The sequence below is a fragment of the Pseudomonas sp. GL_091 genome, assembly GCF_057837725.1.
In genome coordinates this window covers 5,120,841-5,177,223 of record NZ_CM174451.1, presented here as the reverse complement: position 1 = coordinate 5,177,223, position 56,383 = coordinate 5,120,841, and the positions used below count along the sequence as shown (strand labels likewise).

Sequence of the window (56,383 nt, the reverse complement as noted above, 5' to 3'; positions counted from 1 at the left end):
CGAACGGCCCCAGGCCGGCAGCATCCGGGAAAACGAACTGGAGCTGATCCGTCAGTCCCTGGACACGCACCAAGGCAACGTCTCGGCCGCCGCCGACGCCCTGGGCATCAGCCGCGCGACCTTGTATCGCAAGCTCAAACAGTTGCGTTCGTGATGCAGCGCCTGATCGTTCGGCTGATCGACAGCCAGAACCCCGAGGCCCTGCAAGCGTCACTGCGCTGGCTGTACAGCTTCGTGCGACCCCATCGCCTGGCGATTGCCGGGCTGCTGGGGTTGTCGGTCTGCGCCTCGGCGCTGGTACTGGTACAGCCGTGGCTGACCAAACTGCTGATCGACGATGGCCTGTTGGCGCGCAACTTCCCGATGCTGGTATTGATCGCCGGGCTGATGATCGTTGCCGGGTTGCTGGGCACGGCGCTTTCGGGCATCAACCGCTACCTGCACACGCGACTGTCCGGGCGCATGCTGTTTGCCCTGCGCGACGACCTGTACCGGCATTTGCAAACCCTGTCGCCGAGCTTTTACGGCCAGCGGCGCATCGGCGACCTGATGTCGCGCCTCGATGGCGACGTCGCGGAAATCCAGCGGTTTGCCGTGGACTCGCTGTTCTCGGCCGTGTCCAGCGTGATCGGCCTGGTGGTGGCGGTGGCAATGCTGCTGACCTTGTCCTGGAAACTCTCGCTGCTGGCGCTGGTGCTGATTCCCCTCGATGTCCTCTGGCTGCGCTGGATGCGGCGCAAGGTCGAGCGCGATGTGCGGCAGTTGCGCGAGCGTTCGGCGGACATGTCGTCGTTCATGGTCGAGACGCTGCCGGTGATGAAATTCATCCAGTCCGCCGGTCAGCAACAGCGCGAAGCGCGGCGCCTCGAGACGCTGGGGCAGGGCTACATGAGCCAGTTGCTGCGCCTGCAAGTCACCGAGTTTTTCACCCAGGCCGTGCCCGGCACCCTGACCTCGCTGTCACGGGCCTGCGCATTTTTGATCGGCGGTTACTGGGTGGTGCAGGGCACCTGGCAACTCGGTGCGCTGATTGCGTTTTCCACTTACCTGGGCATGGCCGTGGGGCCGGTGCAGAGCTTGCTCGGGCTTTACGTCGCGATCCAGCGGATGACCGTCAGCCTCGGCCGGGTCATGGAGTTGCGCGGCGAACAACCGACCGTGTTGACACCCGCCACGCCACGGGCGATGCCCACTGGCGGCGATCTCTGGTTCGACAACGTGCACTTCGCCCATCCCGGCCGCCAATCGACCCTGCGCGGCATCGAGGCGCGGATCCCCTACGGTATGAAAGTGGCCCTCAGCGGTGGCTCGGGCGTGGGTAAATCCACCCTGATCGACCTGCTGCAACGTCATCACGATCCGCAATCGGGCCGGGTACTGCTGGGCGACGTCGATCTGCGCGAACTGGATCTGTTCCAGTTGCGTCGGCGCATTGCCATCGTCAGCCAGGACATCGTGTTGTTTCGCGGCAGCCTCGCCGACAACCTGGCCTACGCGGTGCCGGACGCCAGCCGCGAGGCGATTGCCGAAGTGGCGCGGCTGGCGCAACTCGACAGCCTGATCGAGCTGTTGCCCGAAGGCCTCGACAGCCCGTTGGGCGAGCGCGGTCAGCAATTGTCCGGAGGGCAGAAGCAACGCATCGCGATTGCCCGGGCGCTGTTGCAGGACCCTTTGATCCTGGTGCTCGATGAAGCCACGTCCGCGGTGGATGAAGCCACCGAGCGCGAAGTCATCGACGCCATCGACCGCTTGTTTGCCGGGCGTACGCGCATCCTGATCAGCCATCGCCCTTCAACCCTGGCCGATGCCGATCTGCGTTTCGAGTTGCTCGACGGCGTGCTGACCTCGAAAACGGTGCTGCATGAAATCTGAACTGCGTATTGGTGTGGTGGACAGCGGCCACTCGGCGGCACAACGGGTGCAAGTGATCGCCGGTCGGCGCTTTTCATTGCTTGAAGATGGCCTGGCCGAGGGCGACTTGCGCGAAGACCCGCTGGGGCATGGCAGTGCGGTGATCGAGGCGATCGGCCGGCGTGCACCCTCGGCGCTGTTTTGCGTGGCGCAGGTGTTCGACCAGCGGGGTGTCACCAGCGCCTTGCAGATCACCTTGGCGATTGACTGGCTGCTGACGCAGGACGTGCGACTGATCAATCTGAGCCTTGGCCTGCGCCAGGATCGCAGCCTGTTGCGCGCGGCCTGCGCGGCGGCGGTGGCAAGGGGCGTGCTGCTGTGTGCATCCAGCCCGGCCCAGGGCGAAGGGGTGTTTCCGGCGAACTATCCGCAGGTGTTGCGGGTGACCGGCGATGCGCGGTGCGCCGAGCAGGAATGGTCGTGGCTCAACAGCGCCCAGGCGGATTTCGCCGCCTGTGTGCATGGCACCTACCCGGGGCAATCAGGGGCGAGCCTCGGTTGTGCCGCGTTGAGCGGGCACATCGCAAGGTTCCTCGCCGAACAGCCTGACGCCAGCAATGAGCAAGTCATCGAGTGGTTGCGCGAGCATGCCCGTTACCGTGGCCCTGAACGGCGCTTAGGGCCATGACCGACATCGTCATTCTTGGCGCCGGACCGGCCGGCGCCGCCGTCGCACTGGGGCTACGGCGGCTGGGCCATGGCGTCACGCTGATCAGCGAATGGCGCCGGTTTGCGGCGCTCGAAGGCGTGTCCGTGCGGGTTCTCGAGGCTTTGCGCGGCGCGGGCCTGCACCAGGCGTTGGCGCAGGCGACGCTGCCTTCTCAACGCCAGGTGAACTGGAATGGCCAGCACCACGCGCAGAACATCGAATACTTGCTCGACCGTCCGGTTTTTGATCGAGGCCTGCGTGAGGATTTGCGCCTGGCGGGGGTCGAGCTGATCGAAGGCCGGGTGCTGACGGTTCAGTCATCGGCCAATGGTCATCGAATCGAAATCGACGGACGCGAACCGCTGCTCGCGTCGTTTCTCGTAGAGGCCCGTGGACGTCAGGCCCCCGCTATCGGCCAGGGCTTGCGTGGGCCCGAGACCGTCAGCTTGCTCAATCGCTGGCAGGGATTACCTGGCAGCACCGCCAGCGCCGTGGAAAGCCTCGAGGACGGCTGGGCGTGGATGGCGCGGCGCGCCGACGGCCAGTGTTACTGGCAATGGACGGTGGACGTGGCCAGCGCCGGGTTGCCGGGCAAGGCGATGTTGCTCGATTACTGCCGGCAGCGGCGCCAGGGTTCGAAGTTGGCCGCCGCATTTTTTGCTGGCGAAGCAGAAGGTGATCTACAGCTGCATGCCCGCAGCAGCACGGCGATCCTGAGCCCGCAGGTGTGTGGCGAAAACTGGATTCGGGTCGGCGATGCGGCAATGGCGGTAGACCCGTTGTCGGGCAATGGGATCTTTCAGTCCTTGTCTTCGGCGTTGCAGGCGCCGGCAGTGATCAACACGCTGCTGTGTAAACCTGAGCGGGCGGCTCTGGCCCAGCGTTTCCACCAGCAGCGAGTGGAGCAGTTGTTTTTGCGGTTTGCGCGGATCGGCCGGGATTTTTATGCCGATGAGCAACGCTGGCTGGATCAGCCGTTCTGGCAGGCACGACGGAACTGGCCGGACGCCGAGATGGCCCATGCCGAGGCGGATTTCAATACGCTGAGGGTTGAGCGGGCGCCAGTGTTGCGTGACGGTTTTGTCGATGAGGCCGAGGTGGTGATCACGGTGGATCAGCCGTTGGGGATCTGGCATGTGCAAGGGGTTGAGGTGGCGGCGTTGGTGCAGAGGTTAAAGCAGGGAGAGCCTGCGGATCAGGCGTTGGCCGGTTTGACGGTGGAGCAGGGGCGGATGGTTCGCAGTTGGTTGCTGGGTCAGGGTTTCAAGCCCTGAATGAAGAACGTCCGGATCCGGCGAAAAGCCTGTTCTCCCAGCGCAAAGCATCGTAATTTACGCGCCATAACGACAAGGAATTTTGGGGTGTAAGTGGGAGCCTATCGTCTGCTATTGGCCGTTCTGGTGGCCGTTTCTCATATGGGCAAGACGTTCATGGGGCTAAACCCCGGCGTGGTTGCGGTGATTTCCTTCCTGATCATCAGCGGTTTCGTGATGACCTCGCTGATCGAGCGCAACTACAAGGCGCCGGAGAAAGTCGGCCTGTTCTACGTGGACCGCGCCCTGCGGCTCTACCCTCAATTCCTGTTCTACTTCGCAGTTTCCTGTGCGGTGATCTATTTCCTGCTGCCCGGCACGCCTCAAGCCGCCGAGCTGACGCTGCGCAACATCGCCGCAAGCCTGGCTATTGTGCCACTCGGCTTCTACATGTTCGGAGCGGCGGGATCGTGGATCTTGCCGCCGGCCTGGTCTTTGGGGCTTGAGATGTGCTTCTACCTGGTGATCCCTTTCCTGATCATCTACAGGGCGCGGGGCGTTGCGTTTGCTCTATCCGTCGTCGTCTTCATGGTCGCGTGCCTGGGTTTCATCAACACCGATCTGTACGGCTACCGTCTATTGCCGGGCGTACTGTTCATGTTCCTGTGCGGCAGCTACCTGTACAAAGCGCAGCCGAAGGATCTGGCGATCGCTGCCGGCACCACCGTGGTGGCGGTCCTGATGTTTGCGGCCATCATGGCGGGATGGATAGAGCGCCGACCGTTCAATGCCGAAGTGACCGCCGGCATAGCGCTGGGCGTGCCCGCCGTGTACCTGCTGACAAAGCTCAAGTATCACCGGATTGACGAGTTCCTCGGCAATATCAGCTACGGCGTGTTCCTGAATCACTATGTGGTGATGTATTTCCTGCACGCTATCTGGTCGGTTGTCTACGATGGGGCCATTGTTGCAACGGTGCTGGCCTTGTCGTTGCTGCTCAGCGGCGTTTCGTACTACTGCGTCGAACGGCCGGCCCTGAAGCTTCGTCACGCGCTTCGGGCCGGCGCAAATCACAACTTGATCAACACCGACTTCAACTCAGTGTAATGCTCGATCGCCGCATACCCCATCTCACGCCCGACCCCGGACATTTTGTAGCCGCCGAACGGCAGCGCCGGGTCCAGGGCGCTGTGGCAGTTGACCCACACCGAGCCTGACTTGATGCGTGGAATCATCCGGTGCACCGCCGCCAGGTCATTGGACCAGATACTCGCCCCCAAGCCGTAGGGGCTGTCGTTGGCCATGCGCAGGGCATCGGCTTCGTCGTCGAACGGGATGGCCACCAGCACCGGGCCGAATATCTCTTCCTGCACCAGTGAATGCTTCTGATCGACATCGACGATCACCGTCGGCTTGACGAAGAACCCCGGGCCAAACTGCTCGCCACCGCAGGCAATGGTCGCACCGCTTTCCCTACCCTTTTCGATGTACCCGTAGACGCGCTCCTGCTGGCGCGCCGAGATCAACGGACCCATGTCGACGCTCGGGTCCAGGCCGTTGCCGAGTTTCATGGCGTTGGCGATGTCGCTGATGTCCGCCACCACGTTGTCGAAGTGCTTGCGCTGCACATACAGCCGCGAGCCTGCGCAGCAGACCTGGCCCTGGTTGAAGAAGATCGCGCTGGCGGCCCCGGCCGCTGCGGTTTTCAGGTCGGCGTCGGCCATGACGATGGTCGGTGATTTGCCGCCCAGCTCCAGGGTGACCCGGGTCATGGAGTCCATGGCGATCTTGCCGATCTGCTTGCCCACGGCGGTGGAGCCGGTGAAGGTCAGCTTGTCCACCAGCGGGTTGTGAGTCAGGGCCGAACCTGCGGTGATGCCGGTACCGGTGACCACATTGAACACGCCTTCGGGATACCCGGCTTCCAGTACCAGCTCGGCGAGTTTCAGTGCAGTCAGCGGGGTTTCGTCAGCGGGTTTGAGCACCACGGTACAACCGGTGGCCAGGGCCGGGCCGAGTTTCCAGCAGGCCAGCAGCAGCGGGAAGTTCCAGGCAACGATGGCGCCGACCACGCCCACCGCTTCGCGTCGAATGAAACTGTGGAACTGATCGTTGGGCATCAGCGGTGCCGACACGTCAACCGTGGAGCCTTCGATCTTGGTCGCCCAACCGGCCATGTAGCGCAGGAAGTCGATGGCCAGTTGCACGTCCATCACTTGGGCCACGGCGGCACTTTTTCCGTTGTTCAGGCATTCCAGCTGCGCCAGCAACTCGGCGTCGCGCTGCATCAGGTCGGCGAGTTTCCACAGCAGGTTCTGCCGCTCCCGGGGACGGGTGCGGGTCCAGGCCGAATCGTCGAACGCCTGGCGGGCGGCGAGTACCGCGCGGTCGACATCTTCTGGCGTTGCCCGTGGCACCACGCACAACACCTCACCGGTGGCCGGGTTGTGCAGGGGCATGGTCTGGACGTCGGCGGCCTCGACCCAGTCACCGCCGATAAGCATGCGCGGGGCACGCTGGATGAATGCCGAAGTGGCGGGAAGCAGGTTTGGGAGCGACATTGGCGAGGCCTCTTGTTGTTCGTGAGAACCGGGCTTTCGCAATGGCTGTGCCAGTTATGTTTTTTCGGCCCGAAGGCCCGATCTAATGGGGTGACAGATTTTTTTCCGGGTCACCGTGAGATCGATAAACGTCGCAAATTGCGACGACGTGAGACGTCCCGAACACAACACCCTGTGTAGGAGCGAGCTTGCTCGCGATGGACCCAAGAGCACCACGTTTAGTCGGCAAGCACGCGTAATCGTTAACGACCATCGTCGGATCGCCGCCCGGAGCAAGCTCGCTCCTACAGAAAGCTATGCTTGTCTCAGGCTGAAACAGTTGTCGCGAAATTAAACGTGGAACGCAGACGACACGATTGGCAAAACACCGGCCTTTATCGGCAAGTCATTGATTCATAGAAATATTCATAAGCTGGCACGCTCCGTGTATTGCTCATCGCAGACGTTTCTCTTGCCTCCGTCAGCGGATCAAAGCCGGCGGCAGAAACCATAAAAACGATAAGCCACAACAATAAGAACGCACCGTGCGAGGTTCGACGTTGATGAAGAGAAAACTCCGATCAGGTATGAGCGCCAGCCTGCTGGCCGTAGCCGCTTGCGTAGCGCTGCATTCGCCTCATAGCCTGGCAGCCCGCGACGCCCAGACCATCCTCAAGGAAACCTGTCAGGGCTGTCACACCCCCGAAGCCGATAACGCCCTCAGCCGCATCAGCCACCAGCGCAAAACGCCGGAAGGCTGGTTGATGAGCATCGCCCGCATGCAGACCATGCACGGTTTGCAGATCAGCGATGACGACCGTCGCACGCTGGTCAAGTACCTGGCCGACACCCAGGGTCTGGCGCCGAGCGAAACCGATGGCGTGCGCTATGCGCTGGAGCGGCGGCTCAATACCGTCGAGCAGTTCGACGACCAGACCAGCCAGATGTGCGGCCGCTGCCACTCCGGTGCGCGGGTCGCCCTGCAACGGCGTCCGGCGCAGGAGTGGGAGCGCCTGGTGAACTTCCACCTCGGTCAGTGGCCGTCCCTGGAGTACCAGGCGCTGGCCCGGGACCGCGACTGGTTTGATATGGCCCGCAAAGAGATGGTGCCGCTGTTGGCCAAGCGTTATCCGCTGGACAACCCGGCCTGGAAAAAATGGCAGAGCGCGGCGCCCAAAGCCGATGCGCTGGTGGGCGACTGGAGCTTCAGCGGCCACTTGCCGGGCAAGGGTGAGCTGGCCGGTGTCATGACTGTGAGTGCTGATGGCAGCGACACCTTCAAGGTCAGCGTCAAAGGCCAGTACGCCGACGGCAGTCCGTTCAATGGCGACGGCAGTGCGATTCTCTACACCGGCTACGAATGGCGCGGCAACGTGATCATCGATGGCGTGACCATGCGCCAGGTGTTCGCCGCCCAGGGCAATGCGATGCAAGGCCGGATGTTCGAGGCCGAGCACGATGAGCGCGGCCTGGATTTCGTCGCCGCCAAACAGGGTTCCAGCCGTTTGCTGGCAGTGCAGCCGGGCTATCTGAAAGCCGGCAGCGAAACCGAAGTGACTCTGATCGGCAGTGGCCTGACTGGCAAGCCGGACTTCGGTAAAGGCGTGGAAGTGCTCGCAGTGGTCGAGCAGAGCCCCGAGCGGATCAAGGTCAAGCTCAAGGCGGCGGCCAATGCCCAACCGGGCGTGCGCGCGGTCAGCGTCGGCGCGTTGAAAGGCCCGAGCCTGTCGGTGTACAGCAAGATCGCCTCGGTCAAAGTGGTGCCGGAGTTCTCGGTGGCGCGGATCGGCGAGGGCGGTGGTTCGACGCCGAAAGTCCAGGGCCGTTTCGACGCGGAAGCCTGGGGCAAGGGCGCTGACGGCAAGCCGTACCGCATCGGCGTGTTCCCGGCGCAGTGGAAAGTCGAGGCCTTCGACGACCGCGCCAAGGAGGACGAAGATGTCAAGTTCGCCGGCACCATGCAGGCCGACGCCGGCGTGTTCACCCCGGGCGATGCCGGGCCGAACCCGGCACGCAAGATGTCCACCAACAATGCCGGCAACCTCAAGGTGATCGCCGCCGTCGACGACTCAGGGAAATCCCTGACCGGTGAAGGCCACATGATCGTGACCGTGCAACGCTGGAACAATCCACCCATTCCATGAGTTGGCTGACGGCACAGGCTTCAGACACTTTTCGGAATGATCGCAAGCCCCGCCAAGCGGGGCCTGCACAGGAGGTTGGCAATGGGCGCTATCTTGAATCTGGTCGAACGCAACCTGCACGAAGTGCAGGTCGATGCCGACCGCATGCTGTTTCACATCCCCAGCAGTTCGCTGTTCGCCAGCGATGAACTGACGGGCACCATCATCGATACCTTGCGCGGGCCCGGCTGCTCCTCGGACGATCTGATCCAGCGCCTGGCCGCGCGTTTCAACGGCGAGGAAGTCACCGAGACCCTGCGCGAGCTGATGGCCCTGGAACTGGTCAGCGACGGTTCGCCGCTGACCCCGGACATCGCCACCAAGCGGGTCGAGCGCACGGCAATCAATACCGTGGTACTTAACGTCAACACCGGCTGCAACCTGAGTTGCACCTACTGCTACAAGGAAGACCTCGACAAGCCGTCGGCGGGCAAGAAGATGGACGTCGAAACGGCGATCGCCTCGGTGGAAATGCTGCTGCGCGAATCCCCGGATGAAGAGCGTTTCACCGTGGTGTTCTTCGGCGGCGAACCGCTGAGCAACCGCAAGCTGATCGAGTACATGGTCGATTACTGTGAGAAGCGTTTTCGCGAGGCGGGCAAGTTCGTCGAATTCGTCATGACCACCAACGCCACGCTGCTCACCGAAGAAACCGTGGACTACCTCAACGCCCACCGTTTCGGGCTGTCAGTAAGCATCGACGGGCCGAAGACCGTGCACGACCGCAACCGCATCACCGTGGGCGGGCAGGGCACGTATGACGTGGTGCGGCGCAAGGCCGAGATGCTGCTGTCGCGCTACAACAGCCGTCCGGTCGGCGCGCGGGTTACCCTGACCACCGGCGTGACCGACGTCGAAACCATCTGGGATCACCTGTTCAACGAACTGGGTTTTGCCGAAGTCGGCTTTGCCCCGGTGACCTCCGGCGACATCAGCAGCTTCAACCTCACCAGCGATGAACTGGTGCAGGTGTTCGCCAACATGAAGGCCCTCGGTCGTCGTTACCTGGAAGCGGCGCTGGAGCACCGCAACATCGGTTTTTCCAACCTGCACCAGCTCATCACCGACATCCACGAAGGCCACAAGAAAGCCCTGCCATGCGGCGCGGGCCTGAAGATGCTGGCGGTGGATCACAAGGGCGAGCTGAACCTGTGCCACCGCTTTACCGGTTCGAGCCTGCCTACCTTCGGCAACGTCCACAGCGGTGTGAAACAGGTGGAGTTGAACGACTTCCTGTCCCAGCGCCTGGACCGCACCAACACCGGCTGCGAAGACTGCCAGATCCGCAACCTGTGTTCCGGCGGCTGCTACCACGAGAGCTACGCCCGCTACGGCGACCCGACCCACCCGACCTATCACTACTGCGAACTGATGCGTGACTGGGTCGACTTCGGCATCGAGGTCTACACCCGGATCATGGCCAATAACCCTGCGTTCATCAGCAGTTACATCACTCCGCGCAAGGCTCACTGATATGAAACATCTCAAGGCAATCAATAACAAAGCGTTGAAGCTGGATCAGGCCGCGGATGAAAACCGCATTGAAGAAGTGGTGGCCATGAGTTCCGTTGCGGGCTGTGCCTCGACCACCGACCCGGGCTGGGAAATCGATGCGTTTGGCGGTGTGTCGTCGCTGTGCCAGCCGATGGAGGCCGACCTCTACGGTTGCTCCGACCCCTGCTGGTGGCCGGCCCAGGTGCCCGACATGATGAGCACCTACCCGGACTGGAACAAGGATGCCCAGGCGTCCAACGACAACTGGCGCAACCTCGGCACTGTCTTCCCCAAAGACAAGTGATCACAGAAGAAGGATTCCAGCATGCGTAACATCAAAGCCTGCGGCCTGGCCGCGTTCGCCGTCCTGAGCAGCTGTTCTGTCAGTGTTCTGGCCGATGAAAACACCGCGTTGCAAGACGGTCACGAATACATGTTGACCACCAATTACCCGAACAACCTGCACGTGATCGACCTGGCCACCGACACCCTGTTCAAGACCTGCAAGATGCCCGACGCCTTCGGCCCCGGCACCGTGCAGCTGTCGCCGGACCGCAAGACCGCCTACGTGCTGAACAATCACTATGCGGACGTCTACGGCGTTGAACTGGACAGTTGCAAACAGGTGTTCCACGCCAGCATCACCCAGAAGCCGGGGGAGAAAGCGCGCTCGATGTTCGCCTTCACCCTCAGCCATGACGGCAAGGAGCTGTACACCGTCGCCAACCCGACGTTGATGATGAACGACCGTTACGAAGTGCAGCAGCCACGACTCGACGTGTATGCCACCAACGCTGGCATGGACGCCAAGCCGGTGCGCAGTTTCCCGGCACCGCGGCAGCTGACCATCATGCAGAGCGGTGACGACGGCACCTTGTATGTGGCCGGGGCGGACGTCTACAAGGTCAATGTGCAAACCGGCAAGTTCGACGTGCTGATCCCCAGCCGCCACTGGAAACGCCCGAACTACAGCGCGCCGGACGTGCTCTACGTGTGGAACCAGCAGACCTACCGGCATGACTTCTCGCTGCTCTACACCGCGGCGAAGTTCAAGGACAAGAAACAGGACCCGGCCACCGCCGAATACCTGTACGGTCTGTTCAGTATCGACCTGAAGACCGGCAAGACCGAAACCACCGACTTCGGGCCTCTGACCGAAATCTACTTCAGCGGCATGCGCTCGCCCAAGGACCCGAACCTGATGTTTGGCGTGCTCAATCGCCTGGCCAAGTACGACATCAAACAGAAGAAAATGCTCCAGTCCGCCACGCTCGATCATTCCTACTACTGCATTTCCTTCAACAAGGACGGCAGCAAGATCTACCTGGCGGGGACCTTCAACGATGTGGCGATCTTTGATGCCGACAGCCTGAAGCAGACGGGCAGCATCAAGTTGCCGGGCGGGGATATGGCGATTACTACGGCGCAGATTTTTGTCCGGTAATTGCGGCGCCTGAACTGACGCTATCGCGAGCAGGCTCGCTCCCACAGGTTTTGTGAACACCACAAATCCAATGTGGGAGCGAGCCTGCTCGCGATGGGGCCCTCAAAAACACTGCAAAACAGCAAAAATCAACCCCCCGGCACCGGACAACTCAAATCCCCCTCCTGACACTTCAAGTACTGCTTGAACGTCTGAACCCGTGCCTTGGTCAGCTCCGTGGTGCAGTTGCTGTAGATCAGCGGATACACACTCCCACCTTCCACCCCGGACGCCGAGAATTTGCACTCGGCATCGCGGAACGCAACCCACGCCCGCTGCGCACCCACCAGCTGTTTCTTGCTGTCCGGGTTGCTCCTGAGTCGCGAAGTGATCTGCTGGTACAGCGCATTCAATTCCTTGTCGGCGGCCGCATGCTGCTGCGCCGCACACTGGTTCATCGTGGCCTGGTCGTTGGCGTTGTCGCAGTTCACGGCAGCATGGGCCAGGGAAGTGAACAACAACGGCGTCAGCGCCAGGAGAAAGCGTGTGTGCATGGCAGAACCTCGCTGTGACAGGGGAAGTTTGGGGGGCAGTGTAGCGCTGTGGGACGTTCAGCCATCTACGTCTGCCATTGCGGGTACTTTTTTACCGACTCATATTCAAGCCAAGGCTGCTCATGGGATGTCCAGATATGCGCCTGTGGCGTCATTTTCGGATCATCATCCAGCGTCGCCACACGAACAATCACATGAGGCTGGGCCAATCGCTCCGCCATCAGATGTGAACCACAGGCCGAGCAGAAATACCGAAACTTGCCCGGCGACGATTCATGGCGGCTCAGGTGATCCTGGCCCTTGGTCCAGCGAAAATGCTCGCGCATGACCCCGGCGGTAGATGCAAAAGCTGCCGCGTGAGCCTTGCGACAGGTTTGGCAATGGCAGTGGCTGATGGGCATGTCGAGGCTGTCGAGCTGGTATTCGATGGCCTTGCACAGGCAACTGCCGCGCAGTTTATTCATGGCTGACTCCTTTCAGGGGAAGATTTCGATGGGAAACGTTAGCAGTTTCGATTCTCTGACTATTCTCCTGCTCCAGAACTTATTGTCGTAAATGCAACCGAATATCTCAGGTATGGTTGATTGCACATCCCGATTGGTACAACTTTAGAGTTGGTCTTGTGGTCTTACTGACCTACTGTTCATGTACAGGAGGTGACTTATGAACCCAGCATCTGATCGCATCGAAAGGAAAATCCTGCTCAAGGCCAAGCGTTCACAGGTCTGGCGTGTGCTGGCCAATGCCGAAATGTTCGGACAGTGGTTTGGCGTGGCTCTGGAGGGCAAGCGTTTTGTGGCAGGCGAGTGGACCCAGGGGCAGATTACTTATCCCGGTTATGAGCATTTGCGCTGGAATGTACTGGTAGAGCGGGTCGAGCCGGAGCGGTTGTTTTCGTTCCGCTGGCACCCTTATGCCGTGAACCCGGAAGTCGATTACTCCCAGGAACCCACCACACTGGTGAAATTCGAGCTCGAAGACATGGACAACGGCACGTTGCTCAAGGTCTCCGAGTCCGGTTTCGATCACGTTCCCCAGGCCCGTCGCGAAAGGGCTTTCCGCATGGACAGTCGTGGTTGGGAAGAGCAAATGAACAATATCGAGCAGTTTTTGATCGACAGTGCCAAGTCCCACGAGCAACAGAGTGGCTCAAGTCGGCTCGAAACCTGAGTCGTTCAAGGGTTTTGGAAGGCGGTATATAGCGAATGTCTTACACGCGATGGTAGCGATGTCGCCTGTTACAAATTGGATCCGGTGCGTATTCTGGCCTCACCCACTGAAGCACAGGATGTGCTCAGGATCATGGATGATCGACCATCTGCAAGGAACGCTACGACAAGGAGTCGTCATGGTCTTGGAAAAACCCGCTTCGGCGGGTTTTTTTTTGCGCGCATGAAAAGTCGTGGCGGCAGGAACCGGGTTCCCGCCGTCATTTTTTCACTGTCGGTCGAGTTTCGCCGCCGCGCGTTCGGTGATCTCCGCCCGCAGCTTCAACGAGCCGGCAGCCCGCTGGCGAGCCTCTTCCAGCACACCGGTCGGGGCCGTCTTGGGGCAGCCCGCGGTAAACGGCGGGGCCGGGGCGTATTCCAGTTGCAGTTGCCCCAGCTCGGCGGTGGCCTGGTCGAACAGCTCTGCCGCCAGGGTCAGGGCGAAGTCGATACCGGCGGTGATGCCGCCACCGGTCAGCAGATTGCCGTCGCGAACCACCCGGTCTTGCACCGCGATTGCGCCCAGCGGCTTGAGCAATTCGTGATAGGCCCAGTGCGTTGTGGCGCGTTTGCCCTTGAGCAATCCCGCCGCGCCCAGCACCAGCGAGCCGGTGCACACCGAAGTGATGTACCGGGCGTTGGCGGCCTGGGCCTTGAGAAAGTCCAGGGTCTGGTCATCTTCCATCAAGGGTCCGACGCCACTGCCGCCGGGCACGCAGATCACATCCAGTGCCGGGCAATCGTCGAAGGTGGTGGTCGGTTTCAACAGCAGGCCGGTGCTGGCGGTGACCGGCATCAGGTCTTTCCAGATCAGATGCACTTTCACGTCCGGTAGCGAGGCCAGTACGTCGTAAGGGCCAGTCAGGTCCAGTTGCTGAACCTGTGGAAACAACAGAAAACCGATCTGCAACGTCATGGTGTTTTTTCTCGTGAAGTGGGTGGACGGTTTGACTGTAGGCTCGTAGGCTTTGGCGTATACGCCAATATCCCCACGAATTACGCCAAATGTCGAAAACCATCCATGTGCTCGCTTTCGCCAACGTGCAATTGCTCGACGTCACCGGGCCGTTGCAGGTATTCGCTTCGGCCAACGACATTGCCCGCCAGCAAGGCCTGCCGCCACCCTACGCGCCGACGGTGATTGCCAGTGGCGGCGGGGCGGTGATGTCGTCGGCGGGGTTGGCGCTGTTGGCCGAACCGTTACCGGATGAGGGCACTGATACCCTGATCATCGCCGGTGGCTGGGGTGTTTACGCGGCGGCCGAAGACGCGCCGTTGGTCGCCTGGGTGCGCGAACATGCCGGTGGCTGCCGGCGGGTTTCCTCGGTGTGCACCGGTGCGTTCCTGCTGGCGGCCAGCGGCTGGCTCGACGGCCGGCGCGTGGTCACCCACTGGACCCGTTGCGAGCAACTGGCGCAGCAGCACCCGCAACTGCACGTCGAGCCCAACCCGATCTTCATCAACGATGGCCCGGTCTGGACCTCGGCCGGGGTGACCGCCGGCATCGACCTGGCGCTGGCCATGGTCGAACAAGATCTGGGGCGCACCATGGCCCTGGAAGTCGCCCGGCAACTGGTGGTGTTTCTCAAGCGCCCAGGTGGCCAGTCGCAATTCAGCGTGACCCTGTCCCTGCAACAGGAAGGCAACCGTTTCGACGAACTTCACGCCTGGATCAGCGAAAACCTGACCCACGACCTTGGCATCCCGACCCTGGCCTTGCAGGCCGGCATGAGCGAACGCAGCTTCGTGCGCCACTACCGCGCCGACACCGGCCAGACCCCGGCCCGGGCCATCGAACTGATCCGCGTCGAAACCGCGCGGCGTTTGCTCAGCGATACCGGCGTGCCGATCAAACGGGTGGCGGTGCAATGCGGCTTCGGCAGCGAAGAAACCCTGCGCCGCAGTTTCCTGCGGGCCATGGGCGTGACGCCGCAGGCTTATCGGGAGCGGTTTTCGGTCAGTGTTGCGGCAGATTCCGCAATGACTTGAGCCCGTTTTTGCCTGAACCCGATGCAGTTACCCCGCGGTCACCCGAACAGCACCCTTTGCCAGTGTTCTTCACTGATGATCGCGATAGGAACACCGCTCTCTCTCAGTTCAACGGCTTTTTTAATCTTGGTGCCATAAGTGCTATGAAGCCATTGATCGTTTCCGATGCTGCCGACCACCAGATAGTTGATTTTTTTGCTGACCGAACCACCAATCAGACCGCCGCGTTCGACTATCAGCGACTCGCATTCTTTGCGCGGACCGTAAGCCATAACCCCGGTGAACAGGAAAACCCGATCAATCCAGTTCAGTGTGGGTGCAGGGTTATCGAGTGGAAGACTGCAAGGTGTTGTGAAGATCTGGTCAGAGCCAATCGGCATACCTGCAAACTGGTGCAGCATGTCCAGTAGCTCAGCCGATTCTTCGGAGTCCAGCACGCCATCACTCAGCATGTTGGAGAGGCGTTTATAGAGGATGTTCACGACTGGATCACCCAGATGACACAAATGAACTTCGATCCAGCTCTTGAGAAACTCGGCTTCCTGCTGGTTGATCTTGTCATCGGCAGCGAGTCCAGCCGCAATGCCTACCAGCGCGTCGGCTGAACGTCTATCAATGCGTGCTTCGTGGAAGAATCCACTGTTTTGAAATTCCTGATGCAAATCGACCATTGTCCATGCTCCTAGGATTCAACTTCCGCTATTTGATTGAAATACTTCGCCCGATCCGGCGTAAACGTCACCACCATGCCGGTTCGCGAGCAGGTCAGGGCCCGCTCTTCGCTCAAATCAACATCCAGATCTTCCCCGCGTAGTCCTTGCCACTGGGCGAGGTATTTGAGGGAGCCATATTTTTCGAGTTTCTTCAGGCTGCGACTCACGCCGCCTTTCCAGCCCAGTACCGGCAACTCGCCGGCGAGGCACTGTCGGGCGAGGTCGGGGAAGCGGGCGGCGCGCTGGCGGCCGACTTCCCAGCATTTGATCAGGCCCTTGTCACCGGCCTCCCAGAGTTCTTCGCGGTTCAAACCGGTTCGGAGCGGGGAGTCGATGCTGCGTTGGATGCGTTGGGTCATTCTGGTTCCTTGAATTCGGGTGGTTCTGGACAGCTCCGCTGTACCCTTGATGGTCGATGTTAGGTGGGGATTTAACAGCAGGCAACCGGGTATTTCCTGCGAAATGGCAGGATATTGTTGATAACAGGTCGGACTCAGGCCTACACACCGCCACAGTTGATTGGTGTACGCCGGCCATTGTGGGAGCGGGCTTGCCCGCGAAGCGGCCTTCACATTCAACCAACAATTCCACGCTTCCCCCACAATCAGCCGTTATGGCAACGTGCAGTCCCCTGATGAGACCCGTCCCATGGCAAACCCCTATCGCGAGTTGTTCAAAGCCCCCGGCAGCGGCGCATTCGTGCTGGCCGGAATGATCGCGCGCATGCCGATTTCCATGACCGGCATCGGCCTGATCACCATGCTTTCGCAGTTGCAGGGTGGCTACGCAATGGCCGGCGCGGTGGCGGCGACGTTCGCCCTGGCCACGGCGTTTTGTGCGCCGCAGGTCTCGCGGCTGGTGGATCGATATGGCCAGGGGCGGATTCTGCCGGTGGCGGCGTTGCTGGGCGGTGGGGCTCTGTTGCTGCTGTTGCTGTGCACGCGGTTGCAGGCGCCGCACTGGACGCTGTTTGTCTTCGCCGCGCTGGCCGGTTGCATGCCGAGCATGTCGGCGATGGTGCGGGCGCGCTGGACCGAAGTGTATCGCGGCCGGCCGGAGTTGCAGACTGCCTACGCCCTGGAGTCGGTGCTGGACGAAGTCTGCTTCATCGTCGGGCCGCCACTGTCGGTGGGGTTGTGCGTGGTGGCATTCCCCGAGGCCGGGCCGCTGGCGGCGTTGCTGGCGCTGGCCATCGGCGTCACCGCGTTTGTCCTGCAACGCAGCACGGAGCCGCCGGTGCATCCCCATGAAGCCCATCATCAGGGCTCGATCATCCGTTCTCGCGACATTCAGTTGCTGATGCTGTTGATGGTGGCCATGGGCACCATCGTCGGCGTGGTGGACGTGGTCAGCGTCGCCTTCGCCCAGCAGCAGGGCCAACCGGCGGCGGCGAGTATCGTGCTGTCGGTGTACGCCATCGGCTCGTGCCTGGCCGGGTTGGCGTTCGGCGCACTGCGCTCGAAAGTGCCGCTGGCGCGTCTGTTCCTGTACGGCGGGGTAGCGACGGCGGTGACCACCTTGCCGTTGCTGCTGGCGGTGAACATTTTCAGCTTGTCCCTGGCGGTGTTTGTCGCCGGCCTGTTTTTCGCACCGACGCTGATTGTCGCCATGGCCCTGGTGGAGCAAATCGTGCCGCCGGCCAAACTCACCGAAGGCCTGACCTGGCTGGTCACCGGCCTGAGCATCGGCGTGGCGATCGGCGCCGCCGGCTCCGGCTGGCTGGTGGACGCCTTCGGCGCACGCAGCGGGTTCTGGCTGGCGATTGCGGCGGGGGCGGTGGTGCTCGGTTCGGCGATCCCGAGTTATCGCCATCTGAAATGAAGATCAAGCCATCGGGGATAGTCCCCTGTGGGAGCGAGCCTGCTCGCGATGGCGGTCTGTCAGTCACATTGATGGTGAATGTGCTGCCGCTTTCGCGAGCAGGCTCGCTCCCACAGGTTGTTTTGCGCTGATTCGGATAACTAAGGCGGATCAAGCCGATCCAGCGCCCGATTCACCGCCAGTTCCCCGAGCATGATCACCTGCGCAATCCCCAACAGCGCATAACGACTTGTCCCCTGCAGATGATCCACCAGATCGTTGGCCATGACATTGGCCGAAGCCAGCGATTCGCACGCATGCACCAGCAGGGTTTCGGTACTGAGTTCGGGATTGACGATGAACATGGAGCTGGGTTTGCGCGGGGAGGCCATGATGTTGGCGCCCGGGTTGAGGTAGTGATTGAGCGCGCGTTCGGCGGCTTCGTGGAATTGTTTGGAGTCGGGGTTTTCGTACGGGGAGGCCGGATCGGATTCCGGCGGATTCGGAGTAACTTTGAACATGATTTGGGTCCTGTAAGTATGAGCTACCACCGCTTCTCTACTAATAAGAAGGGTGGTAGCTGTGCGCAGGTTAGTAGACCGGGGACCCAAGGAGCCGGCGCGCCCGAGGGCGCCCTGCACACAGCCACCATAAAGTGCAGGGATGGGATGCCTGACTGTTTGATGGGCTATGCGCCTTGAGTAACCACGGGCTACTAAACCCGATCACTGACAATCAGTGACCCGAATCAAGTTACCGACGGCCCCCAAGGCGCACAAGCCGGCGGATTCTGGCGTACCTGTAGGCAACGGCGCAAGGCGTTGTGGCTTTCATGAAGTAACCTGTAGGCTGCCTAAACAAGCACTGCCGGGAACATCTTCCGCATCCCGTATCGGCTATGTATGATCGGCTTCGGCCCGATGCTGCCCGCCGCTCGCTCCCGCTGGGAAAGGTGAAAGCATTTCCTTCTTCTACAAACCCTGTCACCTCTCTTGACGGTCGAGGTTTGGCAATGCGAGCACCAGAGCATCTCGGCTACAGGAGCAGTCATGTTTTCAATCGAGCAAGCCAAGCAAATGGCCAAGCAGTTGCGCGCCTCGCTGGAGGAGCGCAATCAAGTGGTGACCCATTCCATCGCGCTGGAACTGGTCGCGCAGCAACTGGGCTACAAGGACTGGAACACCGCGTCGGCGATGCTTGCCCAGGCAAGTACCCCACCCACTCCCAGCATTGCATTCGATAAGCCGATTCCCATATTGCGCATGTTCGACGAGACCAAGGCGCGCGAGTTCTATCTGGATTTCCTGGGGTTCAGCGTCGAGTTCGAGCACCGCTTCGAGGCTGATCTGCCGCTGTACCTGGGCATCAGTCGCGACGGCTTGCAACTGCACCTTTCCGAGCATCACGGCGATGCCAGCCCGGGCTCGACGGTATTCGTGCCCATGCAAAATATCGAATTGCTCAGGGATGAATTGCAGGGCAAGCGCTACGGCTACGGACGCCCTGATATTGTTCAGCAGGGCTGGGGCAAGGAGTTGCAAGTCCACGATCCGTTCGGCAATCGGATTCGCTTCTGCCAATACTGATCCGGCGGTGCGGGCCGGGGTGACCCGGTCCGCTTCAAGGCACAACGATTCGACCTCGCTCGCACCGATTCAGGCTGTGCTTTAATCTGAAGCCTTCAATCAGGAGATCCCGGAATGGAACCCGACATCGCACATATTGCTCGCTTCCTCGTATCAGGCCTGACCGTACGAACGATGAATCAGGATGAAACACGGCTGGAGAGTGCGAAGATCCCCGGGTTGTGGGGTCGCTTCTTTTCCGCCAGCGTTGCCGAGCAGATCCCGGAGCGGCTACCCGATGCGCCGATTGTCGGCGTGTACTCGACCTACGAATCTGACGCCAACGGTTTGTACAACGTGACGGCCGGTGTGCCCGTGACCACGACCAGTGCGGACTTCGACAGCATCGAAGTTCAGGAAGGCAAGTACCTGGTCTTTGCAGCCCGTGGCCCAATGCCCGCCGCGGTCATTCAGGCCTGGGTGGACATCTGGAACTACTTTGAGCAGCATCCACAGGTGCTACGTCGTTACGTCACGGACTTCGAATCCTGGGATGGCCCTGAGGAAGTCCGGATTCATATTGGCGTTGTGGCCTGAGCGCCGAACGAAATGTGTGGGTTAAATCTTAAGGACGAACACTGTATGACCTCGCTGGACACTTCGCTTCAAGACATCGCCGCGCCTGAAGGCGTTTGTTATGGCTGCGGCAGCCAGAACCCGCACGGGCTGCACATCAAGAGCTTCTGGCATGAAGACGGGGTGCATGTCATGGCGCAGCATTTGCCCGATGACAAGTACTGCGGCTGGCCGGATCTGGTGTACGGCGGCTTGATCGCGATGCTGGTGGATTGTCATTCCAACTGGGCGGCGATGGCTTATCACTACCGGGCAGAACAGCGCGAAGTGGGCAGCTTGCCCCACATTACCTGCGTCACCGGCAACCTGGGCATCAAGTTCATCAAGCCTACCCCGATGGGTGTTGTCCTGACATTGCGGGCGAAGGTCGAGGGTGAGGTCGGGCGCAAAAGTCGCGTCATCTGTGAGGTCTTCGCCGGGGATGTCCTGACTGCTGTCGGGGACTCCACGTTTGTCCGTGTCGATACCGAGCAGCTCAGGGCCGCCGCGCAAGCAGAAAACGGAACCGGCTCACTACTGTAGGAGCGAGCTCGCTCGCGATGGACTCATAGGCGCAGCGTTCAACCAGTAAACACGCGTTATCGTTAACGACCATCGCGAGCATGCTCGCTCCTACAGGTGGAAGCTGCCGGCCGTCAGTACTGCGCGCGCAGGCTCAGGGTCAGGGTGCGCGGGTCGCCGTAGAAGTTGGTGCCCCAGGAGGCATCGACGCGGTCGTAATACTTGCGGTCGAACAGGTTGTTGGCGGTGAGTGTCGACGACAGGTGTTCGTTGAACTTGTAGCCGACCTGCGCCGTGGCGATGGCAAAGCCGCCTTGTTGGAACTTCACGTCACGCTGGTAGTAGGTGTCGCTGACCACACGCACGCCACCGCCAACGCTGAAGTCCTTGAGCGGACCGTCGGTGAACTCGTATTTGTTCCACAGGTTGAAGTTGTGCTTGGGCGTGATGGTGCTGAAGGTCTTGCCTTTGTTGGCCTGATCGCCGTCCAGGAACTTGGTGGAAGTGTAGGCGTAACCGGTGACGATGCTCCAGTTGTCGGTCAGGTTGCCGCTCAACTCGGTTTCCCAACCCTGGCTGCGGGCCTTGCCTTCGGTCATGTAGGCACCGGAGGTGTTGTCGTATTCGGCGCGGTTTTCATCGTAGATGCGAAAGGCGGCGATGCTGGCGTTCAGGCGACCGTCGTAGAATTCGCGCTTGAGGCCGATCTCGTACTGCTTGCCTTCGCGCGGGCCGACCGGCTTGCCGTCCGTTCCGATTTCGCTCTGCGGTTTGAACACGCCGGTGTAGCTGAAGTAGGTCGACAGTTCAGGGGTGATCTTGCCGATGATGGCACCGTACGGCACGACCTTGCGGTTGATGCTGGTGTGGGCCTCGCCGAAGTTGTTGAAGAAGGCGTTGGCGTTCTTCGCATCGCTTTCGTACCAGGTTACGCGGCTGCCGCCGATGACATCGAGCCAGTCGGTGACGTTGAACTTGGCACGGGTGTAGACGCCGTACTGATCGGACTTGGACCAGTTGCCGTTGACGTGCGCATAGTCGTTGTGGGGAATGTCGATGCTGCCCGGGTCGAACACGTTGATCGGGAAGTACTCGCCGCCGCCGTAGGTGAAGTCCTTGTCCAGGTGCTGGTACTCGGCGCCCAGGGTGAACTCGTGCCAGCGATTGGCGAATTCGAACGGCGTGGTGACGAAGCTGTCGACACCGATGGTCTTGATGTGGGTGTAGTAGTCGTAGGCCACGGCCCAGCTGTCACCGGTGGCCGGGTCGACCGCGCCGTCGGCCCAGGTGAAGTTACGCTCCGGGGTTTCGGCGTCGCGGTAGGTCAGGGTGGTCTTGAACTGACCGCCGTTGTCCAGTTCGTGGTCGAGTTCGGCGAAGGTTTCCCAGACTTTTTCGTCGAGGGTGTTCCACTTGGCGTCGACGAAGGTCGAGCGCGGCACGTCGAGCAATGAGCCGTCGGCGTAGGCCGGCAAGCCGAAGGCCGGGGTGGAGTTGTTCTTCTGGTAAGCGCCGCCGACCGACAGGGTGGTGGCCGGGTCGAGGTCGAACTCCAGGCGACCGTAGACCATCGGACGTTCGTTCTGCGCGTAGTTGACGAAAGACTTGTTGTTTTCGTAAGCGGCGATGAAGCGACCGCGCACGGTGCCCTGATCGTTCAGCGGGCCGGTGACGTCGACCATGGAACGGTAGCGATCGTAAGAGCCCGCGGCCAGTTCGCCACCGAGGGCGAATTGGCTCAGGGCGCGCTTGCGCACCACGTTGATCGTACCGCCGGGTTCACCCGCGCCCTGGTAAAGGCCGGACGGACCACGCAGTGCTTCGATGCGGTCATACATCGCCAGGTCGAAACTGGTGGCCATGTCGCCCTGGCCGGTGGGTTGCGAGACGCCGTCGACCTGCACCTGATCGACGAGGAAACCACGCATGTAGATGTCATTGAGGCTGGAGCCAGAGTTGTAGGTCTTGATGGTCACGCCGGTGACCTGGCGCAGGGCGTCCTGCAGGCTGTTCAGGTTCTGGTCGTCCATGCGCTGGCGCGTGACGACGGACACCGACTGCGGGATGTCCTTGACCTTGATGTTGCCTTTGCCGATGGTCACTTCATCGCTGGTATAGGAGTGCGTGCCTTCAGTGGTCGGCCCCAGCGCCACGCCGGTGATGGACGTCGCCCCCAGTTGCAATGCACTGGAGTCACCGGCCGATGGCACCAGCGACACGGTGTTGCCATTCAACTGAAAATTTATGCCGCTCCCCAGCAGCAAGGTTTTCAGTGCCTGTTCCGCTTCCATGTTGCCGGACACCGCCGTGGACTTGATGCCGTTGACCATGTCCTGGCTGTAGAGAATCTGCAGGTTGGTCTGCTGGCCCAGTTGGCGCAATGCACTGGCCAGTGACTGGGCCGGCACATTGACGTTCACCGGGGCTGCCTCGACCTGGGCAGTACCCAGCAGCAACAGGGTCAGCAGCGCGCCCGGCACGACCGTTCGGAATTTCTTTTGCCGTTCGATGGCTAATGCCAACGGTGCGCGGGACAGAGTAAGGCTTTGCATTGCTCGAATCGCTCCAGAATGGTGTGTGCAGTGTTTTAGTTAATGATAATTATTATTAGACGTACCACTTTGGCTAAACCGGAAAACAAACTTCAAAAAACAAGGATCTGCGCGCGGTAACGACGGTCAGGCGATTGCGCGCTCGGTGACGACCTGGCCCGATTCCATGCGCACCAGTTGATCGGCCATGTCGAAATAGCGGTCGTCGTGGGAGATGACGATGATGGTTTTGCCCAGGCGTTTGAGGTCCGGCAGCAGCTCGGTGTAGAAGATGCGGCGGAAGGTCGGTGGTGGTGAAGCTGCCGTCCCTGACGCTGACCTTGTGCGCAATTTCCAGGCGTTGCAGGTAGGTATTGGCATCTTCGGGGATGTGCTGTTCGCCCTGGACCACGTCATCGAACAGGTAGTAATCGGCAAAAATCGTGGTGAACAACTGGCGGTAGTCGTCGCGATTGTGCGCATCGATGCCCTGACCTTTGAGCCGGATTTCCCCCTGTTGCGGCGCGTAGAGCCCCAGCAGCAACTTGATCAGCGTGGTCTTGCCGCAGCCGTTTTCGCCAACGATGAAAATGATCTCGCCTTGCTCGATGGTCAGGTTCACCGGGCCCAGGCGAAACGCATCACTGCCCGGTGCGGCCGGGAAGGTGTAGCTGACGTTGTCCAGTTGCAGATGGTTGACCACGGTCGGCCGGGTACCGTTGTCGTTGAGCAGCAGTTGCGGCTCGGGGGAGGAAAACTGGCCCGCTCCCACATAGACCAGCACAATTTATCGGGCAAGTTGAAGCAGTACTTTAAATCTATATGAGAATTACTATAAATTACGCGACTCGAACTGCCACTATCGTGCCACTGTGTGATTCAGCGGTCGCCGAACCGGCTCAAGGACAGAAACCGCACCCCCGTGCGGACGGGAGTCATGTTGGAAAACTACTATCGCGAGCTGGTGTGTTTCCTGAACGCCAGGCTGGGCAACCGCCAGGTGGCCGAAGATGTGGTGCATGACGCTTACCTGCGCGTGCTGGAACGCACCAGCGAAGCGCCGATCGAGCAGCCCCGGGCGTTTCTTTATCGCACTGCATTGAATCTGGTCATCGATGACCATCGACGCAACGCCTCACGTCGGGCCGAGCCGCTGGACGTACTCGACAGCGAAGAACGCTACTTCACGCCTTCGCCGCACAAGGTCCTCGATCACGGCCAGCGCCTGGACATGCTCCAGCGGGCCTTGGCGGAGCTGCCACGGTTGTGCCGCGAGAGCTTCCTGTTGCGCAAGATCGAGGGCCTGTCCCATCCGCAAATCGCCGAGCAACTGGGTATTTCCCGTGCGCTGGTCGAAAAGCACATCGTCAATGCCATGAAGCATTGCCGTGTGCGGATGCGCCAGTGGGACGCCCAGTGATCCTGCGCGGCTCGGCACTCAAGCCGGCCGACGACAGCCCCTTCGTCAACGAAGTGTTCTCGCCGGAGTTCACCGACCTGGTGTTCCAGCAGCCCGACAGCGAGCGCGAGCGACTGGTGAACGAGTACCACAACACCAACTACTCGGTGGTGGACGTCGATCTGATCGAGCGCTTTACATGTCTTGCTGGGTCGTAATCCGTCATCAGCCTGACTTCAAGGCACGTTATGACGCTCTTCGGGAGCGAGGCAAGAGCGCGAAAGTCGCGCTCATCGCCTGCATGCGGGTCTTACTGATTAGGCTGAATGCCATGTTGCGGTACGGCACCGAATGGCGGTGACGAGTGGCATGGTGAAGACAGTTGCTCCCACAGTTGATCTGCGAACACAGGTCAAAATGTGGGAGAGGGCTTGCTCGCGAAGGGGCCATCACAAACACCACCAAATTTGAATCCTGAACCCTTCCTGAAGAACCCCGCGATTCCCCCGGCAAGCTTTTGTATCGGGTTTACTCTCCAAACATCGGGGCGTAAGCTTCGCGCGTTTTCATCCATTACGGAGACCCACAGTGGGTACTTGTTCGAGTGACAGTTGTCGGCCGGTCTCGGTAACCGGCATTTTCTCGGCAAGATAACGCGCAGTCTCCTGTGCCGTTGTCTCGCCGAAAAGCGAGCAGCGGCATCCCGCTCATGGCCAATCCTGGTCGTGTCCCGACGCCCCTCTCATCGACGCTGAACAGTGCGTGGTTTCGACTTTTAGTCGTGGCCGCCGCTCTATCGACACGCCTGTCATTCGTGACCGGCGCGCCAGGCCTTGCTTTGCCGGTTGTTCCGGCGGCAGCGGCGTGGACCTGCCTGCTCGACGGTTTCCCGGCTGACCAAAGGGGCACCAGCCATGAAACTTACCCTCAAGGAATTCTTCGCAGGTTTCCTGCGTAACCGCCACATCGCCCGGCACTTTCGCCGCCTGGCGTTGCTGGAAACCTTCACTGACACCACGGTCAGCCGTGAAGTCCCGCCCACCCTGGCGCAAACCCTGGTGGCCGCTGCCGGCAGCGACACCGGTCAATTGCTCAACACCCTGGGCAGTCACACCGACGGCTTGAGCGAACTCGAAGCCAATGCCCTGCGCGAGCAATTCGGCCTCAATGAAGTCGAGCACGAACAGCCGCTGCCGTGGTGGACCCACCTGTGGCACTGCTACAAGAATCCGTTCAACCTGCTGCTGACCTTGCTGGCGGTCATCTCCTGGCTGACCGAAGACATGAAAGCCGCCATCGTGATTTTCTCCATGGTGGTACTCTCGACCTTGCTGCGTTTCTGGCAGGAAACCAAATCCAACCAGGCCGCCGATGCACTCAAGGCGATGGTCAGCAACACCGCCACGGTGATGCGCCGTGACCTTGAGGACCGCGGCGCGCAGCGCATCGAATTGCCGATCAGGCAGCTGGTGCCGGGCGACCTGATCGTGCTGTCGGCCGGTGACATGATTCCGGCCGATTGCCGGGTGCTCAGCGCCAAGGACCTGTTCGTCAGCCAGGCGGCCATGACCGGCGAATCGATGCCGGTGGAAAAATTTCCCCGCCAGCAGGACCGCGATACGCTCAACCCCCTGGACCTGGACAACATCCTGTTCATGGGCACCAACGTGGTGTCCGGCACGGCCATGGCGGTGATCCTCACCACCGGCAACAGCACCTATTTCGGTGCCCTGGCCCAGCGCGTGGGCGCAACCGACCGGGCACCGACTTCGTTCCAGACCGGGGTCAACAAAGTCAGCTGGCTGCTGATCCGCTTCATGTTCGTGATGGCGCCGCTGGTGTTGTTCATCAACGGTTTCACCAAGGGCGACTGGACCGAAGCGTTGCTGTTCGCGCTGTCGATTGCCGTGGGCCTGACCCCGGAAATGCTGCCGATGATCGTCACCTCGACCCTGGCCAAGGGCGCGGTGTTCCTGTCGCGCAAGAAAGTCATCGTCAAACGCCTCGACGCCATCCAGAACTTCGGCGCCATGGACGTGCTGTGCACCGACAAGACCGGCACCCTGACCCAGGACAAGATCTTCCTGGCGCGCAACGTCGACGTCTGGGGCAACGACTCGGATGACGTGTTGGAAATGGCCTACCTCAACAGCTACTACCAGACCGGCCTGAAAAACCTGCTGGATGTGGCGGTGCTCGAACATGTCGAAATCCACCGTGAGCTGAAAGTCGGCACGGCGTTTCGCAAGGTCGACGAGATTCCGTTCGACTTCACCCGCCGGCGCATGTCGGTGGTGGTCGCCGAGCGCGATCAACCGCACCTGCTGATCTGCAAGGGCGCGGTGGAAGAGGTGCTGGCGGTGTGCTCGCGGGTGCGTCACGGCGAAGTCGATGAAGCTTTGACCGAAGACCTGCTGGCGCGAATCCGCCAGGTCACTGCCTCGTTCAACGCCGAGGGCTTGCGGGTGGTTGCGGTAGCGGCACGGCCAATGGCCAAAGGCCGCGACACCTACAGCCTGGCCGATGAACAGGCACTGACGCTGATCGGTTACGTAGCGTTTCTCGATCCGCCGAAAGAAAGCACCGCACCGGCTATCAAGGCTCTGGCCGCCCATGGCGTGGCGGTGAAAGTGCTGACCGGCGACAACGAACTGGTGACGGCGAAAATCTGCCGCGAGGTCGGCCTGGAACAGCAGGGCCTGCTGATGGGCAACGACATCGAACGCATGAGCGATGCCGAGTTGGCGAAGGCGGTGGAGACCACCAACGTCTTCGCCAGGCTGACGCCCTCGCACAAGGAACGCATCGTCCGTCTGCTCAAGGGCAACGGCCATGTGGTTGGTTTCATGGGTGACGGCATCAACGACGCCCCGGCCCTGCGCACCGCCGACATCGGTATTTCGGTGGACAGCGCCGTGGACATCGCCAAGGAGGCGGCCGATATCATCCTGCTGGAAAAGAGCCTGATGGTGCTGGAGGAGGGCGTGCTGGAAGGGCGCCGGACCTTCGCCAACATGCTCAAGTACATCAAGATGACCGCCAGTTCGAACTTCGGCAACGTGTTCTCGGTGCTGGTGGCCAGTGCGTTCATCCCGTTCCTGCCGATGCTGCCGATGCACCTGCTGGTGCAGAACCTGCTCTACGACATTTCGCAGATCGCCATCCCGTTCGATAACGTCGATGACGAAATGCTCAAGCAACCGCAGCGCTGGCAACCGGCGGATGTCGGGCGCTTCATGCTGTTTTTCGGGCCGATCAGTTCGATCTTCGACATCACCACGTTCGCCTTGATGTGGTACGTGTTCGATGCCAACACCCCGGATCACCAGACCCTGTTCCAGTCCGGCTGGTTCGTGGTCGGGCTGCTGACCCAGACCCTGATCGTGCACATGATCCGCACGCCGAAGATCCCGTTCCTGCAAAGCCGCGCGGCCATGCCGTTGCTGGTGATGACCGGATTGATCATGGCCGTGGGGATTTTCCTGCCGATGGGACCGCTGGCCCATTACTTCAAATTGCAGGCGTTGCCGTCGCTGTACTTCGTGTTCCTGCCGGTGATCCTGCTGGCGTACATGGCGCTGACCCAGGCGGTGAAGGGGTACTACATTCGCCGGTTTGGCTGGCAATAACACCGCGAGCATTGTGGCGAGGGGGCTTGCCCCCGTTCGGTTGCGCAGCAACCGCAAGGGCGGCAAGCGCTACTTGCAGGAACACCGCGTTAAGCGGTTTTGGGGCCGCTTCGCAGCCCAGCGGGGGCAAGCCCCCTCGCCACAGGGGCAACGTGTGTTTCTCAAGGAGTTTCATATGCAAGCCATCAACAACCTCAACCTGACCTCCCTGCTCGACACCCTTGTCAGCCTCAGCGCGGCCTTCATCCTCGGTGGCCTGATCGGTTTCGAGCGCCAGTACCGGCAGCGCACCGCCGGGTTGCGCACCAACGTGCTGGTGGCGGTGGGCGCGGCGATTTTCGTCGACATGGCCAACCGTCTCGCCGGTGCCGAAGGCGCCGTGCGGGTCGTAGCCTACGTGGTTTCCGGCATCGGCTTTCTCGGTGCCGGGGTGATCATGCGCGAAGAGGGCAATGTGCGCGGCCTCAATACGGCCGCCACGCTCTGGACCTCGGCGGCGGTCGGTGCCTGCGCCGGTGCCGACCTGCTGGCCGAGGCGCTGCTTGGCACTTTGTTTGTGCTCGCGGCAAACACGCTGCTGCGGCCAATCGTCAACAACATCAACCGTCAGCCGCTGGATGTGATTTCGACGGAAGTCACCAACATCGTCTATGTCATTGCCCGACGTACGCAGCAGAAAACCGTGCTGGCCTTGCTCGAAGCTGAGCTTGCGCGCTGCAACTATCCGGCCAGCGATGTCGATGTGCACGCCTTCGGCACGGATGAAATTGAAATCGAAGCCACCCTGGCGACCACCTCGGTCGATGGCGATGAACTGGATGCGCTGGTGGCACGGATTTCGACGTCGACCCTGGTGGTGCAGGCGTTCTGGAGTCCGAGTACCACGGAGTAAAGGCCAGGGTTTCCCTGGCACGAGTCAGACTAACCGGCATTTATTTAGGAATATTCCTACATAAACCTAGGGCGGTCTTCCGTAGGCTTTGCGACCTCTTGAAACCGACATCCTTTTGGAGGTCACCTTGCCGAACAAATCCTTGCGCATCCTGATCGCCGATGCGCAGCACTTCAACCGCCTGCGGATCGAGCGGCTGTTCAACCAGCTCGGCTACTTCCGGGTGGCACCGGTTCAGAGCCTCGACGAGCTCCTTCCACTGGTGGAGTACGGTTGCGAGCCTCTGGATCTGGTGCTCGTCAATGAGGCGATGGCCCGCGGAGCGCTGGACCTGTTCAATTACTTTGCCAATAACCCGCAGGTCCATCACGCGTTTATCTTCAATGAACAGCAGACGCAGTTGCAGCCAGTCGTGGGCAAAGTCCAGCTCAGCCAGGCCGCTCTGCCTGACCTTGCGTCAATTACGCAGTTGATGAGCGTCGTTGACCGTCGGTTGCCGTTTGTCGGAACTGTCATTTCTGTCAGGTAGTTCCTTCCAGCCCTCCATGCAAAAGTCTATGCGCAGCGTTGTGCCCAACCGCTGCGGTATCTGGAGGGCATTTTTTGCCCGATCGTGTTGTTTTGCACGGGAGTAGTCATGAAGTCAGCACTGATTGTGGAAGATCATCCGGTGGTTCGCTCCATGATCAAACTCGTACTCAAGGGTGAAGGGTTCGAGCAGATTTACGAGGCCTCCCGAGGCGATAAGGTCCTGGCGTTGATCCGGGAACATCAACCGGATGTCCTGTTGCTTGATCTGGGCCTTCCCGGTGTGGCGGGGCTTGAGGTGATGGACCGTATCAAGGCCGAAAACACGCGATGTCGCGTGGTGGTGTTCACCTCGCTGGAGGCCCGGTTCTATCAGGACCGCTGCATGCGTGCCGGGGCTGTTGCCTATGTTTCCAAGAGCAAGGACCTGGATGACTTGAAGGCGGCGGTGAACTCCGTAATGGCCGGCTACACCTATTTCTCCCAGCTCCCCTCGAGTTCCGTGTCGATGGGGGATTTGCAACGCAGTGAAAAGCAGTTGATCGACAGTCTCTCCAATCGTGAGTTGACCATTCTGCAGTATCTGGCCCGGGGCTCGAAAAACCTGGAAATCGCCGAGATCATGCACCTGAGCTACAAGACCGTCAGTACCTACAAGACCCGACTCATCCTCAAGCTCAACGTGAGCTCGTCGGTGCACTTGAGGGATTTCGCCCTGCGCAATCATTTGATCTGAATGAACGCTCTCCGACGACTGGCAGGCGGGTTGCTGATCGGCCTTCTTCTCTGGGCATCGACGGTCTGTGCACAACAGTCGTTGACCCTGTTGGGACGCTCGAGTGCCGAAGGTATGAGCGTCAGGTTGTCGGAAACCGAGTTGCGCTGGCTGCAGCAAAAGGGCCGATTGGTGCTGGCTGTCTCGGCGCCGGACTATCCACCCTTCGAGTTCAACACGGCGGGCAAGGTGTTCGAAGGCCTGACAGCCGATTACGCCGGGTTGCTCGAACAATTGTTGAACGTTGTCATTGAGGTTCAACGTTATCCGTCGCGGGCCGATGCGGTACAGGCCATCAAGGAAGGGCAGGCGGACCTGCTGGGAACGGCCAATCGATTTGAAGCCGAAGATCCACAGCTACAGATGTCCAGCGCGTATGCGGTCGATCAACCGGTGCTGGTCACGCGTACCGATTTCCCTCCGGTGCTCGATCCGACACTGGCCGGCAAGCGGCTGGTGATGCTGTATCACTACTTGCCCGAATACAGCGTGCAACAGTTCTATTCCAAAGCGCAGGTCCAGCTATTTCCCTCGACACTGGCGGCGATTGGTGCCGTGGCTTTCGGCCAGGCCGATGTCTATCTGGGCGATGCGATCAATGCTCACTATCTGATCAGCAAGAACTACCTGAACAACGTGCAACTGACGGACTTCTCGCCCATGGAGTCCGGGCGTTTTGCCTTTGCGTTGGCCCGCGACAACGATTCGCTGTTGCGTATTGTCAACAAGGCGCTGGCGGCCATCACCACCAATAAACAAATGAACATCCTGCGTCGCTGGGGGGCCAACGGGGTGTCTATTCCGGGCACCCAGTCATTGCAGTTGAGCGTGGCCGAACAACACTGGCTCGAACGCCACCCGCGGGTGAAGGTCGCGATCAACGAAAATATCCCGCCGATTTCATTTATCGACAGCGAAGGCCATTTTCGCGGTATTGGCGTCGATGTGCTGGCGAAAATCAGTTTGCGCACCGGGCTGCAGTTTGACATCCGGGGCATGAGGTCGGTGGCCGAAATGATAGCCGGCATCAAGAGCGGGCAGATCGATGTGCTGGCCGGTATCGGCCTTAGTTCCCCGCGTGAAGATGAACTGTTGTTCACCCGCGCGTTTCTGAGCAGCCCTTCGGTGCTGGTGACCCGCGCGGCTGCGGACAGCCCCAGAACGCTGGATGACATGGCGGGAAAAACGTTAGCGCTGACCCAGGGCAACATTGCTGGCGAGTACCTTCGCCAGCATTACCCGCTGATCCAGCCGGTGGATGCGCCATTGTCGACGGACGCCATGGAAATGGTTGCCCAGGGCAAGGCCCATGGCGGCATCAACTCGTTGATCAGCGCCCGTTACCTGATTTCCCGGCAGTATCGCGATCGTCTGCAAGTGACCAGTACCGTGGGCACCGATCCCGCCCGAAGCACCCTGGCAACCAGTCGCGAGGCGACTGAACTGCATTCGATTCTGGACAAGGCGCTGCTGAGCATCCCTCCCGAGGAAATTGACGAGCTGACCCAACCCTGGCGCTATGACTCGATGGTCGAGCAGAGTTACTGGCTGCGCCACCGGCAGGCGATCGTGCAGGCGTTTGCGGTGGCGGGTGTCTTGCTGCTGCTCGCGTTGGCCGGGATCGTCTGGCAGCGCCGTCAGATACGCCAGCGTCAGCAATTGCTTGGGCAATTGCAGGAAGCCAAGGATGCGGCGGACGACGCCAACCGGGCCAAGACTACGTTCCTGGCCACCATGAGCCATGAAATCCGCACGCCGATGAACGCATTGATCGGCATGCTCGAACTGGCGCTGAAACGGGCCGACGAAGGGGAGACCGACCGCGCCGCCATCGAGGTGGCTTCCAACGCCGGGCAGCAGTTGCTGGATTTGATCGGCGACATTCTGGATGTCGCCCGGATCGAATCCGGGCATTTGTCGTTGGCACCGGAGCGGGTCAATCTGCACGCGCTGGTGACGTCGGTCTGCCGGGTTTTCGAAGGGTTGGCGATACAGAAGAATCTGCAGTGGCGGGTCGAGCTCGACGATCACAGTGACCGCGACGTGATGCTCGATCCCACGCGCTTCAAACAGGTGCTGTCCAATCTGCTGAGCAATGCGATCAAGTTCACCCGGGAAGGCCAGGTGAGCCTGACACTGCGAGTGCGGCCTCAAGCCCCGGCGCAGCTCGCCGTCAGCGTACGGATCGAAGACAGCGGCATCGGCATCAGCGCTTTCGACCAGCAACGCCTGTTCAGCCCGTTCGTGCAGGCGGGCAACAGCCAGCAGAGCGCCCGGCAAGGTTCCGGCCTGGGCCTGATGATCAGTCGTACCCTGTGCGAAATGATGGGCGGCCGCTTGCAGCTCGACAGTGAGCCTGGGCGCGGGACGCGGGTCGACATCAGCCTGGTGCTGCCTCCCCTGCAAGCGTTACCAGCGGGGGGCAAGCCCCTGGATCCGGCGCAGCTCACGACCCGGGCGTTGTCGATTCTGGTGGTCGACGATTATCCGGCCAATCGTCTGTTGCTTTCGCGGCAGCTGAGCTACCTGGGCCATCGTGTGGTGCTGGCTGAAGACGGGGCGCAGGGGCTTGCGCAGTGGCGAGGGCTCGGGTTCGATCTGGTCATTACCGACTGCAATATGCCGGTGCTCAGTGGTTACGAATTGGCGGGCGCGATACGTGAGCAAGAGCGGGGGCAGGGGCTGTCGCCGACGCTGATTCTGGGCTTTACCGCCAATGCGCAGGCCGAGGAGAAAGCCCGGTGTCAGGCCGCGGGCATGGACGATTGCCTGTTCAAGCCCATTCGCCTGGTGGATTTGCAGGCGTGGCTGGCCCAGCGGTTTCCCAGTGCCCCCCCAGCGGCAATCGACGACCCTGGCTTCGCCGAGTTCGATTTGAGCGGGCTGGAGCGCTATGCGGATGCGGACCGTGAGCTGATCGATCAACTGTTGCACGACCTGGCGCTGACCAACCGCGAGGATCGCGTGCATTTGCTGGCCTTGCACGCCGGCGGCAATCGCCCGGGTTTGCAGGAGCTGGCACACCGGATCAAGGGCGGGGCGCTGATGGTGCGAGCGCTGGGCCTGGTCGAGTGTTGCGAACAACTGGAGCGGGCGTGCAATGACGGCCGCGCGGCACTGATCGACGACGCCGTCGACCAGTTGCAGCAAGCCATGGCCCGCCTGGACCAGCGTCTGGAGCAGGATTGAGGCTCAATCCCAATTAGGTGCGATGCCTTTCGGGCTGGTCAAGCGATGGCCGCGATCCAGCGTAGCGATCAAGGCCATGTCGGCCTCGCTCAAGGTCAGCTCGCGAGCCTTCAAGTTGCTTTCAAGGTTGGCCCGGCGCGTGGAAGACGGGATCACCGCGTAACCCGATTGCATGGCCCAGGCCAGGGTGACCTGCGCCGGTGTCGCGTGCAGGCGCTCGGCGATCTGCTGGATGAGCGGGTCCTTGAGGACTTCACCGTACGCCAGGGTCATGTACGAGGTGATGCCGATGCCCTGGCTGCGTGCGAACTCGACGGCCTCGCGGTTTTGCAGGTAGGGGTGCAGTTCGATCTGGTGGGTGGCGATGTGTTCGGCACCAATGGCCGCGATCGCCTGTTTCATCAGGTCGATGGTGAAGTTGGACACGCCGATCTGCCGGGTCAGGCCCAGGCGCCTGGCTTCGAGCAGGGCGCCCATGAACTCTTCGACCGGCACTTGATCGTCCGGCGACGGCCAATGGATCAGGGTCAGGTCCAGGTAGTCGGTCTGCAGTTTGCGCAGGCTTTCTTTCAGGCTGTCGATCAGGCGATCACCGGCCAGGTTGGCGACCCAGATCTTGCTGGTGATGAACAACTCTTCCCGGGCGATGCCGCTGGCAGCGATAGCCTCGCCGACTTCGGCTTCGTTCTCGTAGATTTGTGCGGTATCGATCACCCGGTAGCCGAGCGCCAGGGCGGTGCTCACCGAATCGATGACCACCTGGCCTTGCAAGCGAAAGGTACCCAGGCCGAAGGCGGGAATAGACATCAATGACTCCAGAGGTTGCAGTGGGAATGGGCGGCAGTATCCGCGCCTGCATCCGTGAGAAAAACCGCTGGATCGGCAAAGCAATGTTTACCGAAAGTCATGAATCCGTGGCAGTCCGGTTTGGTGTCGGTATCTGATCCGACGCCTTCGCTGGCAAGCCAGCTCCTACAAGGTTTGCGCAAGCCCTGTAGGAGCTGGCTTGCCAGCGAAGGCCGTGACTCGGTCCGAAGCCTTGCCCCCCATCAACTTGCCGCTTGCAGCTAAAAGCTTGTAGCTGCCCTCAAGCAATATCACTGCGACTGAATTCCTCCCCGAGAAAATCGATCAACGTGCGCACCGAAGGCAGCAAGCCCCGGCGCGAGGGGAAGATCGCATGGATGACACCGCTCTTCGGTGCCCAGCCCGGCACCAGTTCCACCAGTTGCCCGGCAGCGATTTCATCGCGCACCACCACGCTGGGCAGGTGCACGATGCCGATCCCGGCGACCGCCGCATGGCGCAAGGCCAATAGGTCATCGGTGACCATCCGTGGTGCATGCCGGATCATCGCGGTGCTGCCGTCGGCACCGAACAGTTCCCACTGATATTCGCGTTGCGCCGCGCCCCAGTGCAGGCTCGGCAAGCCGCTGAGGTCGGCCGGGGAGGCCGGTGTCGACAGGCGCGATAAAAAGGTCGGGCTGCCGACTACGCTCTGGGTGCTGTTGCCCAGCACCTTCATCACCATGTCGGTGTTCTCCAGCGGCGGAAAACGTACCCGCAGGGCAATGTCGAAGCCTTCGTGAATCAGGTCGACCCGACGGTTGGTGCTCTCGATGAACAATTCCACCAGCGGGTACTTGAGCATGTAGCGGGTCAGCATCGGCCCGACCCAGGAATTGAGCAGCGCCGTCGGGCAACTGACACGCACCAGGCCCTGAGGCTCGGAGCGGTTGCGCTCGATCAGTTCGGCGGCGCTTTCCGCCTCCACCCGCATGGCCAGGCAGCGCTGGTAATAGGCCTGGCCGATTTCCGTCAATGAACAATGCCGGCTGGTACGGTGCAGCAGGCGCACACCAAGGCGTTCTTCGAGTTCGGCGATGCGTCGGCTGAGCTTGGACTTGGGCATGTCCAGTGCCCGGCCGGCCGCGGCGAAACCGTGATGCTCCACCACCTGGGTGAAGTAGTAGAGGGTGTTGAGGTCTTCCACCATCGTTCTCCAAATAGAACGCTAAAGCTGATTTTTGCAGTCTAGCGCAGCAAAGGTCACGGTTTTAAGCTTTGTCCATGGCTTCACTCACCTCATCAGGAGACACCATGAAAAACATCATCGGTATCTACACCAGTCCACGGACCCATTGGGTCGGCGACGGTTTTCCGGTTCGCACGCTGTTTTCCTACGACAACCTGGGCAAGCACATCAGCCCGTTCCTGTTGCTGGATCACGCCGGCCCCGCTGAATTCACCCCGACCAGCGAGCGACGTGGCGTTGGTCAGCATCCTCATCGTGGCTTCGAAACCGTGACTATCGTTTACAAGGGCGAACTGGAGCACCGGGACTCCACCGGCAGTGGCGGCAAGATCGGCCCCGGCGATGTGCAATGGATGACCGCGGCCTCGGGGATCCTGCATGAAGAGTTTCACTCCGAAGGTTTCGCCAAAAGCGGTGGCACCCTGGAGATGGTGCAACTGTGGGTCAACCTGCCGGCCAGGGACAAAATGGCCGACCCCGGCTACCAGACGATTCTCGACCGTGACATCCCGAGCATCGCCTTGAAGGACAACGCCGGCAGCCTGCGCCTGATCGCCGGTGAGTTCGACGGTCACAAGGGCGCGGCGCACACCTTCACCCCGGTCGACGTGTGGGACATTCGTTTGAATGCCGGCAAATTGCTCACCCTGGATCTGCATGAAGGGCGCAACACCGCACTGGTGGTGTTGCGCGGTACGGTTCAGGTCAACGGCCTGGAATCGGTGCGCCAGGGGCAACTGGCCCTGTTCGACCGCAAGGGCGATCAGTTGACCCTCGAAGCCAGCGAAGACGCAGTGGTGCTGTTGCTCAGCGGCGAGCCGATCGACGAGCCGATCGTCGGTCACGGGCCGTTCGTGATGAACACCGAGCAAGAAATCCACCAGGCCTTCGCCGACTTCCAGTCCGGCCGCTTCGGCCGGATGCACGGTTAATCCGTAGCGCTTCTCCAACCCGACTCTACACAGGACGAGTAGGCCGGATCTCAGGCCAGGGATGGCTGTTGCCCAAAAGAAAGAGGAAACGCACATGAACACTGTCTACGCGGCCAACTTCAACGGCCAGAAACCGACCATCGACCCCAATGACAGCGCGATGCTGTTGATCGACCATCAGAGCGGACTGTTCCAGATCGTCAAGGACATGGACGTGCCGCAACTGCGCGCCAACGCCATTGCCCTGGCCAAGGCCGCGACCCTGCTGAAGATGCCGGTGATCACCACCGCTTCCGTTCCCCAGGGACCGAACGGGCCGTTGATCCCGGAAATCCACGAGGCCGCACCCCATGCGCAGTACGTGGCGCGCAAAGGTGAAATCAACGCCTGGGACAACCCGGAGTTTCACGCGGCGGTCAAAGCCACCGGCAAGAAAACCCTGGTGATCGCCGGCACCTTGACCAGCGTGTGCCTGGCGTTCCCGTCCATCGCGGCGGTGCATGAAGGCTACAAGGTGTTTGCCGTGGTCGACGCTTCCGGCAACCACTCGAAACTGGCCACTGATCTGACCGTTGCCCGTTTGGCCCAGGCCGGGGTGGTGCCGATCGACATCATGGCTACGCTCTCTGAGCTGCAAGGCTCGTGGAACCGTCCGGATGCCGAGCAGTGGGCCGCTGTCTACGCCCAGGCCATGCCGCATTATCAATTGCTGATCGAGAGTTACCTCAAGGCTCAGCAAGTGGCGAACGAACACGAGGTGCTGGACTCCCAGCGCTGACCAGTGACCCCACGCCGATTTTCACTCGGCATCGATAACACGCGAGGACTACTGCAATGACTACTTCCTACAAGCGTCTGGACAAGGACAACGCCGCGGTTCTGATGGTTGATCATCAGGCGGGCCTGCTGTCACTGGTACGCGACATCGACCCGGATCGATTCAAGAACAACGTGCTGGCCCTGGCTGACCTGGCCAAGTACTTCAAGCTGCCGACCATCCTCACCACCAGTTTCGAAACCGGTCCCAACGGCCCGCTGGTGCCCGAGCTCAAGGCACTTTTTCCGGACGCGCCGTACATCGCTCGCCCGGGCCAGATCAACGCCTGGGACAACGAAGATTTCGTCAAGGCGATCAAGGCTACCGGCAAGAAACAACTGATCATCGCCGGTGTGGTGACGGAGGTGTGCGTGGCGTTCCCGGCGCTTTCGGCCCTGGCCGAAGGTTTTGAGGTGTTCGTGGTCACCGACGCGTCCGGCACCTTCAACGAACTGACACGCGAATCGGCGTGGAACCGTATGACCGCTCAGGGCGCGCAACTGATGACCTGGTTCGGCCTGGCCTGTGAACTGCACCGCGACTGGCGCAACGATATCGAAGGGTTGGCCACGCTGTTCTCCAACCATATTCCGGATTACCGCAACCTGATGACCAGCTACAGCACGCTGGCCAATAGCAAGTAATCCAGCCAACACGCTTTCCCCTGTGGGAGCGAGCCTGTTCGCGATGACGGTAGAACAGACACTGTTTCAGTGACTGTCAGGCCGCCTTCGTCGGAACGCCGCCCGGAGCCGGCTCGCTCCCACATTGGTTTTGTGGTGTTTTTGGGAGGGTGTTCATCCCGCCAAATCAATTGCTCCTACACTATGGCCAATCTGTGCGATCTTCGTGTTATTAGCCCTGGCTGGAGTTGCTTGATGCTGTCTTTCCTCACCGAACACCCATTGATCTGCGCCATGGTGCTGATCCTGATCGACCTCGGGTTGTGGCGTTTAATCGGTGACAACCGCAACCCTTGGAAGCTTCTGTTGCGGGTCACGATTTTCGCGCTATACAGCCTACTGCTGTTCAACGAAGGCCTGAACCCGATGGAGCCGCCGCCCTGGGCCGACAACGTACCGTTGCACCTGGCGGCCACCGGCTTGCAGATCGGCTGGTGGTTGTTCGGCGCGCGGATGCTGACGGTGCTGATCGGCGCGGTGATGATGCAACGGGTGGGGCATACCGGGCGATTGCTTCAGGATTTGCTCGGTGCGGTGATTTTCCTGATCGCGATCATTGCCGCCCTGGCCTATGTACTCGATCTGCCGGTCAAGGGCGTGCTGGCGACGTCCGGTGCGTTGGCGATCATTGTCGGCCTGGCCTTGCAAAGTACCCTCAGCGATGTGTTCTCCGGGATCGTCCTGAACACCACCAAACCCTATCAACTGGATGACTACATCTCTATCGACGGCATGGAAGGCAAGGTGACTGACATCGACTGGCGTGCCACACGCCTGCAAACCTCCCAGGGCTGCATGGCAGTGATTCCCAACTCGTTGGCAGCCAAGGCCAAAATCATCAATTTCAGCAGGCCGAACGACATGTTCGGTATTTCCGTATCCCTGGAAGTGAGCCCCCATGCGAGGCCGAACACGGTAATCGACGCGCTGGAACGGGCCATGCAAGGTTGCAGTGCGCTGCTGGATACCCCGTCGCCCAGCGTTGGCCTGAAAACGGCCAGCAACACCGGGGTGGTCTACGAAATCAGTGGCTTTGTCGCATCGATGGACGAGAAACGTTCAGTGCGCAATCAGCTTTACGATCTGGCCTATCGGCACTTGCAGGCATCCGGGGTCAATTTGTTGTCGAGCGTGGAGCCCAATCCACCGGTTAACTCGACGCGCAAACGGGCGTTGCTGGATAGCTCGCCGATTTTCTCCACCTTGCGTTTGGAAGAGAAAGACACGTTCAGCCAGAACATGACCCTGCAAACCTTCCGTGCCGGGGAGGCGATCCTCGAAGCGGGAGAGGTCAGCGATCACTTGTTCATCATTGAGTCCGGTGTGATCTCGGTAACGTTGATGCGCCACGGAGCACCATACGAGTCCGGCCGCATGGGGCCAGGGGAGGTGATCGGCGAAGCGGGTATTCTGACCGACAGTGCGCTGCCTGCGCGGTTTATCGCCAAGACATTCTGTGGCCTGTACCGCATCGAAAAGTCCTACCTCAAACCGTGCCTGGATGCCCGTCATGACATCAACGATGCAATGAAAGCCTTGCTCGATTACCGGCTGCACAAGGCGAAAACCCTGACTCAGGACCTGCCGGTGGCGGAGGCGAAAAAGGGCTTTTTGCAGTGGTTGCGCAATCGGGTTTGAATGGCCTCCTCGACTTCTGAAAGATTGGCTATTTGTGTAGACCGGCCGGGGGACTAACGTAGTCACACACCCACTTGCCCTGGAGCACGCCATGAAAACCCGTATCGATTTCTACACTGCTTCCCCTGATGCCCTCAAGGCGATGATCGCCCTGGAAACAGCGGTGTCGAAGCTGCCGCTGGAAAAAAACCTGATCGAACTGGTCAAGCTGCGTACCTCGCAAATCAACGGCTGCGCCTTCTGCCTGGACATGCACAGCGCCGATGCACGCAAAGGTGGTGAGTCCGAGCGTCGCCTGGCGACACTGTCGGCCTGGCGCGAAACGCCGTTCTTCACCGAGCGTGAACGCGCCGCACTGGCCTGGACCGAATCCCTGACCCTGATCAGCCAGACCCATGCCTCGGACGAAGACTATGAACTGGCTACCGCCCAGTTCGATGCCAAGGAAATGGTCGACCTGACCGTCGCCATCACCACCATCAATGCCTGGAATCGCCTGGCCATTGGCTTTCGCAAAATGCCTCAGGCCTGACCTGTACAAGCATCAATGAGCATCGGCACTCGGCGCGGCCGGTGGTTGCACCTTGCGCATCAGGGGCACCATCGCCGTGGCGATAATGAAGCAGAACATGATCATCAAGAACGCGTCGCCATAGGTTTGTGTCTGGGCTTCGCGGTAGGTCAGTAACCAAAGCTGATGCAGGCTGGCGGTGACCCCGGTGTCAACGCCTTGGCCGAGGGCGGCGAAGTTGTTGCCGACCTGGGACAGCCATTGGTTGAGGGCCTCGTTGGTGCTGTTGAGGTTCTCCGCCAGCCGGGTGAAATGCAGGTTGGTGCGGTCGTTGAGGATGGTCGCGCAGGCGGCAATGCCGATAGCCCCGCCCAGGTTGCGCATCAGGTTGAACAACCCCGACGCATGCTTGAGCCGTGCCGGCGCCAGGCCGCCGAGGGTCAAGGTCACAGTCGGTGGCACCGCCAGTTGCTGGGCAATCCCGCGCAAGGCTTGCGGTAGCATCAACTCCTTGGCCCCCCAGTCATGGGTGATCGGGCTGAAATCCCACATCGACAAGGCGAACAGCCCAAGGCCGGTCATCATGATCCAGCGCAGGTCGACGCGATTGGCCAGAAAGGCATACAGCGGAATCGCCATGATCTGGAACACCCCGGTGGAAAAAACCGCCAGACCAATGTCCAGCGCTCCGTAGCCACGCACCCTGCCGAGGAACAGCGGCGTCAGGTAAATGGTGGCGAACAGGCCGATCCCAGTGACGAACGAAAAGAAACAACCAAGGGCGAAATTGCGGTCCTTCAAGGCGTGCAGATCGACAATCGGATTGGCCACATGCAAGGTCCGGCCGATGAAAGCCAGCCCGGCCAGGCCGCTGATCCACGCGGTGGTCAGGATCGTGCGGTCGCTGAACCAGTTCCAGCGCGGGCCTTCTTCGAGGGTGTATTCCAGGCAGCCGAGGAACAGCGCCAGAAACACCATGCTCAAGTAGTCCGCACCTTTGAGCAGCGACAGTTCCGGCTGGTCGATTTTTACCAGCATCGGCACGGCCACGGCGACAAAGATGCCGGGGACCAGGTTGATGTAGAACAGCCAGTGCCAGGACGATATGTCGGTGATCCAGCCACCGATCACCGGTCCGAGGGTCGGTGCCAATGAGGCCACCGCGCCGATAGTCGCGGCGGCGATCACCCGTTGTTTGCCGGTGAAGAACACGAAGGCCGTGGTGAACACCAGCGGAATCATCGAGCCGCCCAGAAACCCTTGCAGGGCGCGGAAGGCAATCATGCTCTGGATGTTCCAGGCCACGCCGCACAGCAGGCTGGTCAGGGTGAAACCCACCGCCGACGCGCAAAACAGCCAGCGCGTGGAAAATACCCGGGACAGCCAGCCCGACAGGGGGATCACGATGATTTCGGCGATCAGGTAACTGGTTTGCACCCACGCGGTTTCGTCGGTGCCGGCGGAGAGCCCGCCGCCGATGTCACGCAACGAAGCCGAGACAATCTGGATATCCAGCAGCGCAATGAACATGCCGATGCACATGCTGGCAAAGGCAAAGACCTTGGTCGCCGTCGCCATGTTCGCGGCATTGAACGGTTGCGCCGGGGCAGCGAGGGCGCGGCTCATGGCGCGCTGGCCACGGCTGGCGCTTCAGGCTCCTTGCGCGTGTCCACTTCAGCGGTGACCGACAACCCCGGACGCAGGTGGCCGAGCACACTGTCGGCCGGGTCGAGGTGAATCCGCACCGGCACCCGCTGCACGATCTTGGTGAAGTTGCCGGTGGCGTTTTCCGGCGGCAACACACTGAATTGCGAACCGCTGGCGGGGGCGAGGCTGTCCAGGTGACCGTGGAATTCCTGCCCCGACAGCACGTCGGCACGGATCACCACCCGTTGCCCCGGCACCATGTGTGCCAGCTGGTCTTCCTTGAAGTTGGCATCGACCCACAGACCGCTGGTCGGCACCACCGAGAGCAATTGCGAGCCGGCCTGGGCGTAGGCGCCGGCCCGTGCCCGGCGATTGCCGATCACACCGTCGACCGGCGCCTTCAGTTCGGTGTAGCCGACATTCAATTGCGCCAGGTCGCGCTCGGCCTTGGCCTGGATCAAGGCGGCCCGGGCTTGTTGTTTCTGGGTGTCGATCACATTCAACTGGCGCTGCGCGGCCAGCAATTCAGCCTGGGCGCGGTTGCTTTGGGCCTGGGCCGTCTTGAACGTGGCGTTGGCCCGCTGGGCGCTTTCCACCGAGACGGCGTTGGTGGTCACCAGTTTTTTGTAGCGGCTATCGTCGTCTCGGGAGCGGGCGGTTTCAGCACCGGCGGCGTCGATGCCGGCACGGGCCTGGCCGATGACGGCCTGTTGCAGTTGCTCGGTGGCGTCGAGGTTGGCGAGCAGGGCTTCTTGGGCGGCCACTGCGCCTTCGGCCTTGGCCAGGTTGGCGCGGTAGTCGCGCGAATCGAGACGGATCAGCACGTCGCCAGCCTTGACCTGCTGGTTGTCGGCCACCAGCACTTCGTCGATATAGCCTGCCACTTTCGGCCCGATCACCGTTACGTCGCCGCCGATGTAGGCGTCGTCGGTTTCTTCGATGAAGCGCCCGGCGGTCCACCAATGCGCGCCATACATACCAGCCAGCACCAGTGCTGCGATGCCCACTGTTGGCAACAGCAGGCGTTTGAGCAGGGGAGGTTTTGCCGGTTTCACCGGGGAGTCCAGATCGGGTTCTACGGTGGACATGCTGGTCATGGAGGGATACCTGTCAGGGCGGCGGTTAATTATGATGGCTGTAATATGACGTATGTAATATTTTGTGGCAAATGGTTTTTGCTGCCGGTCGTCAGGTGGTTGATTTGATATGGGGCAGTTAAATATGGGGTGTTCGATCTGACGCCTTCGCGGGCAAGCCCGCTCCTACAGGGATTTATGTCGTTCGCAGAAAAATCTGTTCGACACATATCCTGTGGGAGCGGGCTTGCCCGCGAAGGCGGCGTTACTGACGAAAGAGATGTGACAAGTAAATGATTACTGACTCGCCAACCGCGAGCTAACCATCGCCAACCCATCCTTGCCATCCCGGCTGTTCACCCCGACCAGCCACGCCTGCAAAACCTCGGGATTGGCCTTCAACCAAGCCTTGGCCGCCGCCCGTGGTTTCTGGTTCTGGTTCAGCACCGCATCCATCAACTGGTTCTCCATGGTCAAGCTGAACTCCATGTTCTGCAGCAGTTGGCCGACGTTGCTGCATTCCTGGAGGTAGCCCTTGCGTACGTTGGTGTAGACCGTGGCCTGGCCGTAGTTCGACCCGAAGTAATCATCGCCGCCGCTGAGGTACTTCATCTTGTTGCGGGTGTTCATCGGGTGCGGTTCCCAGCCGAGGAACACCATCCACTCGTTCTTGCGCGTGGCGCGCTTGAGTTGCGAGAGCATGCCGGCTTCGCTGGACTCCACCATCTTGAAATCCTTCAGGCCGAAGGCGTCCTTGTCGATCATGCTCTGGATCAGGCGATTGCCGTCGTTGCCAGGTTCAATGCCGTAGAGGTGGCCGTTGAGTTTGTCCTTGAACCTGGCGATGTCGGCAAAGTCGTGCAGCCCGGCGTCGTAGACATAGTCGGGCACGGCCAGGGTGTATTTGGCGCCGTGCAGGTTGGCGCGCACGGTCTCTACGGTGCCGGCGTCGCGGAAGGGCTTGATGTCGTTTTCGGTGGTGGGCATCCAGTTGCCCAGGAACACGTCCAGCTCTTTGCCTGAAGACAAGGCGCGGTAGGTCACGGGGATCGACAGCAAGGTGGTCTTGGTCTTGTAGCCGAGGGATTCCAGCACTTCGCTGGCGACGGCGGTGGTGACGCTGATGTCGGTCCAGCCGACATCGGAGAAATGCACCGTGGCGCAGGATTCCGGTTCCGCTGCCTGGGCCGGCAACGGCAGATACAGACATGCAAACAAGGGCGACGCAAGCAAGAACAAGGCTTTCATGGATCAACTCCTCGAGGGTAAACGTCGGCAGCGGTTTGTGAAGCGGTCTTTTTCTTGTTTAAGGTGGGGCAAAACCTGCTTTAACGCGTTGATGGCACTCACTATGGTCGTGAGCATCGCGCGGCCCTTGATCAATCGCGGCAAAACCATGCCGCTTTCCCGCAATCTCAACGCTGGTGGATAACGGCAATCCCTGTCGTTTCCCGTCAAGTGCGCACCCGTTGCGCCCCTACACTGGCAGGCAATCGATCAACCGCTGTGGAGCACGGGATGAATCAACCTGTCGAGCAACTGCGTATCCGCCTGGCCTGTGCGTTCCGCTGGGCGGCGCGGCTGAACCTGCACGAGTCCATCGCCAATCACTTCAGCGTCGCGGTGTCAGGGGACGGCCGGGAGTTTCTGATCAACCCTTACGGCAAGCACTTCTCGCGGATCAAGGCCAGCGACCTGCTGCTGGTCAACGCCGATGACCCCGCCAGCCTTGACCGCCCGGACGCGCCGGACATCACCGCCTGGGCACTGCACAGCGCCTTGCATCGCAACCAGCCCCACGCCCGTTGCATCCTGCATACCCACTCGAAATACGCGACGGCCCTGGCCTGTTTGAAGGATTCGCGCCTGCCGCCGATCGAGCAGAACTGCATGCGCTTTTTCGAGCGGGTGGTGATCGACGAAGGTTTCGACGGCATGGGCCTGGGAGACGAGGCGGAGCGGGTCAGCCGCCTGCTGGGGGATAAGCCGATTCTGCTGATGGGCAACCATGGCGTGCTGGTGGCGGCGCCGAGCATCGCCCAGGCGTTCGATGATCTGTACTACTTCGAACGCGCCTGCGAGACCTACCTCACCGCGCTTGCCACCGGCCGTGAGCTGCGCATCGCCAGTGATGAAATCGCCCGCAAGACCTGTAGGCAATGGCTCGACTATCCGGGCTTTGCCGACAGGCATTTCAATGCGCTGATGGGGATGCTCGACGAAGAAGAACCGGGCTATCGGCTGTGAGTCAGTCTGCCTCGACCGGCCGATGCTCCTTGCGCAGCGGCTGGCGCATCACCGGGGCGGTCCAGACCTGGCTGCGGTCTTCGCTGGGCGGGCAGCCGAAGCGAGCGCGATAGGTGCGGGAAAAGTGCTCCAGCGAACCGAAGCCCGAGCAGGCTGCCACCTGGGCGACGCTCAGGCGCGTCTGTTGCAGCAAACTGTGGGCCTTGGCCAGGCGCAGGGTGATGTAGTACTTGAGCGGAGACAGGCCGGTCTGATGCTTGAATTGCCGCTCCAGTTGCCGCCGTGACAGGCCGACCTGAGCGGCAATCGCTTCGCAATCCAGCGGTTCTTCCAGCGCCTGTTCCATCAAGCCGATGGCGCGGCGGATCTTGCTGCCGTACAGCCCGGTGTTGGTCAGGCCGCCGTCCAGTTGATTGTCGGCCGGTGCGCGCACCTGGCCCATCAACAGGTGCATGCCGATTTCCCGGGCCAGTTCGCTGTCGAGGCTCTGGCCGATCCAGCCCAGCAGCATGTCCAGGGTCGTGGTGGCGCCGGCGCAGGTCATGCGCTGGCGCTCCAGGGTGTAGAGCTGCGGCTTGGCGTGGACCCGTGGATAACTTTCCTGAAACCCTTGCAGGTTGTCCCAATGCACGGCGGCTTCGTAGCCGTCGAGCACCCCGGCGGCGGCGAGCAGTTCGGTGCCGGTTTCCACGCCCATCAACACCGCGCCGAACAGCGCCTGCTTGCGCAACCAGCTTTTGAGCGCGAGGTTGCGGCTGTGTTTGTGCACATCGAAACTGGCGAGCACCACGCACACATCGAAACCCTGATCGGCCTTCAAACCGTCATTGGCGACCGTGGTCAGGCCATTGCTGGCCTGTACCGGCTGGCCGTCCAGGGACAACAGCGACCACTCGAACAGGGGGCGCTGAGTCAGCCAGTTGGCGATGGCCAGCGGTTCCAGCACGGCCGCCAGACCGAAGTTGGAAAACGACGGCAGCATCAGCACCGCGACCCGCAGTGGCGCGACCTCGCCGCGCCGCCAGGTGAAACGTGCATCGGTGCTGCTGGACGACTGATTACTCATGAGTGATCTCTATCGTTGCTGCGTTTGCCATTGTGGATGAATCCACACCGGGGCATCGACGGCCGGCAGTGCAGGCAAGCCGCGAATCAGGTCGCTGGCCTTTTCCGCGATCATCACCGTCGGCGCATTGGTGTTGCCGCTGACGATCATGGGCATGATCGAGGCGTCCACCACCCGTAATCCGTCGAGGCCATGCACCCGCAGTTGCGGATCGACCACGGACTCGGCATCGTCCGCCAGTCCCATCTTGCAGGTGCCGCTGGCATGGTAGCCGGTTTCCGTGACTTGCCTGGCCCAGGCGTCCAGCGCTTCATCACTTTGCGCCTGCGGGCCGGGCACCAACTCTTCACCCCGGTAAGCGGCCATGGCCGGTTGCGCAATGATCTCGCGCACCAGCCGCGCACCGGCGCGCATGTCGGCTCGATCCTGCTCGGTTTTCAGGTAATTGAACAGGATGCGCGGCGGCTGCCTGGGGTCGGCGCTGTCGAGCGTGACGCTGCCCAGGCTGGTGGGGCGCATCAGGTCGATGTGAATCTGGAACGCATGGCCGGGCACCAGGTCGACGCTGCCGGGTTTGACCGCCAAGGGCATGAAGGTCAGTTGCAGGTCAGGAAACTCGACCCCGGCCCGGGAACGGATGAACGCCCCGGCTTCAAAATGGTTGCTCGCCGCCAGCCCGTCGTGGGTGGCAAACCAGCGTGCGCCGATCCACCACTTGCCCGGCGCGGTGGTCCACGGGTAGAGCGACACCGGCTGCTTGCACAGGTATTGCACCACCGTGTCCGGGTGATCGTTGAGCCGCCGGCCGACGCCGGGCAGGTCGTGTCTGACCTCGATCCCCAGGTCCCGCAGTTCCGCTGCCGGACCAATCCCGGACAGCAGCAGTAATTGTGGCGAGTTGATCGCCCCGGCGGTCAGCAGCACTTCACGTCGGGCCAGGGCCTGATGGACCTCGCCATTGTGCTCGTACTCGATGCCGACGGCGCGTTTGCCGTCGAACAGAATGCGCAGCGCCAGCGCGTCGGTGCGCACCTGCACATTGCCGCGTTCCAGCGCTTCACGCAGATAGCCACGGGAGGTGCTCCAGCGCCGACCGGCGCGGGTGGTGCGATCCACTGGGCCGAAGGCTTCCTGGCGATAACCGTTCAAATCATCGCTCAGGCCATACCCGGCCTGGGCGCCGGCTGCCAGAAACGCCGCGCACAACGGCGTCGTAGTATCGCCGGGGGTGACGTGCAGATGCCCGGTCGCCCCGCGGTAATCGTCCGCGCCATCGGCATGGGTCTGGGCGCGTTTGAAGTACGGCAACACGTCCTGATAACTCCAGCCGGCGCAGCCCTGTGCGGCCCAGCCGTCGTAGTCCCGGGCATGGCCGCGGATATAGACCATGCCATTGATCGACGACGAACCGCCCAGCGTGCGGCCGCGCGGCGTGCCGATCCGGCGCCCGTCCAGAAAGGGTTCAGGCTCGGAACTGTAGCTCCAGTTGTAGCGCGTGCCGCCGACCACCAGGCCCACGGCGGAGGGCATGTCGATGGTCCAGCTCCGGTCCGCCGGCCCGGCCTCCAGCAGCAGAATCCGCACCGCCGGGTCTGCGCCCAGACGGTTGGCCAGCACACAGCCGGCGGATCCTGCGCCCACGATCAGGTAATCAAACTCATGGTCGGTCATGGCTTGGGAAGCTCCATCAATAAAAATCACGACACAAAACCTGTAGGAGCGAGCCTGCTCGCGAAGCGGTGGGTCAGGCGGCATTGATGTTGACTGTCGGTCCGCCATCGCGAGCAGGCTCGCTCCTACATGGGCTGCGTAGCAGTCAGATCGACGTCGATCCATGAATCCCGTTAAACACCAACCGATGAAAGTGATGCACCAGGTGCTCGCTTTCATTGCTGCGCTGGGCATCGATCATGTAGCGCCCCTGGTCGTAACCGAGGGAACGCAGGCCTTTCTGCACCGAGATGTTCAGGGCGATGTCTTCCGGCCCCAGGTCTTCGTTCATCCACTTCATGCAGGACTTGCTCACCTCGGCCGTCTCGGCATTGCTGGAGTAGTAGCCGAAGCGCAGCAGCGAGCGCTCGGCGTCAAGCGGGATCATGATGAACGAGCCCAGGAACTCCGAGAACGGGAAGGTATAGAAGGTATTGTTCGGCCACATGCCAATGTTGAAGAAGCACTCGTCGGGGTTGAGGTCCTTGCGCAGGGGCACGCCGTAGGCTTCGGTCACCGTAAGGTTGGCCGGGGCGATGTAGGTCCACCAGTTGTCGCGTTTGGTCAATTGGTAGCCTTTGAAATCGATCAACTTCGCCAGGTCGATGTGGCACGGCCCCGACAGCTTGAAGTGATAACCCTCGATGGAGTTGTCCATGATCACCTTCCAGTTGGCCGGCACGATCACGTCCTGTTCTTCGATCAGGCGCATGTCGGCCAGGTCCGGAAATACCCGGCGCATTTCCTCGTCGGCACCAGGCAACAAGTCCCGCAGGGACGGCGCGTTCGGGTCGAGGTTGAAGTAAATGAAGCCGCCCATTTCTTCGGTGCGCACCTGCGGGATGTTGAACTGCTGCAACTCGAAGTTCTTCATCTTCTCGCAGCGGGGTGCGCTGCGCAGGCTGCCGTCCATTTCGTAGCACCACGAGTGATAGGCGCAACGCACCACGCCGCCAGTGGTACCGCGCCGCTCTTCGAGCAGGCGATTGCCGCGATGCTGGCAAACGTTGTGGAAAGCATGGATTTGGCCCTGACGGTTTTTCGCCACCACCACGCTCTGGTCGAACAGATCCGTGACTACGAATTGCCCCGGCTCGGCGAACTCACTGACGTGCCCGGCGACGTGCCAGGCGTGCATGAAAATGTTGTCGCGCTCGGCCTTGAACAGGGTGTCGTCGTAGAAGTAACGCGAGGGCAGGGTGAAGGCCTCTTCCGGGTCCTGATGGTCCCAGCCATCGATCGGGCTCTGCTGTTTGCGGTTCTGGAAACTGTGCATGGGGCGATCTCCTCAGTGACTGGCCGCGCGGAACGGCTTCGTGTTCTGAGGGGTAATCTAGGGTGCGGGGCGGGGACGGTATTGATCGATTGCGACCAGTTGCAGGGGCAAACCATCAAACGGTTATAGCGAGATCTGAAAAAAACAAAGGCCGGTGATCTGCGTGATCACCGGCCTTTTTTCGGCTATTGCTTAGACGCGTTCGAAAATCGCCGCAATCCCCTGGCCACCACCGATGCACATGGTCACCAGCGCGTAGCGGCCGCCGGTGCGGTGCAGTTCGTGGATGGCCTTGGTGGCGATGATCGCGCCGGTTGCGCCCACCGGGTGGCCCAGGGCGATGCCCGAACCGTTCGGGTTGACCTTGGCCGGGTCGAGGTCCAGTTCCTGGCTGACGGCGCAGGCTTGGGCGGCGAAGGCGATGTTGGCTTCGATCACGTCCAGGTCGGCGACGGTCAGGCCGGCGCGCTTGAGCGCCAGGCGGGTGGCCGGGATCGGGCCCAGGCCCATGAACTCAGGTTCGACGCCGGCGTGGGCGTAGCTGACCAGGCGGGCGAGGGGTTTCAGGCTGTTGGCCTGGACCGCGTTGCCGCTGGCCATGACCAGTGCGGCGGCGCCGTCGTTGAGGCCCGAGGCGTTGCCGGCGGTGACCGAGCCGTCCTTCTTGAACGCAGGCTTCATCGCAGCCAGCTGTTCCAGGGACGTGGCGCGCGGATGTTCGTCGACGCTGAACAGTTTGACGCCTTTGCGATCCTGGATTTCCACGGTCGCGATCTGCTCGCTGAAGTAGCCGCTGGCAATCGCGTGGGCGGCGCGTTTCTGGTCTTCGAAAGCCAGGGCGTCCTGCATTTCGCGGGTGATGCCGTTGCGCGCAGCGACGTTCTCGGCGGTGATGCCCATATGGATGCCATGGAACGGGTCATGCAGGATGCCGAGCATGTAGTCGATGACCTGGGCGTTGCCCATGCGCGAACCCCAACGGGCGGCCGGCATCAGGTACGGGCCACGGCTCATGGATTCGGCACCGGCACCGACGACGATGTCGGCATCGCCGAGCATCAGGGTCTGGGCGGCGTTGATGATCGCTTGCAGGCCCGAACCGCACAGGCGGTTGACGTTGTAGGCCGGGGTTTCCTTCGGAATGCCGGCGTTCATCGCCGCGACGCGGGAGATGTAGGCGTCGCGGGTTTCGGTCGGGATCACGTTGCCCATCACCAGATGGCCAACGAGCGCCGGGTCCACGGCGGCTCGCTCCAGGGCGGCTTTCACGGCCGTGGTCGCGAGGTCGGCCAGCGGCACGTCCTTGAGCGAACCACCGAACGTACCGATGGCGGTACGGGCGGCACTGACGACGTAGATTTCTGGAGTGTTCATGGCTGGTTTCCTTTCGGTGGATTCTTATCTGTACTGCGATTGAGCAGGGCGTTCAAGGCGGTTTTCGCCTCGTCGGTATTCAGGCGCTGGATGAACAGCGTGTTTTCTTCGCGCAGGGTGGCTTCCAGTTCGGCCAGGGAAGCCTGTTTCATCAGCTGCCGGGACTGGCGCAAGGCTTGCTGGGGCATGGCCAGGAAGCGCTGGGCGATTGTTGTCGCCGCCGCCAGGCATTGTGCGCCGTCATCGAAGGCTTCGTTGGCCAGGCCCCAGGCCACCGCTTCGTTACCGTCCAGGCCGTTGCCCAACAGCAGCAGGCTCGCGGCGCGGGCATGGCCGAGCCGGCGTGGCAGCAACAGGCTGGCGCCGAATTCGGGGCACAGGCCGATGTTGACGAACGGCATGCGCAGCTTGGCGTTGCGGGTCACCAGCACCTGGTCGCAGTGCAACAGCAACGTGGTGCCGATGCCGATGGCCGCACCGCAGACTGCCGCGACCAGCGGTTTTTGCAGGCGCGTGACGACCTTCATCAGGTGGAATGCCGGGGCGTCCAGATGCGTCGGCGGGTGCTGGAGGAAATCCACCAGGTCATTGCCGCTGGTAAAGCAGGTCGGGCCACCGGTGATGATGATCACGCCGGTTTGCTCGTCTTCGTCGGCGGCCTGCAGCAGGTCGGCCAACTGCGTGTACATGGCGTTGTTCAGTGCGTTGAGCTTGTCCGGGCGGTCGATCGTCAGCGTCAACACGCCATCGCGTTGCTCGTGTTTGATCAGGTCTGTCATCGCAGGCTCCGCAGGGGTCGGTTCAGGCTGCCACTTTAAGCGCCGGACAAACCCCGATCTATGGCAAAACGGGTCAACTGCACTGCCGCTTTTTGCCATGCCAGTGTGCCAAAAGCGACACACACCCTTTCGGGGTATGGCCGCGCCCGGCGAATCGACCAATAGTGGGGGCATCCGCTCATCCAGAGCCGAACTCGCTATAAGGTGCATTTGCTATGGGCAAGACGCTGCTTAAGGTGATTTCCAGTCTGTTTGTTGTACCGCTGACCTTTCATGCCTACGCCGCTCAAGTGGACGACAGCCATACGCTGCGGCTGTACAACTGGGCGGACTACATCGGTGAAAAAACCATCGCCGATTTCGAAAAGGCCACCGGTATCAAGGTGGTCTACGACACATTCGATTCTTATGAAACGGTGCAGGCCAAGCTGCTCACCGGCCATTCCGGTTATGACCTGATCGTGTTGAATGCCTCCCTCGCGCCACCGCTGATCAAGGCCAAGGTGTTCCAGCCGCTGGATAAAAAGCAGTTGCCGGGGTGGACCAACCTGGATCCACAGATCCTCGAAGATCTGCAAGGCTATGACCCTGGCACCCAGTACTCTGCGCCCTACACCTGGGGCAGCAACGGCGTGACCTACAACGTCGACAAGATCAAGGAACGCATGCCGGACGCGCCGATCGGCTCGCTGGCGATGATCTTCGACCCCAAGATCGTCTCACGCTTTGCCGATTGCGGCGTGACCCTGCTCGATGCCCCGACTGAAGTCATTCCCATGGCCCTGAAGTACCTGGGGCGTGATCCGCGCAGCGCCGCACCGGAGGATCTGAAAGCCGCCCAGGACTTGCTGCTGTCGGTGCGGCCGTACATCCGCAAGTTCGACTCGGTCAATTACCTGACCAGCCTGCCCAATGGCGACGTGTGCATGGCCATGACCTGGTCCGGCGACTACGCCACCGCCATGGCCCGCGCCGCAGAGGCCAAGAAGAAGATCGACCTGGCCTACTTCATCCCCAAGGAAGGCTCGCTGATCTGGTTCGACAACCTGTACATCCCGGCCGACGCGACGCACGTCGCCAATGCTCACAAATTCCTGGAATACCTGATGCAGCCACAGGTGATGGCCGATGTGAGTGATTTCATCAACTACGCCAACAGTAACGCGGCGGCTACCCCGTTGTTGAACGCCGATGTGCGCAACAACCCGGCCATCTACCCCGATCCGCAGACCCGCGAGCGGCTGTTCCCGCAGAAGACCCAGGACGCCAAGGACATGCGGGCGATTACCCGGGTCTGGAGCACCGTGAAAAGCGGCATCTGATGGGTTCGAACGTTAGTCAATTCGGTTAGAGGTTTATTTATGGCGACGCCAACACGCAGCGTTTTTTCCCCAGCGGACGAGTCCCGGCTGGTCAAGGCCGACAAGGCTCACCACATGCACGGCTATCACGTGTTCGATGAACACGCCGAACAAGGCTCGTTGAACATCGTCGCAGGCGTAGGCGCCTACATCTTCGACACCCAGGGCAACCGCTTTCTCGATGCGGTGGGCGGCATGTGGTGCACCAACATCGGTTTGGGCCGCGAGGAAATGGCCGAGGCCATCGCCGATCAGGTGCGGCAACTGGCCTATTCCAATCCGTTTTCCGACATGTCGAACAACGTCGCAATCCAGTTGTGCGAAAAACTCGCTAGCCTCGCTCCCGGTGACCTCGACCATGTGTTCCTCACCACCGGCGGCTCCACCGCCGTGGACACCGCGTACCGGCTGATCCAGTACTACCAGAACTGCCGTGGCAAACCCGAGAAGAAGCACGTCATTGCGCGGTTCAACGCCTATCACGGCTCCACCACCCTGACCATGTCGATCGGCAACAAGGCCGCCGACCGGGTGCCGGAGTTCGATTACGCCAACCCGCTGATCCACCACGTCTCCAACCCCAACCCGTACCGCGCCCCTGATGGCATGGACGAAGCGCAGTTCCTCGAGTTCCTGGTCAAGGAATTCGAAGACAAGATCCTCTCGATTGGCGCGGACAAGGTTGCCGGGTTCTTCGCCGAGCCGATCATGGGCTCGGGCGGGGTGATCATTCCGCCCCGGGGTTACCTCAAGCGCATGTGGGACGTGTGCCAGCGCTACGACATCCTGTTTGTCGCCGACGAAGTGGTGACCTCGTTCGGGCGCCTGGGCAAGTTCTTTGCCTCCTATGATGTGTTCGACGTGCAGCCCGACATCATCACCACCGCCAAGGGCCTGACCTCGGCCTATCTGCCTCTGGGTGCGTGCATCTTTTCCGAGCGTATCTGGAAAGTCATCGCCGAGCCGGGCAAGGGCCGCTGCTTCACCCACGGCTTCACCTACAGCGGGCATCCGGTGTGCTGCACGGCGGCGCTGAAGAACATCGAGATCATCGAGCGGGAAAACCTGCTGGCCCATGTCGATACGGTGGGGGCTTATCTGGAGGAGCGTCTGGCAACCCTGCGAGACTTGCCGCTGGTGGGGGATGTGCGCTGCCAGAAACTCATGGCCTGCGTGGAGTTCGTCGCCGATAAACGCACCAAGGCGCTGTTCCCCGACGAGATCAACATCGGCGAGAAAATCCACGTGCGGGCCCAGGCCCGGGGCTTGCTGGTGCGGCCGATCATGCACCTCAACGTGATGTCGCCACCGCTGATCCTGACGTTTGTCCAGGTCGATGAAATCGTCGAGACCCTGCGCGAGTGCATTCTGGAAGTGGCCGCCGAGCTTGAAGCGAGCGGACAGTACGCGGGCCAATGATTTCGTCAGTCAGGCTGTTACCAAGGGTGTGTCCAGCCGCTAGACTGCGGGGCATGAGCAAACCAGACGACGATACGCTGATCGCGGTGCCCTTCGGGGCATTGCACAAATGGCATGGGGGAATGCGCGAGGCATTCGCCCATATCGACGAGCCTGACGCCCTGCAACACCTGGCGTCGGCGTTGGCGCAGCTGGTGTCCGTCGAGTCGATGATGATCAGCCTGGAGCGCAAGGACCGCGCGCCCCAGTTGCTGCATCAGCGCGGGATTGCCCAGGAGTATCAGGTCTCGATCCTGGAGCGCTATTTTGCCGGCGGTTATTTGCTCGACCCATTCTGCCTGGCGGTTGAGCAGGGGTTGGCGCAAGGCTTCTATCACCTGGAGGAAATTGCCCCGGACAATTTCTTCGACAGTGACTACTACAAATCCTATTACCTGAAGGCGGGCTGCTCGGAAGACAGCTACTACATCGTCGATACGGGCAATGACACGAAGATTTCCGTCAGCCTCTATCAGGGTTTCGGCGGTGAATGCCTGAGCGCCGAACAGCTGAACCTGCTGCGCGCCGTGGAACCGCTGGTGCGCGAATTCATCAGTGAGTTCAGTCAGCGTGGATTGCTGCGCAGTGGCGAGATCCAGTGCGATAAAGACCAGGGCATGCGCGATGATCTCAAGCACCGGGTGCAGTCGGCGTTCGAGCATTTCGGCAGCGATTTGCTCACCGAACGTGAGCGGCAAGTGGCGCACATGGTGTTGCGCGGGCATTCGGTGAAGTCCACGGCCAGCCAGATGAACATCTCGCCGGAAACCGTGCGCATGCACCGCAAGAACCTGTACCTGAAACTGGAGGTGGGGTCGCAGTCGGAGTTGTTTGCGCTGTTTATCGAGTGGTTGCGCAGGCATTAGCAGACAACGCAGATCAAATGTGGGGGCAGGCCCGCTCCCACGGTAGTTTAAGGTGGACCACGAAAGAACTGTAGGAGCGAGCTTGCTCGCGAAGAACCTGAGAACAACGCGTTTATCCAGAAAGCGCGTGCCATCATTCACGTCCATCGCGAGCAAGCTCGCTCCTACAGGGTGCCATGTCAGTCTTCGCGTTTTACGACCAAGGTGAGAATGTCATAGCTCGCCACCAGCTCACCCAACTGGTTAGTCACTTCCACATCCCAAGCCACCACCCCTTGCGGAATGCCCTGCGGGCTCTTCTTGCCCTGATCGATCTTGCGTTTGCAGGTCAGGCGCGCCTGGATGGTGTCGCCGATGCCCACCGGGTTGATGAAGCGCAGGGTGTCGAGGCCGTAGTTGGCCAGCACCGGGCCGACGCCAGGGGATACGAACAGGCCGGCCGCCGCCGACAGCACGAAGTAACCGTGGGCGATGCGCTTGCCGAACTGCGATTCCTTGGCCGCGATCTCGTCGAAGTGCATGTAGAAGTGGTCGCCCGACAGGCAGCCGAAGTTCACCAGATCGGCTTCGGTGACGGTGCGACGGTGGGTCAGCAGCGACTCGCCGATCTGCAGGTCCTGGAAGTAGCGACGGAACGGATGCACGTCGGTCTCGATGACCTTGGCGCCACGCACGAATTCGCCGGTGACCGCCGCCAGCATGGTCGGCGAACCTTGCACCGCCGCGCGTTGCAGGTAGTGTTTCACCGCACGCAGACCGCCCAGTTCTTCACCGCCACCGGCGCGACCCGGGCCGCCATGCTTGAGTTGCGGCAGCGGCGAGCCGTGGCCGGTGGATTCACCCGCCGAGTGACGGTCCAGCACCAGCAAACGACCGTGCCAGGCCGCTGCAACAGGAATTGCCTTGGCGGCGATTTGTGGATCCTTGGTGACCAGACTGGCGACCAGGCTGCCTTTACCGCGAGCAGCCAGGACCAACGCTTCGTCGATGTCGTCGTAAGCCATCAACGTGCTGACCGGACCGAACGCTTCGATGTCATGGGCGCCGCCTTCGGCATGCGGGTCGCGGGCCTGCAGCAAGGTCGGGGCGAAGAACGCACCTTTATCCACATTTTCACCACGCGGCTCGAAACCGTCGCGGGCGCCGAACAGCAGGTCGCTGCTCTGCAACAGGGCTTCCAGGCGTTCTGCCACGTCTTTCTGCTGATCGTGGGAAGCCAATGCGCCCATGCGCACGCCTTCCACCGACGGGTCGCCGACCACCACTTTGGCCAGGCGATCACGCAGGCGCGTGGCGACTGCATCGATATGCTTGGCCGGAACGATGGCACGGCGGATGGCGGTGCATTTCTGCCCGGCCTTGGTGGTCATTTCCCGGGCGACTTCCTTGATGAACAGCTCGAACTCTTCGTCGTCCGGGGTCACGTCCGGTGCGAGGATCGCGCAGTTCAGCGAGTCGGCTTCAGCATTGAACGGCACCGAGTTGCGGATCAGATTCGGGTTGACCCGCAGCTTGGCCGCGGTGTCGGCGGAACCGGTGAAGGTC

At 61.2% G+C, this 56,383-nt stretch carries 50 protein-coding genes and 3 pseudogenes (2 of these 53 only partly in view); 33 read left to right on the top strand and 20 right to left on the bottom strand.

Annotated features, from left to right (window positions below; genetic code table 11):
* The 5 genes from AC3ITY_RS23510 to AC3ITY_RS23490 all read left to right on the top strand — a co-directional run.
* On the top strand, positions 1-154 hold the final stretch of the coding sequence (locus AC3ITY_RS23510) for a sigma-54-dependent Fis family transcriptional regulator (RefSeq protein ID WP_489305271.1). It extends 1,751 nt beyond the left edge of the window; the window shows 154 of its 1,905 coding nt (coding positions 1,752-1,905); the start codon falls outside the window, past its left edge; the stop codon is at positions 152-154.
* Positions 154-1,872: an ABC transporter ATP-binding protein gene (locus tag AC3ITY_RS23505; RefSeq protein WP_489305269.1), complete on the top strand. Its 1,719-nt coding sequence runs from the start codon at positions 154-156 to the stop codon at positions 1,870-1,872. The genes AC3ITY_RS23510 and AC3ITY_RS23505 overlap by 1 nt, the downstream gene beginning before the upstream one ends.
* The gene (qhpE, locus tag AC3ITY_RS23500) at positions 1,862-2,539 is read left to right on the top strand and encodes a subtilisin-like serine protease QhpE (RefSeq protein ID WP_489305268.1); all 678 of its coding nucleotides are present in this window, start codon (positions 1,862-1,864) and stop codon (positions 2,537-2,539) included. Before AC3ITY_RS23505 ends, qhpE begins: the two co-directional genes overlap by 11 nt.
* Complete coding sequence (qhpG, locus tag AC3ITY_RS23495) at positions 2,536-3,834, top strand: flavin-dependent monooxygenase QhpG (protein ID WP_489305266.1); 1,299 nt, start codon at positions 2,536-2,538, stop codon at positions 3,832-3,834. Before qhpE ends, qhpG begins: the two co-directional genes overlap by 4 nt.
* A 93-nt stretch (positions 3,835-3,927) precedes the next feature.
* Positions 3,928-4,920, top strand: coding sequence for an acyltransferase family protein (locus AC3ITY_RS23490; RefSeq protein ID WP_489305265.1), 993 nt, complete (start codon positions 3,928-3,930; stop codon positions 4,918-4,920).
* Here AC3ITY_RS23490 and AC3ITY_RS23485 read toward each other — a convergent pair.
* Positions 4,884-6,374: an aldehyde dehydrogenase family protein gene (locus tag AC3ITY_RS23485; protein WP_489305264.1), complete on the bottom strand. Its 1,491-nt coding sequence runs from the start codon at positions 6,372-6,374 to the stop codon at positions 4,884-4,886. The two genes, AC3ITY_RS23490 and AC3ITY_RS23485, sit on opposite strands and share 37 nt — an antisense overlap.
* A 542-nt stretch (positions 6,375-6,916) precedes the next feature.
* Here AC3ITY_RS23485 and peaA point away from each other — a divergent pair.
* The 4 genes from peaA to peaD all read left to right on the top strand — a co-directional run bounded on the left by peaA (position 6,917) and on the right by peaD (position 11,474).
* A complete protein-coding gene (gene peaA, locus AC3ITY_RS23480) occupies positions 6,917-8,497 on the top strand; it encodes a quinohemoprotein amine dehydrogenase subunit alpha (protein WP_489305262.1) in 1,581 nt (526 codons plus the stop codon).
* 81 nt (positions 8,498-8,578) lie between these two features.
* Positions 8,579-10,009, top strand: coding sequence for a quinohemoprotein amine dehydrogenase maturation protein (peaB, locus tag AC3ITY_RS23475; RefSeq protein WP_458370081.1), 1,431 nt, complete (start codon positions 8,579-8,581; stop codon positions 10,007-10,009).
* Position 10,010: 1 nt separating this feature from the next.
* On the top strand, positions 10,011-10,334 hold the full coding sequence (qhpC, locus tag AC3ITY_RS23470) for a quinohemoprotein amine dehydrogenase subunit gamma (protein ID WP_008016081.1): 324 nt from the start codon (positions 10,011-10,013) through the stop codon (positions 10,332-10,334).
* Positions 10,335-10,355: 21 nt separating this feature from the next.
* Positions 10,356-11,474 (top strand): quinohemoprotein amine dehydrogenase subunit beta, encoded by a 1,119-nt coding sequence (peaD, locus tag AC3ITY_RS23465; RefSeq protein ID WP_489305261.1) that lies wholly within the window; start codon positions 10,356-10,358, stop codon positions 11,472-11,474.
* 128 nt (positions 11,475-11,602) lie between these two features.
* Here peaD and AC3ITY_RS23460 read toward each other — a convergent pair whose 3' ends face one another.
* A complete protein-coding gene (locus AC3ITY_RS23460) occupies positions 11,603-12,007 on the bottom strand; it encodes a lysozyme inhibitor LprI family protein (RefSeq protein WP_489305259.1) in 405 nt (134 codons plus the stop codon).
* Positions 12,008-12,072: 65 nt separating this feature from the next.
* The gene (locus AC3ITY_RS23455) at positions 12,073-12,471 is read right to left on the bottom strand and encodes a GFA family protein (RefSeq protein WP_489305258.1); all 399 of its coding nucleotides are present in this window, start codon (positions 12,469-12,471) and stop codon (positions 12,073-12,075) included.
* 199 nt (positions 12,472-12,670) lie between these two features.
* Between AC3ITY_RS23455 and AC3ITY_RS23450 the strand changes: the two genes are divergently transcribed.
* Positions 12,671-13,177: an SRPBCC family protein gene (locus AC3ITY_RS23450; protein ID WP_223456482.1), complete on the top strand. Its 507-nt coding sequence runs from the start codon at positions 12,671-12,673 to the stop codon at positions 13,175-13,177.
* Between the two features lie 267 nt (positions 13,178-13,444).
* On the opposite strand, the gene inhA is transcribed toward AC3ITY_RS23450, so the two are convergent.
* Positions 13,445-14,131, bottom strand: a complete 687-nt coding sequence (inhA, locus tag AC3ITY_RS23445) for an isonitrile hydratase (RefSeq protein WP_489305257.1) — start codon at positions 14,129-14,131, stop codon at positions 13,445-13,447.
* Positions 14,132-14,220: 89 nt separating this feature from the next.
* Between inhA and AC3ITY_RS23440 the strand changes: the two genes are divergently transcribed.
* Positions 14,221-15,204 carry a GlxA family transcriptional regulator gene (locus AC3ITY_RS23440; protein WP_489305255.1) on the top strand — a complete coding sequence of 328 codons (984 nt, stop codon included), beginning with the start codon at positions 14,221-14,223 and terminating at the stop codon, positions 15,202-15,204.
* Positions 15,205-15,242: 38 nt separating this feature from the next.
* Here AC3ITY_RS23440 and AC3ITY_RS23435 read toward each other — a convergent pair whose 3' ends face one another.
* Both AC3ITY_RS23435 and AC3ITY_RS23430 read right to left on the bottom strand, forming a co-directional pair.
* Entirely contained in the window at positions 15,243-15,875 is a 633-nt protein-coding gene (locus AC3ITY_RS23435; RefSeq protein ID WP_489305254.1) for a BRCT domain-containing protein, read from the bottom strand.
* Between the two features lie 11 nt (positions 15,876-15,886).
* Complete coding sequence (locus tag AC3ITY_RS23430; RefSeq protein ID WP_056722662.1) at positions 15,887-16,276, bottom strand: hypothetical protein; 390 nt, start codon at positions 16,274-16,276, stop codon at positions 15,887-15,889.
* Between the two features lie 289 nt (positions 16,277-16,565).
* Between AC3ITY_RS23430 and AC3ITY_RS23425 the strand changes: the two genes are divergently transcribed.
* Positions 16,566-17,738, top strand: coding sequence for an MFS transporter (locus AC3ITY_RS23425; protein WP_489305253.1), 1,173 nt, complete (start codon positions 16,566-16,568; stop codon positions 17,736-17,738).
* 140 nt (positions 17,739-17,878) lie between these two features.
* On the opposite strand, the gene AC3ITY_RS23420 is transcribed toward AC3ITY_RS23425, so the two are convergent.
* Positions 17,879-18,238 (bottom strand): DUF6124 family protein, encoded by a 360-nt coding sequence (locus AC3ITY_RS23420; protein ID WP_489305251.1) that lies wholly within the window; start codon positions 18,236-18,238, stop codon positions 17,879-17,881.
* A gap of 528 nt (positions 18,239-18,766) precedes the next feature.
* Between AC3ITY_RS23420 and AC3ITY_RS23415 the strand changes: the two genes are divergently transcribed.
* The 3 genes from AC3ITY_RS23415 (at position 18,767) to AC3ITY_RS23405 (ending at position 20,440) form a co-directional block, all read left to right on the top strand.
* Positions 18,767-19,303, top strand: coding sequence for a glyoxalase superfamily protein (locus tag AC3ITY_RS23415; protein ID WP_489305250.1), 537 nt, complete (start codon positions 18,767-18,769; stop codon positions 19,301-19,303).
* Between the two features lie 114 nt (positions 19,304-19,417).
* Positions 19,418-19,879, top strand: a complete 462-nt coding sequence (locus AC3ITY_RS23410; RefSeq protein WP_489305249.1) for a GyrI-like domain-containing protein — start codon at positions 19,418-19,420, stop codon at positions 19,877-19,879.
* A 45-nt stretch (positions 19,880-19,924) separates the two neighbouring features.
* Entirely contained in the window at positions 19,925-20,440 is a 516-nt protein-coding gene (locus tag AC3ITY_RS23405) for a PaaI family thioesterase (protein ID WP_489305248.1), read from the top strand.
* Between the two features lie 113 nt (positions 20,441-20,553).
* On the opposite strand, the gene AC3ITY_RS23400 is transcribed toward AC3ITY_RS23405, so the two are convergent.
* Both AC3ITY_RS23400 and AC3ITY_RS23395 read right to left on the bottom strand, forming a co-directional pair.
* Positions 20,554-22,971 (bottom strand): TonB-dependent siderophore receptor, encoded by a 2,418-nt coding sequence (locus AC3ITY_RS23400; protein WP_489305247.1) that lies wholly within the window; start codon positions 22,969-22,971, stop codon positions 20,554-20,556.
* A 126-nt stretch (positions 22,972-23,097) separates the two neighbouring features.
* Positions 23,098-23,710 (bottom strand): annotated as a pseudogene (locus AC3ITY_RS23395) (ATP-binding cassette domain-containing protein); the annotation flags it as partial.
* Between the two features lie 177 nt (positions 23,711-23,887).
* On the opposite strand from AC3ITY_RS23395, the gene AC3ITY_RS23390 reads away from it, so the two are divergent.
* From AC3ITY_RS23390 to AC3ITY_RS23355, 8 genes and pseudogenes are all read left to right on the top strand, one after another.
* Positions 23,888-24,370 (top strand): sigma-70 family RNA polymerase sigma factor, encoded by a 483-nt coding sequence (locus tag AC3ITY_RS23390; protein ID WP_223456496.1) that lies wholly within the window; start codon positions 23,888-23,890, stop codon positions 24,368-24,370.
* A pseudogene (locus AC3ITY_RS23385) lies at positions 24,367-24,543 on the top strand (SidA/IucD/PvdA family monooxygenase); the annotation flags it as partial. The gene AC3ITY_RS23390 and the pseudogene AC3ITY_RS23385, both read left to right, overlap by 4 nt.
* Positions 24,537-24,710: pseudogene (locus tag AC3ITY_RS23380) on the top strand (IS110 family transposase); the annotation flags it as partial. The pseudogenes AC3ITY_RS23385 and AC3ITY_RS23380, both read left to right, overlap by 7 nt.
* 553 nt (positions 24,711-25,263) lie before the next feature.
* Complete coding sequence (gene mgtA, locus AC3ITY_RS23375) at positions 25,264-27,978, top strand: magnesium-translocating P-type ATPase (RefSeq protein WP_489305246.1); 2,715 nt, start codon at positions 25,264-25,266, stop codon at positions 27,976-27,978.
* A 175-nt stretch (positions 27,979-28,153) separates the two neighbouring features.
* Positions 28,154-28,870: an MgtC/SapB family protein gene (locus AC3ITY_RS23370; protein WP_489305245.1), complete on the top strand. Its 717-nt coding sequence runs from the start codon at positions 28,154-28,156 to the stop codon at positions 28,868-28,870.
* Between the two features lie 127 nt (positions 28,871-28,997).
* Complete coding sequence (locus AC3ITY_RS23365; RefSeq protein ID WP_223537532.1) at positions 28,998-29,399, top strand: chemotaxis protein CheY; 402 nt, start codon at positions 28,998-29,000, stop codon at positions 29,397-29,399.
* Between the two features lie 108 nt (positions 29,400-29,507).
* A complete protein-coding gene (locus tag AC3ITY_RS23360) occupies positions 29,508-30,134 on the top strand; it encodes a response regulator (RefSeq protein ID WP_489305244.1) in 627 nt (208 codons plus the stop codon).
* Positions 30,135-33,362 carry a transporter substrate-binding domain-containing protein gene (locus AC3ITY_RS23355; RefSeq protein WP_489305243.1) on the top strand — a complete coding sequence of 1,076 codons (3,228 nt, stop codon included), beginning with the start codon at positions 30,135-30,137 and terminating at the stop codon, positions 33,360-33,362. It abuts the gene before it with no gap.
* A gap of 3 nt (positions 33,363-33,365) precedes the next feature.
* Here AC3ITY_RS23355 and dkgB read toward each other — a convergent pair whose 3' ends face one another.
* Complete coding sequence (gene dkgB, locus AC3ITY_RS23350; RefSeq protein ID WP_489305242.1) at positions 33,366-34,169, bottom strand: 2,5-didehydrogluconate reductase DkgB; 804 nt, start codon at positions 34,167-34,169, stop codon at positions 33,366-33,368.
* 2 nt (positions 34,170-34,171) lie between these two features.
* On the opposite strand from dkgB, the gene AC3ITY_RS23345 reads away from it, so the two are divergent.
* Positions 34,172-34,306, top strand: a complete 135-nt coding sequence (locus tag AC3ITY_RS23345) for a hypothetical protein (protein ID WP_477765172.1) — start codon at positions 34,172-34,174, stop codon at positions 34,304-34,306.
* A gap of 143 nt (positions 34,307-34,449) precedes the next feature.
* Here AC3ITY_RS23345 and AC3ITY_RS23340 read toward each other — a convergent pair whose 3' ends face one another.
* Positions 34,450-35,358 (bottom strand): LysR family transcriptional regulator, encoded by a 909-nt coding sequence (locus AC3ITY_RS23340; RefSeq protein WP_489305240.1) that lies wholly within the window; start codon positions 35,356-35,358, stop codon positions 34,450-34,452.
* 104 nt (positions 35,359-35,462) lie between these two features.
* Between AC3ITY_RS23340 and AC3ITY_RS23335 the strand changes: the two genes are divergently transcribed.
* The 5 genes from AC3ITY_RS23335 (at position 35,463) to AC3ITY_RS23315 (ending at position 39,999) form a co-directional block, all read left to right on the top strand.
* Positions 35,463-36,329: a pirin family protein gene (locus tag AC3ITY_RS23335; RefSeq protein ID WP_489305238.1), complete on the top strand. Its 867-nt coding sequence runs from the start codon at positions 35,463-35,465 to the stop codon at positions 36,327-36,329.
* A 94-nt stretch (positions 36,330-36,423) separates the two neighbouring features.
* A complete protein-coding gene (locus AC3ITY_RS23330) occupies positions 36,424-37,107 on the top strand; it encodes an isochorismatase family protein (protein WP_110660420.1) in 684 nt (227 codons plus the stop codon).
* A gap of 56 nt (positions 37,108-37,163) precedes the next feature.
* On the top strand, positions 37,164-37,790 hold the full coding sequence (ycaC, locus tag AC3ITY_RS23325) for an isochorismate family cysteine hydrolase YcaC (protein WP_489305235.1): 627 nt from the start codon (positions 37,164-37,166) through the stop codon (positions 37,788-37,790).
* 234 nt (positions 37,791-38,024) lie between these two features.
* Positions 38,025-39,467, top strand: coding sequence for a mechanosensitive ion channel domain-containing protein (locus AC3ITY_RS23320; RefSeq protein WP_489305233.1), 1,443 nt, complete (start codon positions 38,025-38,027; stop codon positions 39,465-39,467).
* Between the two features lie 91 nt (positions 39,468-39,558).
* Positions 39,559-39,999 carry a carboxymuconolactone decarboxylase family protein gene (locus tag AC3ITY_RS23315; protein ID WP_489305232.1) on the top strand — a complete coding sequence of 147 codons (441 nt, stop codon included), beginning with the start codon at positions 39,559-39,561 and terminating at the stop codon, positions 39,997-39,999.
* A 12-nt stretch (positions 40,000-40,011) separates the two neighbouring features.
* On the opposite strand, the gene AC3ITY_RS23310 is transcribed toward AC3ITY_RS23315, so the two are convergent.
* The 3 genes from AC3ITY_RS23310 to AC3ITY_RS23300 form a co-directional block, all read right to left on the bottom strand.
* Complete coding sequence (locus tag AC3ITY_RS23310) at positions 40,012-41,604, bottom strand: DHA2 family efflux MFS transporter permease subunit (protein ID WP_489305231.1); 1,593 nt, start codon at positions 41,602-41,604, stop codon at positions 40,012-40,014.
* Positions 41,601-42,722: an HlyD family secretion protein gene (locus AC3ITY_RS23305; RefSeq protein ID WP_489305230.1), complete on the bottom strand. Its 1,122-nt coding sequence runs from the start codon at positions 42,720-42,722 to the stop codon at positions 41,601-41,603. The genes AC3ITY_RS23310 and AC3ITY_RS23305 overlap by 4 nt, the downstream gene beginning before the upstream one ends.
* Before the next feature lie 276 nt (positions 42,723-42,998).
* Positions 42,999-43,949 (bottom strand): choline ABC transporter substrate-binding protein, encoded by a 951-nt coding sequence (locus AC3ITY_RS23300; RefSeq protein WP_489305229.1) that lies wholly within the window; start codon positions 43,947-43,949, stop codon positions 42,999-43,001.
* A 270-nt stretch (positions 43,950-44,219) separates the two neighbouring features.
* Between AC3ITY_RS23300 and AC3ITY_RS23295 the strand changes: the two genes are divergently transcribed.
* Positions 44,220-44,948 (top strand): class II aldolase and adducin N-terminal domain-containing protein, encoded by a 729-nt coding sequence (locus tag AC3ITY_RS23295; RefSeq protein WP_489305228.1) that lies wholly within the window; start codon positions 44,220-44,222, stop codon positions 44,946-44,948.
* A gap of 1 nt (position 44,949) precedes the next feature.
* On the opposite strand, the gene AC3ITY_RS23290 is transcribed toward AC3ITY_RS23295, so the two are convergent.
* From AC3ITY_RS23290 to AC3ITY_RS23270, 5 genes are all read right to left on the bottom strand, one after another.
* Positions 44,950-46,014 carry a GlxA family transcriptional regulator gene (locus tag AC3ITY_RS23290; protein WP_477777716.1) on the bottom strand — a complete coding sequence of 355 codons (1,065 nt, stop codon included), beginning with the start codon at positions 46,012-46,014 and terminating at the stop codon, positions 44,950-44,952.
* Positions 46,015-46,023: 9 nt separating this feature from the next.
* Positions 46,024-47,685, bottom strand: a complete 1,662-nt coding sequence (locus AC3ITY_RS23285; protein WP_489305227.1) for a choline dehydrogenase — start codon at positions 47,683-47,685, stop codon at positions 46,024-46,026.
* Positions 47,686-47,830: 145 nt separating this feature from the next.
* The gene (locus AC3ITY_RS23280; protein ID WP_489305226.1) at positions 47,831-49,000 is read right to left on the bottom strand and encodes an aromatic ring-hydroxylating oxygenase subunit alpha; all 1,170 of its coding nucleotides are present in this window, start codon (positions 48,998-49,000) and stop codon (positions 47,831-47,833) included.
* Between the two features lie 192 nt (positions 49,001-49,192).
* On the bottom strand, positions 49,193-50,374 hold the full coding sequence (locus AC3ITY_RS23275; RefSeq protein WP_489305224.1) for an acetyl-CoA C-acyltransferase family protein: 1,182 nt from the start codon (positions 50,372-50,374) through the stop codon (positions 49,193-49,195).
* A complete protein-coding gene (locus AC3ITY_RS23270) occupies positions 50,371-51,153 on the bottom strand; it encodes an enoyl-CoA hydratase-related protein (protein ID WP_489305223.1) in 783 nt (260 codons plus the stop codon). The genes AC3ITY_RS23275 and AC3ITY_RS23270 overlap by 4 nt, the downstream gene beginning before the upstream one ends.
* A gap of 215 nt (positions 51,154-51,368) precedes the next feature.
* Between AC3ITY_RS23270 and AC3ITY_RS23265 the strand changes: the two genes are divergently transcribed.
* Genes AC3ITY_RS23265 through AC3ITY_RS23255 form a run of 3 tightly spaced genes read left to right on the top strand, consistent with a single transcriptional unit; the run spans position 51,369 to position 54,838 of the window.
* Positions 51,369-52,475, top strand: a complete 1,107-nt coding sequence (locus AC3ITY_RS23265; protein ID WP_489305221.1) for a polyamine ABC transporter substrate-binding protein — start codon at positions 51,369-51,371, stop codon at positions 52,473-52,475.
* A gap of 39 nt (positions 52,476-52,514) precedes the next feature.
* Complete coding sequence (locus tag AC3ITY_RS23260; RefSeq protein WP_489305220.1) at positions 52,515-53,933, top strand: aminotransferase; 1,419 nt, start codon at positions 52,515-52,517, stop codon at positions 53,931-53,933.
* Entirely contained in the window at positions 53,930-54,838 is a 909-nt protein-coding gene (locus AC3ITY_RS23255; protein WP_489305219.1) for a helix-turn-helix domain-containing protein, read from the top strand. The genes AC3ITY_RS23260 and AC3ITY_RS23255 overlap by 4 nt, the downstream gene beginning before the upstream one ends.
* Positions 54,839-55,017: 179 nt before the next feature.
* On the opposite strand, the gene paaZ is transcribed toward AC3ITY_RS23255, so the two are convergent.
* Positions 55,018-56,383, bottom strand: partial view of a phenylacetic acid degradation bifunctional protein PaaZ gene (gene paaZ / locus AC3ITY_RS23250; RefSeq protein WP_489305217.1) — the 3' portion only. It continues 704 nt past the right edge of the window; the window shows 1,366 of its 2,070 coding nt (coding positions 705-2,070); its start codon lies beyond the right edge, outside the window; it ends in the stop codon at positions 55,018-55,020.

Coding starts and splice junctions, on each gene's coding strand:
- AC3ITY_RS23370 (WP_489305245.1), top strand. CDS start 28,154: ATGCAAGCCATCAACAACCTCAACCTGACCTCCCTGCTCGACACCCTT.
- AC3ITY_RS23280 (WP_489305226.1), bottom strand. CDS start 49,000: ATGCACAGTTTCCAGAACCGCAAACAGCAGAGCCCGATCGATGGCTGG.
- AC3ITY_RS23505 (WP_489305269.1), top strand. CDS start 154: ATGCAGCGCCTGATCGTTCGGCTGATCGACAGCCAGAACCCCGAGGCC.
- AC3ITY_RS23345 (WP_477765172.1), top strand. CDS start 34,172: ATGACTCCAGAGGTTGCAGTGGGAATGGGCGGCAGTATCCGCGCCTGC.
- ycaC (WP_489305235.1), top strand. CDS start 37,164: ATGACTACTTCCTACAAGCGTCTGGACAAGGACAACGCCGCGGTTCTG.
- AC3ITY_RS23450 (WP_223456482.1), top strand. CDS start 12,671: ATGAACCCAGCATCTGATCGCATCGAAAGGAAAATCCTGCTCAAGGCC.
- AC3ITY_RS23315 (WP_489305232.1), top strand. CDS start 39,559: ATGAAAACCCGTATCGATTTCTACACTGCTTCCCCTGATGCCCTCAAG.
- peaB (WP_458370081.1), top strand. CDS start 8,579: ATGGGCGCTATCTTGAATCTGGTCGAACGCAACCTGCACGAAGTGCAG.
- AC3ITY_RS23425 (WP_489305253.1), top strand. CDS start 16,566: ATGGCAAACCCCTATCGCGAGTTGTTCAAAGCCCCCGGCAGCGGCGCA.
- AC3ITY_RS23290 (WP_477777716.1), bottom strand. CDS start 46,014: ATGAGTAATCAGTCGTCCAGCAGCACCGATGCACGTTTCACCTGGCGG.
- peaA (WP_489305262.1), top strand. CDS start 6,917: ATGAAGAGAAAACTCCGATCAGGTATGAGCGCCAGCCTGCTGGCCGTA.
- AC3ITY_RS23305 (WP_489305230.1), bottom strand. CDS start 42,722: ATGACCAGCATGTCCACCGTAGAACCCGATCTGGACTCCCCGGTGAAA.
- AC3ITY_RS23340 (WP_489305240.1), bottom strand. CDS start 35,358: ATGGTGGAAGACCTCAACACCCTCTACTACTTCACCCAGGTGGTGGAG.
- AC3ITY_RS23260 (WP_489305220.1), top strand. CDS start 52,515: ATGGCGACGCCAACACGCAGCGTTTTTTCCCCAGCGGACGAGTCCCGG.
- AC3ITY_RS23460 (WP_489305259.1), bottom strand. CDS start 12,007: ATGCACACACGCTTTCTCCTGGCGCTGACGCCGTTGTTGTTCACTTCC.
- AC3ITY_RS23390 (WP_223456496.1), top strand. CDS start 23,888: ATGTTGGAAAACTACTATCGCGAGCTGGTGTGTTTCCTGAACGCCAGG.
- AC3ITY_RS23455 (WP_489305258.1), bottom strand. CDS start 12,471: ATGAATAAACTGCGCGGCAGTTGCCTGTGCAAGGCCATCGAATACCAG.
- AC3ITY_RS23410 (WP_489305249.1), top strand. CDS start 19,418: ATGGAACCCGACATCGCACATATTGCTCGCTTCCTCGTATCAGGCCTG.
- AC3ITY_RS23295 (WP_489305228.1), top strand. CDS start 44,220: ATGAATCAACCTGTCGAGCAACTGCGTATCCGCCTGGCCTGTGCGTTC.
- qhpG (WP_489305266.1), top strand. CDS start 2,536: ATGACCGACATCGTCATTCTTGGCGCCGGACCGGCCGGCGCCGCCGTC.
- dkgB (WP_489305242.1), bottom strand. CDS start 34,169: ATGTCTATTCCCGCCTTCGGCCTGGGTACCTTTCGCTTGCAAGGCCAG.
- AC3ITY_RS23310 (WP_489305231.1), bottom strand. CDS start 41,604: ATGAGCCGCGCCCTCGCTGCCCCGGCGCAACCGTTCAATGCCGCGAAC.
- AC3ITY_RS23405 (WP_489305248.1), top strand. CDS start 19,925: ATGACCTCGCTGGACACTTCGCTTCAAGACATCGCCGCGCCTGAAGGC.
- AC3ITY_RS23275 (WP_489305224.1), bottom strand. CDS start 50,374: ATGAACACTCCAGAAATCTACGTCGTCAGTGCCGCCCGTACCGCCATC.
- AC3ITY_RS23435 (WP_489305254.1), bottom strand. CDS start 15,875: ATGGTCGATTTGCATCAGGAATTTCAAAACAGTGGATTCTTCCACGAA.
- qhpE (WP_489305268.1), top strand. CDS start 1,862: ATGAAATCTGAACTGCGTATTGGTGTGGTGGACAGCGGCCACTCGGCG.
- AC3ITY_RS23420 (WP_489305251.1), bottom strand. CDS start 18,238: ATGTTCAAAGTTACTCCGAATCCGCCGGAATCCGATCCGGCCTCCCCG.
- AC3ITY_RS23255 (WP_489305219.1), top strand. CDS start 53,930: ATGATTTCGTCAGTCAGGCTGTTACCAAGGGTGTGTCCAGCCGCTAGA.
- AC3ITY_RS23415 (WP_489305250.1), top strand. CDS start 18,767: ATGTTTTCAATCGAGCAAGCCAAGCAAATGGCCAAGCAGTTGCGCGCC.
- mgtA (WP_489305246.1), top strand. CDS start 25,264: ATGAAACTTACCCTCAAGGAATTCTTCGCAGGTTTCCTGCGTAACCGC.
- AC3ITY_RS23430 (WP_056722662.1), bottom strand. CDS start 16,276: ATGACCCAACGCATCCAACGCAGCATCGACTCCCCGCTCCGAACCGGT.
- AC3ITY_RS23265 (WP_489305221.1), top strand. CDS start 51,369: ATGGGCAAGACGCTGCTTAAGGTGATTTCCAGTCTGTTTGTTGTACCG.
- inhA (WP_489305257.1), bottom strand. CDS start 14,131: ATGACGTTGCAGATCGGTTTTCTGTTGTTTCCACAGGTTCAGCAACTG.
- peaD (WP_489305261.1), top strand. CDS start 10,356: ATGCGTAACATCAAAGCCTGCGGCCTGGCCGCGTTCGCCGTCCTGAGC.
- AC3ITY_RS23335 (WP_489305238.1), top strand. CDS start 35,463: ATGAAAAACATCATCGGTATCTACACCAGTCCACGGACCCATTGGGTC.
- qhpC (WP_008016081.1), top strand. CDS start 10,011: ATGAAACATCTCAAGGCAATCAATAACAAAGCGTTGAAGCTGGATCAG.
- AC3ITY_RS23285 (WP_489305227.1), bottom strand. CDS start 47,685: ATGACCGACCATGAGTTTGATTACCTGATCGTGGGCGCAGGATCCGCC.
- AC3ITY_RS23485 (WP_489305264.1), bottom strand. CDS start 6,374: ATGTCGCTCCCAAACCTGCTTCCCGCCACTTCGGCATTCATCCAGCGT.
- AC3ITY_RS23320 (WP_489305233.1), top strand. CDS start 38,025: ATGCTGTCTTTCCTCACCGAACACCCATTGATCTGCGCCATGGTGCTG.
- AC3ITY_RS23330 (WP_110660420.1), top strand. CDS start 36,424: ATGAACACTGTCTACGCGGCCAACTTCAACGGCCAGAAACCGACCATC.
- AC3ITY_RS23270 (WP_489305223.1), bottom strand. CDS start 51,153: ATGACAGACCTGATCAAACACGAGCAACGCGATGGCGTGTTGACGCTG.
- AC3ITY_RS23400 (WP_489305247.1), bottom strand. CDS start 22,971: ATGCAAAGCCTTACTCTGTCCCGCGCACCGTTGGCATTAGCCATCGAA.
- AC3ITY_RS23440 (WP_489305255.1), top strand. CDS start 14,221: ATGTCGAAAACCATCCATGTGCTCGCTTTCGCCAACGTGCAATTGCTC.
- AC3ITY_RS23360 (WP_489305244.1), top strand. CDS start 29,508: ATGAAGTCAGCACTGATTGTGGAAGATCATCCGGTGGTTCGCTCCATG.
- AC3ITY_RS23300 (WP_489305229.1), bottom strand. CDS start 43,949: ATGAAAGCCTTGTTCTTGCTTGCGTCGCCCTTGTTTGCATGTCTGTAT.
- AC3ITY_RS23355 (WP_489305243.1), top strand. CDS start 30,135: ATGAACGCTCTCCGACGACTGGCAGGCGGGTTGCTGATCGGCCTTCTT.